Genomic DNA, 56,106 nt, shown 5'->3' on the forward strand with positions numbered 1-56,106 from the left:
ATGCGCGCCCTGCCAGAACTTCTGAGGGCACGACCCAGTGCGCACGTTCTGGTGGTCGGCGAGGACGGCGTGAGCTATGGCTCGTTGCCCAAGAAGCACAAGAACTGGCGCATGTACATGCTGGAAGAGATGGGATCAAAGCTGGATGAGGCCGCAGCGAAACGGGTGCATTTCCTGGGCCGACTCGATCGGGAAGCATTCACCCGGGTGCTGCAGCTATCGACCGTGCACGTGTACCTTACTTATCCCTTTGTGCTGAGCTGGAGCCTGATCGAAGCGATGAGCGTGGGGTGCGCCATTGTCGCCAGCGATACAGCGCCGGTCCAAGAGGTCCTCAAGCATGAAGGCAATGCGTTGTTGGTCGACTTCTTCGACCATGCTTTTCTCGTCAAACAGATCGAGTCGCTTCTGAGCAATCAGAGACGACGAGAGGAGTTGTCCGTAGCCGCACGCCGCGCCGCTGTCGAAGGGTTTGATCTTCGCAAGGTCTGTTTGCCAAGGCAGGTTGAGCTGCTTGAGTCTCTCTGCGGAAAAGCCACCCTTACACCGTCACGATCTCATCGTTCAACGCCTCTTCCACCAACTGTCGGTTCAGGCTGGGTGCAAAGGTCTCGATGAAGCTGTAGGCGTACCCGCGCAGCCAGTTGCCGCGCCGCACGGCCAGCCGGGTGACGTTGATTTCGAACAGGTGGCGGGCGTCGATCGCGTGCAGGTGGCGGTCGCGTTCGCTGTCCACGGCGATGCTGGCGACGATGCCCACGCCCATGCCGAGTTCCACGTAGGTCTTGATCACGTCGGCGTCCATGGCGGTGATGACGACGTTGGGGCGCAGGCCTTCCTTTTCAAACGCGTCGTCGATGTGCGATCGGCCGGTGTAGCCCTGGTCGTAGGTGATGATGGGGTGTTCGGCCAGACGCTCCAGCGTCAGCGGGGCTTCGCCGCGCAGCAGGGCGTGGCCCAGCGGCACGACGATGCTGTGCGTCCAGCGGTAGCAGGGCAGGGTGACGAGCTGTGGGTAGTTGGCCAGCGCCTCGGTGGCGATGCCGATGTCGGCTTCGCCGGTGAGCAGCATTTCCGCCACCTGCTTGGGCGAGCCCTGGTGCAGGTTGAGCGTGACCTGCGGGAACAGCGTGCGGAAGTCGCGCACCGCGTGCGGCAGCGCGTAGCGGGCCTGCGAATGCGTGGCCGCGATCGACAGGCCGCCCTCCAGGCGAGAGACGAATTCCTTGCCCGCCTGGCGCAGGTTGTCCGCCTCCTGCAGCAGCCGCTCAACGATGGGCAGGAGGGCCTGGCCTGGAGCGGTGAGACCCGTCAGGCGCTTGCCCGCGCGCGCGAAGATGGTCACGCCCAGTTCCTCTTCGAGTTCGCGGATCTGGCGGCTGACGCCGGGTTGCGAGGTGTAGAGCATGGCGGCCACCTCCGTGAGGTTGAAGCCGCAGCGGACGGTTTCACGCACGGAGCGGAGTTGCTGGAAGTTCATGCGCGATGAGCGTCACAGCTTGGCGATCGAGACCTCGGTCGACTTCACCAGCGCAACCACTTCCGATCCGACCTCCAGGCCCAGGTCGTTGACCGAGCGGGTGGTGATCACGGAGGTGACGATGCCCCAGGGTGTCTCCACATCGACTTCGGAGACCACGTCGCCGCGGATGATTTCGCGAACCTTGCCCTTGAACTGATTGCGAACGTTGATGGCTTGAATGGACATGTTGTGGTCTTCTGGAGGGGAACGTGTGTGCTGAGGTGAGTGGGCATCAAGGAGCGCCGGCCCGGAGCCGCGGCGTCAGACGCTGCATCGCACCTGGGAGAACGGCACGGACGCGAAGGCGCCCGTGGCCGGCATTCGCAGGCCTTCGTGCAAGAGGGTGTTCACGGCATCGTCCAGGCGGTCGCCGATGTCCTGGCTGACCTGGTAGCGGCCCTCGCCGTCCTTGGGGATCTGCGCGTCGCTGGCATAGACGCCGGGCAGGATGTGGCGCGCGGCCAGCGACTGCAGCACCGGGCGCAGCGCATAGTCCAGCGCCAGCATGTGGTGTGGGCTGCCGCCGGTGGCCAGCGGCAGCACCACCTTGCCCTGGAGGGCGGTCTGCGGCAGCAGGTCCAGGAAGACCTTGAGCACGCCGCTGTAGGCCGCCTTGTAGACCGGGGTGGACACCACCAGCGCCCGCGCCGCGGCCACCTGCCCCACCGCGCGGGCGATGGACTTGTGGCCTACGTCCGCCAGCAGCAGGGCCTGCGGAGACAGGTCGCGGATGTGCAGCCTGTCGATCAGCGCGTGGCGCAGGCCGAGCCGGCTCGATACTTCATCGAGCAAGGCGGCTGAACGCGAATGCTCTGAAGGGCTGCCGGCGATCAAGAGGACGGACACAGGGGGTTTCCTTGGTGTGCGGGTGTGACAGCGTCTGGCTTCTGGTCTTCTGGCTGCTGCTTACTTCTTGGTGTAGATCTGGTCGAAGCTGCCGCCGTCGCTGAAATGCACCTTGGCCGCCTGTTCCCAGCCGCCGAAGGCGTCCTCGATCTTGAACAGGTTGAGCTTGGGCAACTGCTTGGCGTACTTGACCTGGGCCTTGGCCGAGGTCGGGCGGTAGAAGTGCTTGCCGATGATGTCCTGCGCCTCTTCGGTATAGAGGAACTTCAGGTACTCCTCGGCCACGGCGCGCGTGCCCTTCTTGTCCACGTTCTTGTCGACCACGGTCACGGCGGGTTCGGCCAGGATGGACAGCGAGGGATAGACGAAGTCCACCTTGTTGCCGAACTCCTTCTCCAGCAGGTAGGCCTCGTTCTCCCAGGAGATGAACACGTCGCCCTGGTTGCGCTGCGCGAAGGTGATGGAAGAGCCGCGCGCGCCGGTGTCGAGCACGGGCACGTTGGCGTACAGCTTGGCCACGAAGTCCTTGGCCTTGTCGTCGCCGCCGTACTTGCGTTTGGCGAATTCCCACGCGGCCAGGTAGTTCCAGCGTGCGCCGCCAGAGGTCTTGGGGTTGGGGGTGATGACCTTCACGTCCGGGCGGATCAGATCGTCCCAGTCCTTGATGTTCTTCGGGTTGCCCGCGCGCGTCACCAGCACGATGGTGGAGGTGTAGGGGGAGCTGTTGAGCGGCAGACGCTTCTGCCAGTCCTTGGGGATCCAGTTGCCGTTGTTGTGCAGGGCATCGGTGTCACCGGCCAGGGCCAGGGTGGCCACGTCCGCATCCAGGCCGTCGATGATGGAGCGGGCCTGCTTGCCCGAGCCGCCATGCGACTGCTTGACGGTCACGTCCTGCCCGGTCTTGGCCTTCCAGTACTTGGTGAAGGCGGCGTTGTACTCGACGTAGAGCTCACGCGTCGGGTCGTACGACACATTGAGCAGGGTGACAGGGGCGGGCTGGGCAATGGCGGAGACAGCGCCCGCGGTCAACGCGGTGGCGGCCAGGGCCTGGATAAGTTGGCGGCGAGTGGTCATGGGGTTCCTCAGTGGGGTGTTGACGGGATGGGCTGGATGATCCCGTCGTCGCACCAAATAAGGAACGAATGAATTTTTGCTTGTTTATTACGGAAACATCTAACACCCCCCTGCGCCGCTGCGCGGCTTCCCCCCTCCCTGGCGCGCCTGTCGGCGCTTGGAGGGGGGACGATGCCTTGGGCCGGCGGAGCCGGACCCTCGGCATCTCTGGTTGCACCGCGTGCGCCGGAGGTAGGGCCGCCGGAGACAGGTCTTCCCCCAGAGGCTGCGAGGATCCGGCTCCGCCGGTCCCTCGGCATCTCTGGTTGCACCGCGCGCGCCGGAGGTAGGGCCGCCGGAGACAGGTCTTCCCCCAGAGGCTGCGAGGATCCGGCTCCGCCGGTCCCAGCAGCCGTCCCCCCTCCAAGCGCCGACAGGCGCGCCAGGGAGGGGGGAAGCCGCGCAGCGGCGCAGGGGGGTGTTCCTGTCTAGCCTTCGATGGGCAGGCCCACCAGCCGCTCCAGTTCTGCGTGGGTCAGTCCGTCCACCAGGTCGATGAGTTGCAGGCCTTCGGGCGTGCAGGCCAGTGTGGCGAGGTCGCTGTAGATGCGTTTGACGCAGCCTATGCCGGTGAGCGGGTAGCTGCACTGGGCCACCACTTTGCTCTCGCCTTTCTTGGTGAGCAGGTCCATCATCACCCAGGTCTGCTTGGCGCCGATGGCGAGGTCCATGGCGCCGCCGACGGCGGGGATGGCGCCGGCTTCGCCGGTGCTCCAGTTGGCGAGGTCGCCGGTGGCGGAGACCTGGAAGGCGCCGAGCACGCAGATGTCCAGGTGGCCGCCGCGCATCATGGCGAAGCTGTCGGCGTGGTGGAAGTACACGCCGCCGGGCAGCAGCGTGACGGGTTGCTTGCCGGCGTTGATGAGGTCGTAGTCTTCTTCGCCGGCCGCGGGCGCCGGGCCCATGCCGAGGATGCCGTTCTCGCTGTGCAGCACCACCTCGATGCCGGGCGGCAGGTGGTTGGCCACCAGCGTGGGCTGGCCGATGCCCAGGTTGACGTAGGCGCCGTCGTGGATGTCCTGCGCCACGCGGCGCGCGAGTTCGTCCTTGGTTCTGCGGGTGTAGTTCATGTCTGCCTCTGCTGTCACGCGGCGGTCTTGAAGCCGCCGGCCTGTGTGGCCACGCGCGGCACCTGCACGATGGCGCTGACGTGGATGCCGGGTGTCACCACCGCCTCGGGGTCGAAGCCGCCCAGCTCCACGATCTCGTGCACGCTGGCGATGGTGCGCTTCGCGGCGGTCGCCATCACCGGACCGAAGTTGCGCGCCGCCTTGCGGTAGCTGAGGTTGCCCCAGCGGTCTCCGCGCTCGGCTCGGATGAGCGCCACGTCGCCGTGGATCGGGTACTCCAGCACATAGGGCCGGCCGTTGATGACGCGCGTCTCCTTGGGGCTGCCGTCGGCGTGGTTCGCCAGTTCGGTGCCGTAGCCCGTAGGCGTGAAGAAGGCGCCGATGCCGGCACCGGCGGCGCGCAGGCGCTCGGCCAGATTGCCCTGGGGCACGAGTTCGAGTTCGAGCGCGCCGCTGCGGTACAGCGCATCGAACACATGGCTGTCGGCCTGGCGCGGAAAACTGCAGATGATCTTGCGCACGCGCCCGGCCTTGAGCAGGGCGGCCAGGCCATGGTCGCCATTGCCCGCGTTGTTGTTGACCACGGTGAGGTCGCGCGCGCCCTGTTCGATGAGGCCGTCGATGAGTTCGCCCGGAATGCCGGCGGTGCCAAAGCCGCCGATCAGCACGGTGGCGCCGTCCTGCACGCCGGCCAGCGCCTCGGCCACCGAGGCGGCGATCTTGTTGATCAAGGGAAGTCTCCAGTGGGTGCGGTTGAGAGAGCAAGGGGAGGGCGCCGGGGAGGCGGCTTCCGGCTGGCATTGTCATCGGGTTTTCCACGTCCGTGGGGAGCTGGCTTTTCTCAGACCGGAAAAGTGATTTTCAGTTCTTCCGTTGTCACGGGCGAGGGTGGGCGACACACTCTGCGGCCATTGACAACGACCGACAGGAGACAAGAGTGGTGAGCAGCAAACGCATGGGATGGATCGGGCTGGGCCGCATGGGCGAGGCGATGGTGAAGCGGCTGACCCAGGCCGGCCACACGGTGGAGGTGTGGAACCGCACGGCCGCCAAGGCCGCACCCCTGGCCGAATACGGGGCCGTGGTGGTGAACAGCAAGCAGGACCTTTCCACCTGCGACACTGTGTTCACCATGGTGTCCACGACCAACGACCTCAAGGAGGTTCTGTTTGGCGAAGGTGGCCTGGTCGCTGGCGCCCGGCGTCCGCGCGTGGTGGTCGACAGCTCCTCTATCTCGCAGGAGGGTTCGGCCGAGATCCGCGCGAAGCTGGAAGCCCTGGGCATCGCTTACCTGTGCGCGCCGGTCTCCGGCAACGCCAAGGTGGCCAAGGCCGGCAAGCTGCTGGTGGTGGCTTCGGGGCCCAGGTCCATCTACGACGAGGCCGAGCCTTACCTCGCCGCCATGTCGCGCAAAGCCATGTGGGTGGGCGAAGGCGAGCTGGCGCGCGTCTGGAAGATCGCGCACAACACCATGTTCGGTGTGATCATCCAGAACCTCTGCGAGATCACCGTGCTGGCGGAAAAGGCCGGCATTCCGCGCCATGTGTTCCTGGAGAGCATCAACGACTCGGTGCTGGGCTCCATGTACACGCGCTACAAGACGCCGGTGCTCACCAAGCTGAACTTCGAGCAGGTGACCTTCACTCCCAAGCTGCTGCTCAAGGACATGGACCTTGGGCTGGGCGCGGCCAAGGCGCATGGCGTGGCCATGCCGGCGGCGGCGGCCACGCGCGAGAGCATCGCGCGCATGGTGGGCCGTGGCTACGACGACATCGACTTTGCCGTGCTGCTCAAGGAAACCGCGGCCGACGCCGGGCTGCAGATCCAGCCGCTGGACGTCGATGTCAGCGACGGCCTGAGCAACTGAGGGCCCGGGCATGAACGCCGCCCGAACCCTTGTCCGCGGAGCCACCGTCGTCACCATGGACGCGCAGGGCGACCTGGCGCGCGGCGACGTGCTGGTCACCGGCGACACGATCACGGCCATCGAGCCGGTGATCATCGCGGACGACGCGCGGGTGGTCGATGCCCGTGGCTGCATCGTCATTCCCGGCCTGGTCAATGCGCACATGCACACCTGGCAGACCGCCTTGCGAGGGGTGGCGGCCAACTGGACGCTGCTGCAGTACTTCAAGAACATGCACGCCGGCCTGGCGACGGTGTTCACGCCCGAAGACCTGCACATTGCCACCCTGGTGGGCGCGCTCAACCAGCTCAACTGCGGCACCACCACCCTGGTGGACTGGTGCCACAACAACCCCACGCCGGCGCACAACGACGCGGCGGTGGCCGGGCTGGAGCAGTCCGGCATCCGCGCGGCCTTCTTCCACGGCACGCCCAAGCCAGACCCGCAACCGGGCCAGACGCCGTTCTGGGAGCAGCCGCATCCGCGCGCCGAGGTCGAGCGCCTGCTCAAGGCCCATGCGGGCAAGCCGCTGCTGGGCATCCACGCCGCCGTGCTGGGGCCGCACTACGCCACGTTGGAGGTGGCCATGCACGACTTCCGCATGGCCAAGGAACTGGGGCTGATCGCCTCGCTGCACCAGGGTGGCGGCCCCGCCCGTACGCCCGACGGCTGGGAACGCCTGGACGCGGCGGGCCTGCTGGGGCCTCACATCAACATCGTGCACGGCCATGCGCTGAGCGATGCGCAACTGGCCCGATTCTGCGAGCTGGGCATGAGCTTTTCCGCGGCGGCGGAGAGCGAGATGTCGCAAGGCCACGGCCACCCCCTGACGGGACGCCTGCGGGCGCTGGGGCGCGCGCCTTCGCTGGGTGTGGACCTGGAAAGCGTGATGAGCGGCGACATGCTCAGCCAGGCCCGCATCGCCCTGGGCATCCAGCGCAGCCTGGACAACGTGGCGCACCGCGAGGCGCACGGCAGCATTCCGCCCACCTCCACCATCACCACGCGCGAGGCGCTGGCCTGGGTAACGCTGGAAGGCGCGCGCATGCTGGGGCAGCAGGACCGCATCGGCAGCCTGGCGCCGGGCAAGCAGGCCGACCTGGTGGTGATCCGTGCCGACACGCTGAACATGCAGCCGGTGCACGACCCGGTGAGTGCGGTGGTGATGCAGGCGTCCCTGGCCAACATCGACAGCGTGATGGTGGCGGGCCAGTGGCGCAAGCGCGATGGGCGCCTGCAGGACGTGGACATCACCCCCTTGCTGGACCAGCTGCGCGCCTCCGGCCAGAAGATCACGCAGGCCATGGGCCTCTGAGCCAGAGCGAGGCCGCCGGTGTGCGGCCTCTGCATGCGGTGGATGGCCGTTCCCATCCGGTTCCCACACAAGCAGGAGACAAGCATGAAAAGAATGTGGTCCACACCCCTGGCCGTCTGCGCGACAGTGCTGGCGCTGGCGCCCTGTGTGCTGCCGGCGACGGCCGCCGCCCAGGCCTACCCGGCCAAGCCCATCCGCTTTCTGGTGCCCTTTACCGCCGGCAGCGGCACCGACCTGATCGCACGCACCGTGGGCGACGCCATGTCGCGCAGCATGGGCCAGCCCATTGTGGTGGAGAACCGCCCTGGGGCCGGTGGTTCGCTGGCCACGGCGGTGGTGGCGCGTGGCGAGCCCGATGGCTACACCGTCCTCATCCCCTCGTCCAGCCACGCGGTCAACCCGGCCATCTACAACAACCTCACCTACGACACGCTGCGGGACCTCACCGGCATCACGCCGCTGGCGGCGCTGCCCAACGTGATGGTGGTGTCCCCCGCGCGGGGCTGGAAGAGCGTGAGCGATGTGCTGGCCGCCGCGCGTGCCAAGCCCGGTCAGCTGAACTACGCTTCGGCCGGCGTGGGCAGCGCCACCCACCTCAACGCCGAGAAGTTCAAGCTCCAGGCCGGCTTCGACGCGCAGCACATTCCCTTCAAAGGCACGCCGGAGGCCCTGGCCGACGTCATGGGTGAACGCTCCGACTGGTACTTCTCGCCGCTGTCGTCGGCCCTGCCCCTGATCCGGGAGAACAAGCTGGTGCCGCTGGCCGTGAGCACCGCCCAGCGCACCAGCGCGCTGCCTCAGGTGCCCACCACGGTGGAAGCGGGCGTGCCCGGCTCGGACTTCGTGTTCTGGGTCGGCATGATCGTGCATGCCCAGACGCCGCCAGCCGTGCAGAAGCGCCTGCACGCCGAGGCGCTCAAGGCGCTGGCCGATCCGGAGGTGAAAGACCGCCTCACGCGGCTGGGTGCAGACCCCTATCCCATGGAGCCCGAGGCCTTCAACGCCTTCATCCGCACCGAGATGGACGCTGCTGCGCGCATCGCCCGTGCGGCAAACCTCAAAGGACAGTAAATGACCACATGGCGTGTGCACTTCATTGGCGTGGGCAAGATGGGCCTGCCCATGGCCACCCACATCCGGGACGCCGGCCACGCCGTGACCGTGAGCGACCTCGACCCGGCGCGCATCGCGCTCGCGGCCGCGCGCGGCCTGGCGGTCGGTGGCGGGGACGACCTGGTCGACGCCGAGGTGGTGATGTCTTCGCTGCCGCACGACCAGGCCCTGCTCAGCGTGGGGCTCTCGGTGGCCGCCTCGCTCAAGCCTGGGTCGGTGTACGTGGACACCAGCACCGTGTCCCAACGCGCCTCGGCCGATGTGGCGCAGGCCTGCGCGCGGGCTGGCGTGGACTACCTGCGCACCACGGTCTCGGGCAACAACCACATGGCCGAGGCCGCCCAGCTCACGGTGATGGCATCCGGTCCGCGTGCGGTGCATGAGCGCCTGCTGCCCTTGTTGCGCTACTGGGGTCCCAACCACTTCTACCTGGGCGAAGGCGAGCAGGCTAGGCTGATGAAGCTGGTGGTGAACCTGCTCATTGCGCAGACCAGCGCCATGCTGGCCGAAGGGCTCACCCTGGGGCGCAAAGGTGGACTCGACTGGGCGGACATGTGGGCGGTGCTCGGTGCCAGCGCGGTGGCTTCGCCTATTCTCAAGGCCAAGTCGGTGCAGCTCTCGCAGCGCGACTTCACGCCCACCTTCACCGTGACGCAGATGAACAAAGACCTCGACCTCATCCTCGCCGAAGCCGCCGCCTGCGAGGCGCCGGTGCCGCAGACCGCATCGACCCGCCAGCTCATGGCGGCGGCGCAGGCGCAGGGCGACGGCGAGCAGGACTACGCGGCCATCATCAGGGCCGTGGAACGCAGTGCGGGGCTGGCTCCATGAAGCGCTTCGTCTACCAGGGTCTGCCTTCGCGCGTGGTGTTCGGCGAAGGTTCGCTGGCCTCCTTGCCGGCGGAGATGGACGCGCTCCAGGCGGGGCGCGCGCTGGTGCTGTGCACGCCGGAGCAGCGCGCCTCTGCCGAACAGGTGGCGGCCCTGCTGGGTGCGCGGGCCGCCGGTATTTTCGACCGCGCCGTCATGCACGTGCCCATCGAGACCGCGCGCGAGGCGCGCGAGGAGGCGCGCCGCCTGGGCGCAGACTGCGCCGTGGCCATAGGAGGCGGCTCCACCACCGGACTGGGCAAGGCCATCGCGCTCGATTCAGGCTTGCCCATCGTCGCGATCCCCACCACCTACGCGGGCTCCGAGATGACGCCGATCTACGGCATCACCGAGGCCGGCTTGAAGAAGACCGGCAAGGACATGCGCGTGCTGCCGCGCACCGTGATCTACGACCCCGCGCTGTCGGCGAGCCTGCCGGTGGGCCTGAGCGTGACCAGCGGCATCAACGCCATCGCGCATGCGGCCGAGGGCCTGTATTCGGTGGAAGGCAACCCGGTGATCGACCTGATGGCGGAAGAGGGCATTGCCGCGCTGGGTCGCGCACTGCCCCGCATCCGCGCCAACGCCAGCGATGCCGAAGCCCGCTCGGACGCGCTGTATGGCGCGTGGCTCTGCGGCATCGTGCTCGGCACCGTCGGCATGGCGTTGCACCACAAGCTCTGCCACACCCTGGGAGGCAGTTTCAACCTGCCCCACGCGGAGACCCACACCATCGTGCTGCCCCATGCCCTGGCGTACAACGCCGCCGCCGCGCCGCAGGCCATGCAGCGCATCCGCCGCGCACTGGGCGGTGACAGCGCGGCCCAGGCGGTCTACGACCTGGCCCGGGACAATGGTGCGCCCGTGGCGCTCAAGGCCATCGGCATGAAGGCCGAGGACCTGGACAAGGCCTGTGACATCGCCATGAGCAACCAGTACCCGAATCCCCGGGCCCTGGAGCGTGCGGCGATACGGCAACTGCTGCAGGATGCCTTCGATGGCGTGAGGCCCCAGGGCGACCCTAGTAGACCGTGAACCGCCCGGTCCACTTGCGCTCGTAGTCCATCTTCTTGAAGTGCTCGGCCATGAAGTCGATGAAGGTGCGCACCTTGGCGCTGAGGTGCTTGCGGCTGGGATAAGCCAGGTTGATGGTCAGGCGCGGCAGGTCCCAGTCGTCCAGCATGGGCACCAGCCGGCCCGCGACGATGTCGTCGTAGACGATGTAGCTGGGCTGCACCAGGATGCCCATGCCATCGAGCGCGGCGGCCCGCAGGATCTGCCCGTCGTTGCTTTCCAGCAGTCCCTTGACGCCCACCGTGCGTTGCTCGTCGCCGCGGGAGAAGCGCAGCTCATTGGGGTTGTTGGCATGGATGTAGATCAGCAGCTTGTGGCGCTGCAGGTCGTCCAGATCGCGCGGCACGCCGTGGCGCGCCAGGTAGCCGGGTGAGGCCACCAGGATGCGGCGCGTCTCGGCCAGGCGGCGAATGGTGATGTTGGAGTCCGGTTCGTATTCCCGGTTGCGGATCGCCACATCGATGTTGTTGTCGATGATGTCCAGGTAGCGGTTCGCGGCCTCCACGTGCACCGTGACGTTGGGGTAGCGGTCGGTGTACTCGCGCAGCAGCGGCGCGATGTGGTGCATGGAAAACGAGAGCGATGCCGTCACGCGCAGCACGCCGGTGGGATTGAGCGCCGCCGCGTTGACGGTGGACTCCGCGTCGCGCAGATCGGCCAGGATGGCGCGTGCGCGCTGGAAGAACTCCTGCCCGGTGTCGGTGAGGTAGAGGCGGCGCGTGTTGCGCTCCACCAGCCGCGCGCCCAGCCGTTCTTCGAGTGCCGCCAGATGGCGGCTGGCGCTGGCGTTGGAGAGGTCCAGCAGTTCGGCTGCGCGGCTCAGGCTGCCGGTCTCAGCCACCTGCACGAACAGTTCGATCTCGGTCCAGCGGTCCATGGTCTCCTCTTTGTTCCACCGGCAGAAAAAGTCATTTTTGCCACAGGCATTGGCCGGTTCATCCGCAGGCCATACATTGTGACGGCTCTGCAAGGCATCCGCAGAACACATGGAGACAAGGATTGAGAAATCTCGACCAGTACAACATCACGCAGGCCGTGCTCGCGCGTCTGGCGCAGACCCCTGACCCGCGGCTCAAGCAGATCATGACCAGCCTGGTGCAGCACCTGCATGCGTTCGCGCGCGAGGTCCGGCTGACCGAGGACGAGTGGAAGCGTGGCATCGACTTCCTCACCGCCACCGGCCACACCTGCACCGACCAGCGCCAGGAGTTCATCCTGCTCTCGGACACGCTGGGCCTGTCCATGCTGACGGTGGCCATGAACAACGACAAGCCCGCCGGCTGCACCGAGGCCACGGTGTTCGGTCCGTTCCATGTGGAAGGCGCCCCCGTGGTGGAGCAGGGCGCGGATGTCGCCAACGGCGCACCCGGCGAACCCTGCCTGGTGCGCGGCCGTGTGCGCGGCCTGGGCGGCGAGCCCGTGGCTGGCGCCGAGATCGACGTCTGGCAGGCTGACGCGGATGGCCTCTACGACGTGCAGCGGCCGGACCTGCCCCATCACCAGGGCCGGGCGGTGCTGCACAGCGCGGAGGATGGGGGGTTCCATTTCCGCAGCGTGGTGGCCGAGCCCTACCCGATTCCCGACGACGGCCCCGTGGGCGAGATGCTGCGCGCCACCGCACGCCATCCGTGGCGGCCGGCCCACCTGCATTTCATGATCAAGGCGCCCGGTTACGAGACCCTGGTCACGCATGTGTTCCGGGACGGCGACCCCTACCTCGACTCGGATGCCGTGTTCGGCGTGCGCCAGTCGCTGGTGGCGCAATGGGTCAGGCAAGCCGACGGCCTGACCACGCTGGACTTCGATTTCGTCCTCAATCCCGTGAAGAAAACCACCTAGAAGGAGACACACCATGTTGATGAACAAGCGCGGTTTTCACCGCACCGTCCTGGCCGCCGCTGCCGGCGCGGCCCTCCTGGGCGCAGGCCTGCCGCAGGCGCAGGCCCAGCAGACCTTCAAGCTGACCATCGCCTCCAGCCACCCGACCTCGCTGCCCTGGGTCGGCCTCATGAGCACGCTCTTCGTGCCGGAGGTCAACAAGCGCGTGGCCGCGCTCAACAAGGGCTACAAGATCGAGTGGCGCGAGGCCTATGGCGGCCAGCTCTACAAGATGAACGCCACGCTGTCGTCGGTGCAGTCGGGCGTGGCCGACATCGGCTGGGTGTTCCACAACCTGGAGGCGGCCAAGATGCCGCTCTCGCAGTTCGCCACCGTGACGCCCTTCGCCACCGGCGACGTGCGCCTGCTGCTGGAGGTGGCCAACGAAATGAATGAGAAGGTGCCCGCGCTCAAGGCCGAGTGGGACCGCAACAACCTGGTCTTCCTGGGTGCCTCTGGCGTGGACACCTACCACCTGTTCACCAAGACCCCGATCACCACCTACGCCGACCTCAAGGGCAAGAAGATCTCGGCCCCCGGCGCCGTCGGGCTCTGGCTGCGCGGCTCCGGCGCGGTGCCGGTGGACGGCTCGCTCACCAGCTACTACACCGACATCCAGACCGGCGTCAGCGAAGGCACCATCTCCATCGCCACCGGCATCCTGCCCAACAAGATCTACGAGGTCGCTCCCTACGTGACCACGGTGGACATCGGGGCTCTCTACAACGGCGGCATGGCCATGAACAAGGACAGCTTCAACGCACTGCCCGCCGATGTGCAGAAGATCGTCAAGGAAGTCGGCCTGGAGTACTCGCGCACCCTGGGCAAGACGCTGATGGAGCGCTACGAGGCCGCGCTCAAGGCCATTGCCAGCCAGGGCGCGAGCCAGGCCGTTCCGGTCAAGGTCGCTCCCCTGGCGCCGGGCGAGCGCGAGAAATGGGTGTCCACCATGCCCAACCTCGCGGGCGAGTGGGCCAAGTCCAATGCCGCCCGCGGGCCAGCCGCCGATATCGTGAAGACCTACATGGAAGAGTTGCGCAAGCGCGGCGTCAAGCCGGCACGCGACTGGGACAAGGAACTCTGACCCACCATGTCCTACGAAGCCAACACAGACCTGGAGGCCGCGCCGGTGCCGTCGGCCCCCAGCAGCCCTTTCGGGTACCTGGTCGATGGCCTCAACGGCCTGGGCTCGCTGGTGATCGCGGCGGTCATGGTGCTGATGTGCGCCGACGTCTTCATGCGCAATGCCTTCAACCAGCCCATCGACGGCGTGGCCGAGATGGTGGCCATGTCCATCATCGTCATCGTTTTCCTGCAACTGCCTTCCACGCTGCGCCACGGGCGCATGAGCCGCGCGGACCTGTTCCTGGACCCCTTCATGCTGAAGCGGCCTCGCGCCGGCCTGCGCCTGCGGGCGCTGTTCTCGGTCTTTGGCGTGTTTGCCTGCGCGGTGATCGCCTACGCCACCTGGCCGTTGCTCATGCGGGCCTGGGGCGACAACGAGTTCCTCGGCATCGAGGGCGTGTTCACGTTCCCGACCTGGCCCATGCGCTTCGTCGTGACGCTGGGCGCGGCGCTGGCCGCCGTCCAGTACGCGCTGCTGGTCTGGCACGACCTGAGCGACAGTGCGCGGGCCGCCGCGCATGGAGCCGGCCATGAGTGAACTGATGATCGGCTTCATGGCCATCGGCCTCATGCTGGCCGGCATCGTGCTGGGCATGCACATCGGCGTGGCGCTCATCGTCACGTCCTTCGTCAGCGTGTGGTTGATCCGCTCGCCCGAGATCGCCGCGCGCTTCGTTGGCGCCGCGGCCAACGACGCCATCCGCGACTACCTCTTTGGCGTGGTGCCGCTGTTCGTGCTCATGGGCATGTTCGTCAGCGTCTCCGGCGTGGGGCGTGACACGTTCGACGTGTTCCAGTGGCTGCTGCGCCGCCTGCGCGGCGGCCTGGGCCTGGCCACCGTGGGCGCCAATGCGGTGTTCGCCGCCATCACCGGCATCTCCATCGCCTCGGCGTCCGTGTTCACCAAGGTGGCCACGCCCGAGATGATCCGCCACGGCTACACGCCCCGCTTCTCGGTGGGGGTGGTGGCGGGTTCTTCCGTGCTGGGCATGCTGATCCCGCCGTCCCTGCTGATGATCATCTACGGCGTCCTGGCGGAGCAGTCGATCGGCCGCATGTTTCTCGCGGGGATCCTGCCTGGCATCGTCATGGCGGCGGCTTTTGCCGTCCTGATCCTCACGCTGGCCTACTTTCTGCCGCGCAAGATGTACAGCTCCGGGCGACCCAAGGAGGCCTCCAAGGGCGATGACGAGACCTGGTCCAGCGCCGCAGTCAAGTTCTTCCCCATTCTGTTGCTGGTGGTGCTGGTGCTGGGTGGCCTCTACAGCGGCTTCTTCACGCCCACGGAGGCCGGTGCGGTGGGTGCGGCGGGCTCGTTCGTGATCGCGCTGGTTCGCCGGCGCCTGACCTGGCGCAAGCTGTGGAACGTGCTTACCGAAACCGGCTATGTGTCCGTCTCGGTGCTGTTCCTCATCATCGCCGCCTCGCTCTACAGCCGCATGCTGGCCCTCACAGGCATGCCGGCGGCCATCACCACCAGCATCACCGACATGGGCCTGGGCCCCTGGGGTTTCCTGGTTGCGTACCTGGCGATCGTGATCGCGTTGGGCTGCATCATCGACTCGGTCTCCATCATGCTGATCATGCTGCCCATCGTCCTGCCCATCGCCACCGCGTTCCAGATGGACCTGATCTGGTTTGGCGTGCTGACCGTGGTCGCGGTGGAGATCGGCCTGCTCACGCCGCCGTTCGGCGTCTCGGTCTATACCGTGAAGTCGGCTCTCAACGATCCTCGCATCACGATCAGGGATATCTTTGCCGGAACCTTCCCCTTCGTGCTCGCCATGGTGGTGGTGCTGTTCGTTCTCGCGGTGTTTCCGGGCCTGTCCACCTGGCTGGCCCGCATGTGAGTGATTCCCCAATGATCTACATCTTCCATCTTCTCGACCGGCCCGGCGCCGCGGAAATCCGCCAGCGCGTGCGGCCGCAGCACAAGGCCTACCTGGCGCAGCAGGCCGAACGCATCGCGTTCGCGGGTCCCCTGCTGGCCGACGACGGCCAGACCATGGTGGGCAGCCTGCTCGCCATCGATTTCCCCGACCGCGACGCAGCCCTGCGCTGGCTGGCCGAAGAGCCCTTCACGCAGGCGGGTGTCTACGCGGCCAGTGCCGTGCACGCCTTCGCCAACCTGTGGCCGCAGAAGGTGGGCTTTCCGCCCGCGTGATGTGTCCGAGGCCCATGAGCATGATCAAGCACATCGTCATGTGGAACATCCGCGGCGCGACCGCGGCAGAGAAGGACGCCAACCTGCGCCGCCTCAAGAGCGCCTTCGAAGGCATGCGCGATCGCATCCCGGGCCTGTTGCGGCTGGAGATCGGCGTTGACGAGAGCCGCGTGGACTACGCCTGCGACGTCGTGCTGTATTCCGAATTCGCCACGCGCCAGGCGCTCAGCGACTATGCTGACCACCCCGAGCATCTGCGCGTGCGCCGCGAACTGGAAGGGCTGCGCATCGCACGCCACCAGGTGGATTTCGAAACCCCTTGAAGACAGCCCACCCATCACAAGAAAGGAGACCTGCGTGCAGGACAAACTGAAAGACGAACTGCTGATCCGCCAGATGGTGGAGCGCTGGGCCGTGTGGCGCGATGCGGGCGACTGGGAGCGCTTCGCCACGGTCTGGCACCCGCAGGGCGTGATGATGGCCACCTGGTTCCAGGGGCCGTTCGCGGACTTCATCCGTGTCACGCAGGAGGGCTGGGCCAAGGGCGTGAGCATCCTGCATTTCCTGGGCGGCTCGGCCATTGAAGTCGAAGGCGACCGCGCCATCGCGCAGACCAAGATGACCATCTCCCAGCGTGGCATGGTCGAAGGCCGCGATGGTCCCGTGTTGTGCGACGTGGTCTGCACCGGTCGTTTCTACGACTTCGTGGTGCGCCACGAAGGCCAGTGGAAGCTGCTGCACCGCCAGCCCATCTACGAGAAGGACCGCATCGACCCGCTGGACGCCAATGCCACGCTGGTGCTGGACCAGAAGGCCCTGGCGGAACTGCCCGAGGGCTACCGCCACCTGGCCTACATCCAGACGCGCATTGGCTACAAGGTCAAGATGGACATGCCCATGCTCAAGGGCCCCGTGGTGGAAGAGCTCTACCGCCGTGGCGCGCGCTGGCTCGCTGGCGGCGACCTGGAGCGCGAGGTGAATCCACCCGGTTGAGGCGATGCGGCGGGCACGGGCCGCACCCACCGTGCCAGACCACAACCACAGGAGACAAGACACCATGAACGCACTCTTCACGAGGGGCGATGGGCCCGCTTTGCCCTCTCGCCGCCAACTGCTGGCGACCGTGCCCTGCGTCGCACTGGCGTCGATGGTGCCCGGCGCCGCATGGGCCCAGGCCAACTACCCCAACCGGCCCATACGTGTCATCGTTCCGCAGCCACCGGGCGGCGGCTTCGACTTCGTGGGCCGTGCCCTGGCCGACCGCCTAGCCACGCCGCTGGGCCAGGCGGTGGTGGTGGAGAACCGCACCGGCTCGGGCACCCTGGTCGGCACCGATGCCGCCGCCAAGGCCGCGCCCGACGGCTACACGCTGCTCACCGGCTCGGTGTCCAACATGGTCCTGAACATGGGCCTGTACAAGAACCTGCCCTACGACAGCCTGAAAGACTTCGAACCCGTGGGGCTGGCGGTGAGCTACAGCTACACCCTGCTGGCGCGCAACGGTCTGCCGTTCAACAACCTGGCCGAGCTGGTGGCCCATGCCAAGGCGAACCCAGGCAAGCTGACCTACGCGTCCGCGGGCAACGGCTCCGGCCAGCACGTGCTCGCCGCCGCGCTGTGGAACCAGGCTGGCGTGGACATCGTGCACGTGCCCTACCGGGGCGCGCAGGCCGCCTATGCCGACCTGCTGGGCGATCGCGTGGACCTGTTCTTCGACCTCACGCCCACCACCCGCGCGCACGTGGAGACCGGCAAGCTCAAGGCCATCGCCGTCTCCAGCGCCGCGCGCAACCCCATGCAGGCTTCGGTGCCCACCATCAACGAGTCCGGCGTGGTCAAGCTCGACCTGGAGTCCTGGTTCGGCTACTTCGCCCCGAGCAAGACCCCGCCGGATGTGCTGGAGCGCCTGCGCACCGAACTGGCCAAGGTGATAGCCTCACCCGAACTCATGGAGACCTTCCGCAAGGCCGGTGGGACCCCGATGAGCATCGGCGTTGCCGACGCGAAGGCCATGCTGGCACGCGACGTGCAACGCTGGACCGGCCTCATCCGGGCCGCCAACATCAGCCTCGACTGATCCGTTCCTTTCTTCACTTGAACCACACCATGACCATAGACGCCCAAGCCCTGGACCAGATCTTCCTCAAGGCCCGCACCGCCAACGGCTTCATCGACAAGCCAGTGCCCGAGAGCCTCCTTCGCCAGGTGTACGACGTCGCCCGCATGGGGCCGACGTCCATGAACACCCAGCCCACGCGCTATGTCTTCCTGAACTCGGCCGCGTCGCGCGCGCGCCTGCTGCCCGCGCTCACGCCCGGCAACCTGGACAAGACGCGCGATGCGCCGGTGACCGTCATCGTGGCCACCGACACGAAGTTCTACGAGTTCATGCCCCAGGTCTGGCACCGCGAAGGCGCAAAGGAAAACTTCGAGAACAACCCGGCGATGAGCGAAGCCACGGCCACGCGCAACGGCACGCTGGGCGGCGCCTACTTCATCATTGCCGCGCGCGCCCTGGGCCTGGACTGCGGCCCCATGAGCGGCGTGGACCTGGCCAAGGTGAATGCGGAGTTCTTCCCCGACGGCCGCTGGCGCGCCAACTTCCTCATCAACCTGGGTTACGGCGACGACAGCAAACTCTTCGACCGGAACAAGCGCCTGAGCTTCGAGCAGGCTTGCCAACTGCTCTGACTCTGGGCGGATGACGTCTGCCCCCAGGGCTTTGACAGTCTGACCTCGCGAAGGCTTCGACAGGCTCAGCCCGAACGGGAGGGGGCAGCCCGAACGGGAGGGGGGTGGCCCGAACGGGAGCGACCCGCCCGAACGTAAGGGGCTATTCCCATGTGAGATGGAGCGCCCGCACCCCGTTCGCCCTGAGCTTGTCGAAGGGCATACACAGACAGATCGCGCGAGGGCTTCGACAAGCTCAGCCCGAACGGGGGGGAGCGGCCCGAACGGGGGGGAGCGGCCCGAACGGGCGGGGGTGGCCCGAACGGGAGGGAGGCAGCCCTGACGGGAGGAGTTCGGCCCGAGATGGAGAGGGCGCCACCCGAACGGCAGCGGTTCAGCGGGGAGGGGCTCAGCTCGATGGCCCCATGGCGGCGCGGCGGATCACGGAGGCCATGTGCTTCACCATGGGCGAGCGGTTCGCTCCCTTTTTCCAGAGCAGGCCAGGTGTGCGGATCGGCGTCGGGTCTTCGATGGGGACCACGCGCAGGTCGGGCGAGGGCGTGACCGCGGTTTCCGCGATGATGCCGGCCAGGTCGGTCTGGCGGATCAGCTCGATCATCGGCGCGATCGAGTTGAGTTCGGCCATCACCCGAGGTTGCGCGCCTGCGGCCTCGAAGCAGTCGTCCAGCAGCTTGCGGGTGGAGAACTGCGTTGGCAGCAGCACCATGCGGCAGTGGTTGAGTTCGATCATGCGCACGCGGCGGCGCCGCGCCAGCGGGTGGGCGCTGGCCACCACCAGCCGCAGTTCCTCGTTGTAGAGCGGCTCGAACCAGAGCTCTGGCCGATCGTCCGGGCGGTAGGACACTCCCAGGTCCAGGTGGCCGCTGGCCAGGCGCCGGGCGATCAGTTCGGCCGAGAGCTCTTCCACGCTCACGCGGATGCCCGGGTGATGGCTGACGAACGACGAGACGCACAGCGGCACCAGGCGGGTGTTGAAGCTGTGCGTGGCGCCGATGCGCAGTTCGCCCACCAGCGCCTCGGGGGCCTGCCGGATCGATTGCAGGCCGCGGTCGATCTGCTGCAGCGCGGGCACCAGATGGCTGCGCAGCATCTCGCCGGCCTCGGTCAGCGCCACGCGCTTGTGGCTGCGGTCGAACAGCACCATCCCCAGTTCTTCCTCCAGTTGCCGGATCTGGTGCGACAAGGTCGATTGCGTCACGTGCAGGCGCTCCGCCGCCCGCGTGAAGTTCTGCGTCTCGGCAACGGCATCGAAGTAGCGCAGGTGCCTGAGTTCCATCACGTTCTCCTGATCCTCGATAGCATCGATGCCGTCGATGATACCGGTCGAAATTCATCACTTCCATCGTCGAAAAACCCACCCTAGACTGCAGCCACAAAACAGGAGACACAGACATGGCTCAACACGAAGCCGCAGACCTCACGCAGGCCGTTCTCGATCGCCTGGCGGATTGCCAGGACCCCCGTTTCAAGCAGGTGATGAGCGCGCTCATCCGCCACGCCCACGCCTTTGTGCGTGAGGTGGAGCTCACCGAGGCCGAGTGGATGACCGCCATCGGTTTTCTCACCGAGACCGGGAAGACCTGCGACGACAAGCGCCAGGAGTTCATCCTGTTGTCGGACACCCTGGGCATTTCCATGCTGGTGGTGGCCCTCAATCAGCTCAAGGCGGCGCGCGCCTTCCAGGCCCAGGGCGGTGGTGCCAGCACGCCCACGGAGGCCACGGTGCAGGGGCCTTTCTACTGGGAGGGGGCGCCCGAGCTGGAACTGGGCAGCGACATTGGCCAGAGCATGCCTGGCGAGCCCGCCTACTACCACGGCCGCGTGACCGACACCGAGGGCCAACCCATCGCCAACTGCTGCCTGGACGTGTGGTCTGGCGATGGCGAGGGCGTGTACGACATGCAGATGGGCGAAGACGCCGGCATGCGCCTGCGTGCGCGCTTCCACACCGACGCGCAAGGCCGCTACCGCTTCTGGTCCATCAAACCGTCGTACTACCCGGTGCCCGACGACGGGCCGGTGGGTGCCATGCTGCGGCGCATGGGCCGCCACCCCAACCGCCCGGGCCACATCCACATGAAGGTGTACGCGCCAGGCCATCAGCCCGTGACCACGCACCTCTTCGTCGCCGACAGCCCCTACCTGGACTCGGACGCGGTCTTTGGCGTGCGCAACAGCCTGATCGTGCCGTTTGCCGCGCACCCGCCTGGCGAGGCGCCCGATGGCCGCCACATGAACATCCCGTACCACAGCGCGACCTACGACTTCCGCCTGGTGCGTGCGGCCTGAGCGTGCGCACCGCGCCCTTTCTGCAACCAACCGGAGATTTCTTTTGAAGATAGGCAAGGCCACCGTGCCGCAGTCGGCCATCTGTGCCTCCAACCCCGACGCCATCGTGGTGCGGGGCCAGGACCTCTGCCAGGACCTGATCGGGCAGGTGAATTTCGCCGACTACTTCTACCTGCTGCTCACCGGCCGCCGGCCCGATGCGCCGGCCAGCGCGGTGCTCAACGCCACGCTGGTGGCGATTGCCGAACACGGCCTCGTGCCCAGTGTGCAGGCGGCGCGCATGACGCTGGCCGCGGCCCCGGATGCGCTTCAGGGCGCCGTGGCTGCGGGCATCCTGGGCTGCGGCTCTGTGATCCTGGGGGCCTCGGAAACCGCGGGCCGCCTGTTCGATGAGATCGACCGCGCCGCGCCCGCGCACGGCGGCGACATCACCGCCGCCGCGCGCGCCGTGGTGAGCGAATGGCGCGCGCGCAAGCAGGCTGTGCCCGGCTACGGGCATCCGCTGCACAAAGCGCGCGACCCACGCGTATCGGCGCTGTTCCGCGTGTCGCTGCAGGCGGGAGGTGGCCAGCGCTTCGTGCAGATCGCCGAGGCGGTGGAGACCGTGTTGCCGGAGTTGCTGGGCAAGGAGCTCAAGCTCAACGTGTCGGCGGCCATTCCCGCTGTGCTGCTGGGCGTGGGCTTTCCGCTCAACGCGCTCAAGGGCGTGCCCATGCTGGCGCGCTGCGCCGGGCTCATTGCCCACATGAGCGAGGAGCTGGAAGACCCGATCGGTTTTGCGCTGTCCTACCAGGCCACGCGCGAACAACGCTACACCGGCGTGCTCCCGGAGGGCTTCGTGCCCGACCAGAAAGTGTGAAGGCTCGGCCATGACCCAGGTTCTTCAAGGTCTGCGGGTGGTGGAGCACGGCACGTTCATCACCGGGCCGGCCGCTTCGATGATGCTGGCCGACATGGGCGCCGAGGTGGTGAAGGTGGAACTGCCCGGCACCGGCGATCCGTTCCGCGCTTTCAAGGGTGGGCTCTACAGCCCTCACTACCAGACCTACAACCGCAACAAGCACAGTGTGGCGCTGGACACGCGCAAACCCGAAGACCGCGACACCTTCGACCGGCTCATCGAGGGCGCGGACGTCTACATCCAGAACTTCCGCCCTGGTTTTGCCGAGCAGATCCACGCCGGCGAGGAGCGCCTGCGCGCGCTCAACGGGCGTCTGGTGTACTGCGCCATCAGCGGCTTCGGCCAGGACGGTCCGGCGGCCAGCCGCCCCAGCTACGACACGGTCGCGCAGGCCGCCAGTGGTTACCTGCGCCTGCTGGTCAACCCGGCCAACCCGCGCGTGGTGGGGCCGGCCATTGCCGATGCCATGACCGGCTACTACGCCGCCTTTGGCATCCTGGGCGCGCTGTACGAGCGGCAGCTCAGTGGCCGCGGCCGGCGCGTGGATGTCTCGATGTTCGAGGCCATGGCGCATTTCAACCTCGACGCCTTCACGCACCTGTTCTCCGTGGGCGAGGTCATGGGGCCGTACAGCCGGCCCAGCGTGTCGCAATCCTACGTGCTCGAATGCGCCTGCGGCGGCTGGGTCGCGCTGCACATGTCCTCGCCAGAGAAGTTCTGGCAGGGTCTGGCGAACGCGATGGAGCGGCCCGACATCTTCGAGGACGAACGCTTCGCCAGCCGCCCCGGGCGCATCGCCAACCAGGATGCGCTGATCGAGCTCCTGGGCGGCATCCTCAAGGGCCGCACGCGCGACGACTGGTGCGCGCGCCTGCTGGCGCAGGATGTGCCGCACGCACCCATGTACCGCACCGACGAGGTGCCCGAGGACCCGCAGGCGCAGCACCTGCAGCTCTTCGTGGACACGCACCACCCGGTGATGGGCGCCTCGCGCACCGTGCGTTCGCCGCTGAGCTTCGACGGCCAGCGCAGCCTGGCCGTGATGCCTCCGCCGACGCTGGGCGAACACAACGCCCGCTACGCACGCGGCTGGCCCGCATCCCCATCCAACGACAACAAGGAGACCGCATGAACGAATCCCGACGCCTGCTCCGCCGGCGCGATGCCATGATCACCCTCGGTGCCGCCGCCGGCAGCCTGGTGCTGCCCGCCGCCGCCCATGCCCAGGCCTATCCGGACAAGCCGGTGCGCATGGTCGTGCCCTTCGGCCCCGGCACCACCACCGACATCATCGCGCGCGTGGTGGGCGAGGGCATGGCCCGCGAACTGGGCCAGTCCATCGTGGTGGAGAACCGCGCGGGCGCGGGCGGCACCGTGGGGTCCCAACAGGTGGCACGCGGTGCGGCCGACGGCTACCAGCTTCTCATGGGCACGGTGGGTACGCACGCGATCAACGCCACGCTGTTCCGCAACCTGGCCTACGACCCACTCAAGGACTTCACGCCCCTGGCACTGGTGGGCTACACGCCGACGATGCTGGTGGTGTCCGGCCAGGGGCCCATCAAGACCCTCGCGGACCTCAAGGCCCGCGCGGCGCAGGGGCAGGGCGTGAGTTTCGCGTCTGCCGGCAACGGCACCTCGGGCCACCTGGCCGGCGAGCTGCTCAAGGCGCGCCTGGGCGGGCAGATGCTGCACGTGCCGTACAAGGAAGGCGGCATGGCCATGAACGACGTGATGGGCGGCCGTGCCGACTTCATGTTCTACCACCCGGCCGCCGTGCTGCCGCACATGCAGGCCGGCCGGCTTCGCGCACTGGGCGCGTCCAGCGCGCAACGCAGCGCCGCAGCCAAGGACGTGCCGACCATCGCCGAGCAGATCGGCGCCGATTTCGATCTGGTGGCCTGGTTCATGCTGTACGCGCCCGCCGCCACGCCCGCGCCCGTCGTGGCGCGCCTGCGCCAGGTGGCGGCCAGCGCCCTCGCCAGTGCCGATGTGGCGCCCAAGCTGGCGGCGCAGGGTGTCGAGCAGAGGCCGCTCGCGCCCGACGCCATGGCCGCCTTTGGCCGTGCCGAAGTGGACAAATGGGCCGCACTCGTGCGGCAGTCCGGCGCCCAGGTCGATTGAGTCTTTCTTCGCGTTGACGACACCCCAGACCATAACCAGGAGACAAACATGCGACGTTCGACATTCCTTCGCCTGACGGCACTGGCCGCGGCAGTGGCGGGTCTTCCTCTGGCCGCAACGGCCCAGCAGGTGATCAACCTCACCGTGGCGTCGAGCCACCCCACCACCATCCCATGGGTGGGCTTCATTCCGCAGGTGTTCATGCCCGAGGTGGACAAGCGCCTGGCAGCGGGCGGCAAGTACAAGGTGCAGTGGCGGGAAGCCTTTGGTGGACAACTCTACAAGGCCAATGCCACCTTGACCTCGGTGGAGCAGGGCATCACCGACATCGGCTGGGTGTTCAGCTACCTGGAGCCGGCGAAGATGCCGATCAGTCAACTCAGCGTGCACACGCCCTTCGTCACCAGCGACACGCGCATCGTGTTGGGTGCGATGAACGAACTCATCGAGAAGAACCCCGCGTTCAAGAACGAGTGGGACAAGTACAACCTCGTGTTCCTGGGTGCTACCGGGTCCGACACCTACGACATCTTCACCAAATTCCCCGTGAAATCGGTCGATGACCTGCGCGGCAAGAAGATCTCGGCGCCAGGCATCCTGGGCCAGTGGCTGCGCGGCGTGGGCGCCACGCCGGTCGACGGCGCGCTCACCACCTTCTACACCGACATCCAGACCGGTGTGTCCGACGGCGTGGTGTCCCTGGCCACCGGCATCCTGCCGACCAAGATCTACGAAGTCGCGCCCTACATCACCAAGGTCAACATGGGCGTGGTGTTCTCTGGCGGCCTGGCCATCAACAAGGACACCTGGGCCAAGCTGCCGCCGGAGGTGCAGACCGCGATGCGCGAGGCCGGCGCCGAGTACTCGCGCCGCCACGGCGAGGACCTGGTGCAGCGCCACCAGGCCGCGCTGGACCGCATGGTCGAGATCGGCAAGACGCAGAACCCGCCGGTGACCGTGACCCCCCTGTCCGAAGCCGACCGCCGCAAGTGGATCGACCAGTTGCCCGCGCTGTCGCAGGAATGGGTGAAGAACAACGAAGCGCGCGGCGTGCCCGCCAAATCCTTGCTCACGCAGTACCTCACCGCCGTGAAGGCGCGCGGCGCCAAATCCGAGCGGGATTGGGAGCGCTGATCACGTCCGCTGCGAGCGGCGCTCCCTTGCTCGCCGCCGCTGGTGCACCGTCAGCCCCTTTCTGGGCAGAGCTCATGAACGCCGTTCGTCCTGGGCTGGGCCTGTCCTGAGTCTGTTGAAGGGTCTCTGCGGGCAGATTGCCGGAAGGCTTCGACAAGCTCAGCCCGAACGGGGGGTGCTCGGAGGGAAGAGGCTCAGCCCGAACGGGGGATGGGGGCTCGGATGGAATGGGCTCAGTCCGAAGGCGGAGGCTCGGTCCGAAGGCAGGTGCTCGGTCCAAAAGCAGAGGCCCGGTCCCAATGAGGAGGTGCGCATGAACACCGTTCGCCCTGAGCCTGTCGAAGGGCCTCCACGGACGGATTGCCGGAGGGCTTCGACAGGCTCAGCCCGAACGGGGGATGGGGGCTCGGATGGAGTGGGCTCAGTCCGAAGGCGGAGGCTCGGTCCGAAGGCAGGTGCCCGGTCCGAAGGCAGAGGCCCGGTCCGAAGGCAGAGGCCCGGTCCCAATGGGGAGGTGCGCATGAACACCGTTCGCCCTGAGCCTGTCGAAGGGCCTCCACGGACGGATTGCCGGAAGGCTTCGACAGGCTCAGCCCGAACGGGGGATGGGGGCTCGGATGGAATGGGTCCGGTCCAAAAGCAGAGGCCCGCTCCGAAGGTAGAGGCCAAGTCCCAATGGGGAGGCACGCACGAACACCGTTCGCCCTGAGCTTGTCGAAGGGCCTCCACGGACGGATCGTCGGAGGGCTTCGACAGGCTCAGCCCGAACGGGGGATGGGGCTCGGATGGAATGGGGCCGGTTCAAAGGTAACGGTCCGTGCCAGGTGCGGCCTGCGTGCCAGGTGCGGCCTGGCCGGCGTGTGCCGGTGGTCAGCGCGCTGGCACGCGCCCGCGCCGCCGGCCCACGGCCTGCACCGCTGGCACGGCCTGGAAATGCGCCAGCAGGCGGGCTTTCTGTTCGGGCAGCAAGGGGCTGGCCTCGATCAGCGCGGGCCAGGCTTGCAGCGCGCGCTCCACGGTTTCGCGCAGCACCGCGCGCACGCGCGTCTCCAGCAGCCCGGCGGCGTTGCAGAGCTGGCGCACCAGGGTTGGCGTGAGCTGCGCGCGATCGGGTGCGCCGGGGAAGAAGCGCAGCGCGTGGCCGCGCCCGCCCAGGTAGGCGGCGTAGGCCACGACGTCATAGGCCGGGCTCAGCGCCGGTGTGCGCCCGTCGGCGTAGACCACGCCGAAGTTCTTCACGTGCGCGTCGTAGTTGCCCAGCATCTCGTTGACCATGAGGCGGCGCAGCAGCTCGTGTGCGGCCTCGTCGCCCAGGCCCATGGACTCGCGCAGCGTCAGCAGCAGGGCAGCGTAGTTGGCGCGCTGCTGGGGGTCCTGGTACTTGTCCAGCGGGTCCAGGCCCAGCACCTGCGCGAAATCCTCGCAGTGGATGTGGCGCGCGCCGGCGCGGTCGAAGCGCTCGACGGCGAGGAAGTGCGCGCCCGTGTGCAGCGCGAAAGGGGTGTCCTGCAGCTCGATGTCGCTCACCGGGCGCAGGCTGGCGCGGCACACCTGTACGCCAGCGGCTTGCGCCAGTTGCAGGGACAGTGCTTCCACCTCGGGCAGCAGCGCGTAGTCCACGGCGGGCAGCTTGGCGATGATGTGCACACCGCTGCCGCCGTCTGCGCGCGTGCGTGCCACGTACCGCCCGCCGGCCTCCACCAGCCCCAGCTTGGGCTGTATGCCCGAGAGCGAGACGGCGCCCGCCACCGGGTCATCGACCACGCTGGCTTCCAGCGCGTCCTGGTGCTGCGTGACGATGGCCGCCGTGGCCAGGCGGCTCTGCGCCGAAGGCGTGGCACGCACCGCGCCGGGCAGGTCGTCGCCGCACATGGCCAGCAGGTCGAAGTGGTCGTCCGGCGCACAGCCGCGCAACTGTTCCAGGTGCCGGCGCAGCGGCCCTTCAGGCAGCAGGTTCTGGAAGAAGGTCGGCAGGCGTTCGCCCTGGCCGTTGAAGAACGGCTGCACCGCGTGCTGGGCCACGAAGGTGGCGCGGTCCGCGGCGTCGGCGAAACGGGCCGACCACGACAGCACCGGCGCCTGTGGATCGAGCCAGAAGCCTGGCTCGGGCTGCAGGCGGGTGATGGCGTTGGCGCCCTGGCCGTACTGGAACAGCACGCCCACCAGGCGCTGCTCCAGATGGATGTCCAGGCTGCGGAATCTCATGGCCGCGTGGGGGGTGAAGGGCGTGGGGCGGCGGGTGTGGCGGCACGGCGTTCCAGCAGCAGGCGCTCCACGTCGCTGAGCACGCGCGGGCTGCCCGTGGCCGCGGCGGGGTGGTCCGCGCTGCGCAGGGAGGCCGCCACGGTCTTGGGCACCAGGGCCAGCTCCAGCCCCAGTTCGTCGGCCAGGGCCATGAGGCTGGTGGCGCGCAACGCCGTGCGGCCTTGCAGGGCCTGGCGCACGGCCAGCGCACTCAGGCCGGTGCGCTCGGCCAGCGTCTTGTATTGCAGGCCCCGGGCGATGCGGGCGGCTTCCAGTTCGGCGGCCAGGGATTGCAGGGTTTTCATGAAGAAATTAAAGCATTTATTCAGGGTTTGGAGAAATCAAACTTTGTTTTTATGTCAAATATTTCAATACTTTGATAGTGTTTTTATAGAAAACATAACTTTAATTATCTTTCTGAGCAGGTGAGAAAAGGGCCGAAAACAGCTTCGTCCGACCATGCTGGACAGGTTTTTGGCTTTCATATACTGTATGTAGAAACAGTATTTTAAGGCCATCCCCATGCTTGCTTCATCCCCTGTGCAGAGGGGCGTTCTGCCGCCGATGCCCTCCGTATGGCGGGGCGACCAACTGGGTTCACCGGTGTCGGCTGTGTGGCCCAGCGGCTTTGCCGCGCTGGACGCGCAACTGCCCGGAGGGGGCTGGCCCGGCCATGGCCTGACCGAGATCCTCGCGCCCCTGGGTGGTGGCACGCTGGAATGGCGCCTGCTGGGCCCCGCGTTGCGCCGCATCTGCGCGGACGGCCCGCCGGTGGTGCTGGTGGGGCCGCCGCTGCAGCCCCATCCGCCGGGCCTGCGGTTCGATGGCATCGGCGCGCACCGGCTGGTCTGGGTGCGGGCCGACACGCCGGCCGAGCGCCTGTGGTCGGCCGAACAGCTCATCAAGGCCCAGGCCTGTGGCGCACTCATGGTCTGGCTGCCGCAGGCGCGGGCGGTGGAGATCCGTCGCCTGCAGGTGCTGGCCGCCGGCTTCGACGCGCCGGTGTTCGTCTGCCGGCCCAGCCGCGCGCTGCGCGAATCGTCGGCCGCGCCGCTGCGGCTGTGGGTCGAGGCCGGGCTGGACTGGACGCTGCAGGTGCGCATGGTCAAGCGCAAGGGCCCGCCGCTGGACGGCACGCTGACGCTGGCTTCCGTGCCCGGCAGCCTGCAGGCCCTCATCACCCCCCGGCTGCGCCAGCCCAGCCTGTGGGTGCCACCGCGCCAACAAGACGCAGAGAAAGAGAGCCAAGGCCATGTTGTGGTCCGCACTCCTGCCCCAGCCGAACCCCGGCACAGCCCCGCCGCCCACTGACGGCGCCGCCGCGCAGCAGCGCGCGCTGGCCATCTGGGCCCTGCAGTTCACGCCCCGCGTGGCCCTGGCCGACGAAGCCGTGCTCATGGAGGTGGACGCCAGCGTGCGCCTGTTCGGTGGCCGCCGCGCCCTGCGGGACCGCGTGCTCACGCAGGGGCGCGAACTCGGCCTGGTGGCGCGGCTTGCCTGGGCGCCCAACGGCCTGGCCGCGCTGGCGCTGGCGCGTGCCGGCATCGAGAACGGCTTGCGCCGCTCGCTCGCCGAACAGCTCGACGCCTTGCCCATGGCCACGCTGAGCGCCGTGCAGCCGCACCGCCGAACGCTGGAGCACATCGGCTGCCGCACCTTGGGTGATCTGCGTGCGCTGCCGCGCGGCGGCATCGCGCGGCGGTTTGACGCAACGCTGCTGCGGGCGCTGGACCAGGCCTATGGCCATGCACCCGAGGCGCACACCTGGGTGACGTTGCCCGAACACTTTGAAGAACGGCTCGAACTCATGGCGCGGGTGGAACAGGCGCCGGCCCTGCTGTTCGGCGCCCGGCGCCTGCTGCACCTGCTCGCGGCCTGGCTGGCCGCGCGGCGCGCGGGCGTCACCGCCTTCACGCTGCGGTGGGCGCACGACGCGATGCGCGCCCGCGCGGCCGGCGAGGGCGGTGAACTCACCCTGCGCACGGCCGAGCCCACGCGCGATGTGGAGCACCTGTGCCGCCTGTTGGCCGAACACCTCGCGCGGGTGGCGCTGGCCGCGCCCGTGGGCGAACTGACCCTGCGGGCCACCGAGGTGATGCCCCTGCACGGTGTGAGCGCCTCGCTGTTGCCCGACACCGTGCACCAGGGCGAGAAGAAGCTCGGCCTGGTGCTGGAGCGGCTGGCCGCGCGGCTGGGGCCGCAGCGCGTGGTGCGCCCGGTGCTGTGCGAAGACCACCGCCCCGAACACATGTGCCACTGGCAGCCGGCGGCGCTGCCTCTGCCGCGCAAAGGCGCTCCAGGCACCGACCTGCCGCAACCCGGCTTCATCCTGCCCCAGCCCTTGCGGCTGCTGATGCAGGACCACCGGCCGGTCTACCACGGCGCCCTGGTCTTGCTGCTGGGTCCCCAGCGCGTGGAAGCCGGCTGGTGGGACCGGCCCCCAGACGCCAACGGGTCGCCGCCGTGCACCGTGGTGCGCGACTACTGGGTGGCCTTGTCGCCCGAGGCCGGCGTGGTGTGGGTGTTCCAGGCGCGGCTGGAAGAGGGCACTGCCTGGTTTCTGCATGGGCACTTTGCCTGAGCCTGTTGACAGCCATCCCCAGCCCCCAACAAGAAAGAAAGAGACCCACAGAGGGCGCCCCATGACCCCGACCCCCACGCTCCCCGACTACGCCGAACTGCGCTGCCTCTCCAACTTCAGCTTCCTGCTCGGCGCCAGCCACCCGCACGAGTTGGTCCAACGGGCCAAGGCGTTGGGCTACAGCGCGCTGGCCATGGTGGACGAATGTTCGCTGGCCGGTGTGGTGCGCGCCCATGTGGCCGCGAAGGAGCACGGCCTCAAGCTGCTGGTGGGCAGCCAGTTCCAGGTGCGGTGCGAGGCGGCGGCGCCGTTCACGCTGGTCGTGCTGGCCTGCAACCTGAACGGCTACGGCAACCTGTGCGAATTCATCACCGGCCTGCGCCGCGGCGCACCCAAGGGCACATACCACCTGAGGCGGGAAGCCATCCGCGCCGAGGCCCTGGCCGACTGCGTGGTGATCGCCGTGCCCGAACACGCTTGCGAGCAGGACCAGGCGGACGCCGTCGCCCGCTGGCTGCTGCAACACTTCATGGGCCGCTGCTGGCTGGGCGCGGAGCAACTGCGCCGCTTCGGCGACGAGATGCACCTGCACCGCCTGCGCCAGAGCAGCGCCCTCACGGCGGTGCCGCTGGTGGCCGTGGGCGACGTGCGCATGCACCTGCGTTCGCGCAAGCCGCTGCACGACGTGCTCACCGCCACGCGCATCGGCAAACCGCTCACCGAATGCGGCTTCGCGCTGGCGCCCAGTGCCGAACAGCGCTTGCGCCTGCGCACCACGCTGGCCAACCTCTACCCCGCCGACCTGCTGGCCGAGACCCTGGTGGTGGCCGGGCGCTGCACCTTCTCGCTCGACGAACTGCGCTACCAGTACCCCAGCGAGGTGATCCCCGAAGGCGAGACACCCACGGCCTACCTGCGCCGCCTGACGGAAGAGGGCGCGCGCAGGCGCTGGCCCCAAGGCACGCCAGAGACCTTTGCGCGGCAGATCGAACACGAGCTCGGCCTGATCGCCGACATGGCGTACGAGCACTACTTCCTGACGGTGTACGACATCGTCGCCTTCGCACGCTCCCAAGACATCCTCTGCCAGGGGCGCGGCTCGGCGGCCAACAGCGTGGTCTGCTACTGCCTGGGCATCACCGAAGTGGACCCGGCGCGGGCCACCGTGCTGTTCGAGCGCTTCATCTCCAAAGAGCGCAACGAGCCACCCGACATCGACGTGGACTTCGAGCACGAGCGGCGCGAGGAAGTGATCCAGTACCTCTACGGCAAATACGGGCGTGAGCGCGCCGCGCTCACCGCCGCCGTCATCAGCTACCGCCCACGCAGCGCCCTGCGCGACGTGGGCAAGGCCCTGGGCTTTGCCGACGGTGCGCTGGCGGTGCTGGCCAAGCAGTCGCGCTGGTGGGACGGGCACGCCATCGCGCCCGAACGGCTGCGCGAAGCCGGGCTCGACCCCGAGAGCCTGCAGGTGCGCCAGTTGCTCGAACTCACCGACACGCTCATGGGCTTCCCGCGCCACCTCTCGCAGCACACGGGCGGCTTCGTGCTCACACAGTTGCCGCTCTCGCGCCTGGTGCCGATCGAGAACGCCACCATGCAGGACCGCACCGTCATCGAATGGGACAAGGACGACCTCGACGCGGTCGGCCTGCTCAAGGTGGACGTGCTTGCGCTGGGCATGTTGACGGCCCTGCGCAAGGCCATGGCACTCATCAGCCAGAAACAGGGCCGCCCCTTCACCATGCAGGACGCACGGGAAGGCGACACCCCCACCTACGACATGATCTGCGCCGCCGACACCGTGGGTGTGTTCCAGATCGAGAGCCGCGCCCAGATGAGCATGCTGCCGCGCCTGCGGCCACGCTGCTACTACGACCTCGTGATCGAAGTGGCGCTGGTGCGGCCCGGTCCCATACAGGGCGGCGCGGTGCACCCCTACCTGGACCGGCGGCAAGGCAAGGTGCCGGTCAGCTACCCCGGCCCGGAACTGAAGCAGGCCCTGGGACGCACCCTGGGCGTGCCCATCTTCCAGGAACAGTGCATGCAGATCGCCGTGCTGGCCGCCGGCTTCACCCCCGGCGAAGCCGACGGCCTGCGCCGCGCCATGGCCGCCTGGCGGCGCACCGGCAACCTGCACAAGTACGAGGAACGCCTGGTCAACGGCATGACCGACCGCGGCTACGCGCGCGAGTTCGCGCAGAGCGTGTTCGAACAGATCAAGGGCTTCTCCAGCTACGGCTTCCCCGAGAGCCACGCCGCCAGCTTCGCGCTGCTGGTCTACGTCAGCGCCTGGATCAAATGCCACCACCCGGCCGAATTCCTGGTCGCCCTGCTCAACAGCCAGCCCATGGGCTTCTACACCCCCAGCCAACTCGTGCAGGACGCCCAGCGCCACGGCGTGGCCGTGCGGCCCGTGGACGTGCTGCACAGCGAATGGGACAGCACCACGACCTCCGACGGCGCCGTTCGCCTGGGCCTGCACCTCGTCAAAGGCCTGCGCCAGGCAGCCGCGCATCGCATCACGGCCGCGCGCCAACAGCAGCCACCCCTGCACAGCGCGCAAGAGCTCGCCCGCCGCGCCAGCCTCGACCAGGCGCAGATGACCTCGCTCGCCGCCGCCGATGCCCTCATGGGCCTCAGCGGCCACCGCCGCCAACAGGTGTGGGACGCCGCCGCGCTGCAGACCCCGCCCGCGCTGCTCAAAGGCGTGCCGGTGGACGAAGCACCGCAGGCCCTGCCCGAAGCACCCGAAGGCGAAGCCATCGTGTGGGACTACGCCAGCACCGGCCTCACGCTGCGCCGCCACCCGCTGGCCCTGCTGCGCGCCGAACTGGCGCAACGCCGGCTCATGAGCGCCGCCCAACTCCGCGACGCTCCCAACGGCCGCCTGGTGCGCCATTGCGGCATCGTCACCCTGCGCCAGCAACCCGGCACCTCGTCAGGCGTGGTGTTCGTCAGCCTCGAAGACGAGACCGGCGTGGTGCAGGTCATCGTCTGGCGCCACCTGCGCGAACGCCAGCGCGCCGTGCTGGCCAACGCACGCCTGCTGGCCGTGCGCGGCGTGTGGCAGCGCGAAGGCAACGCCACCAACCTCATCGCCGGCCACCTGGAAGACCTCACGCCGCTGCTCAATGGGCTGTCCACGGTGAGCCGGGATTTTCATTGAGGTGGGACGGTTCCGGCTGAGCCGCTCCGTCCGGGTTGGGCGCCCTTCGTTCGAGCCATCCCCCCCTCCGTTCGGGCCACCCCCCTCCGTTCGGGCTGAGCCTGTCGAAGCCCTCATGCGCAGTGCCTATGGAAGCCCTTCGACAGGCTCAGGGCGAACGGGGAGCATGCGCACCTCCCCTCATTGGGGAAGAACTCCCTTCGTTTGGGACGACCCCTCCGTCCGGTCATCCCCATCCGTTCGAGCAGGCCCCTCCGTTCGAGCTAACCCTTTCCGTTCCGGCCATCCCCCCTCCGTTCGGGCTGAGCCTGTCGAAGCCCTCATGCGCTGTGAGCCTATGGAAGCCCTTCGACAGGCTCAGGGCGAACGGGGAGCATGCGCACCTCCCCTCATTGGGGAAGAACTCCCTTCGTTTGAGTCGACCCCTCCGTCCGGGTCATCCCGCCTCCGTTCGGGCAGGCCCCCGCCGTTCGGGCAGCCCCTTCCGTGCGAGCTAACCCCTCCGTCCATGCCACCCCCTCCCGTTCAGGTAGGCCCCTCCGTCCGGACCACCCCCTCCGTTCGGGCTGAGCCTGTCGAAGCCCTCATGCGCTGTGAGCCTATGGAAGCCTTTCGACAGGCTCAGGGCGAACGGGGAGCATGCGCTCCGCCCCTCATCGGGGAAGAACTCCCTCCGTTTGGGACGACCCCTCCGTCCGGACCACCCTCCCTCCGTCCGGTCATCCCGCCTCCGTTCGAGCCACCCCTCTCCGTCCATGCCACCCCCCCGTTCGGGCTGAGCTTGTCGAAGCCCTCATGCACTGAGCCTATGGAGGCCCTTCGACAGACTCAGGGCGAACGGGGACCATGCGCTCCACCCCTCATTGACCGTCTCGGTCACGATGTCCACGCCCGGCACCAGGCGCGAAGAAATCTCCACCGAAGGCGGTTGCGCCCACGCGCTGCCGTGGCCACCCATGCCGCTGCCGCCAACGACGGCGACGAGCAGAAGCTTGGCAACCGCCCGCAATGCGGCCCGGGCCCGGTGGCATCTGAGTGCACTCTTCAGCATCATCACCTTCTTCATGTGTGCACCCCTGAACAATGTCCGGTCAGCACACCGTCGGATCCTGGCCCGGGCCCGCATGCCTCGGCCGGCGGCGACGGGTCGTCCAGAAACGTGAACGCATCGCACGCCGCCACAAAAGGCGCTGGCGTGTACCGCTGGCCAAAGCCATAGACCCGCAGGCCTTCCTCCTGAATGCGCCGCGCCAGCGCCGTGTAGTCGCTGTCGGAAGACACGATGCACATGCCATCCACCTTGCGCGCATACAGCAGGTCCATCGCATCCACGATCAGCACCGAGTCCGTCGCGTTCTTGCTGCGCACATGGCGGAACTGCTGGTAAGGCCGGATCGACAGCGTCTGCAGCAACTTCTTCCAGGGCGCGAGCTGCGTGGTGGTCCAGTCGCCATACGCGCGGCACACCGTGGGCCGGCCATACGCCCGCACCTGCGCCATCACCTGCGGCGCCTGCGCGGCGTGCGCGTTCTCGGCATCGATCAACACCGCCAGCCGGGGTGTGGGCATGTGGTGTTGCTGCTCTTCCTGTTGTTGCTGATGCTGCTGTGGGTACTGCTGCATGCATGGCCTCCCTGTCGCTTGGAACACCACCGCCACGCGGGTGAGGGTGGCGGTGGCCCGAAAGGGTTGGCGTACCGAGATTTGAAATCAAAACCGGCGAGACCGAAGTCTCCCCATCCGGGCCACCATAAACGGAAGCACAGACAAGAAAGAGATCGCTGCAACGCAATCGTTGCAGCGATCTCATCGATTTCAAATCTTCAGGACGCCAATCCCGGCCGCACTGTTTGTACGGCGAAAGAAGTATAGAAGAGGCGGGACGGGCTCATGGTCAGCGACATGAATGACGTTTTGCGTTGAACACGTAAGCGTAGTCGTGTAACGTCTCACCGCAGCCTGCAAAGCAAGATGAGCTTGCGGGAAAAATGATCGAGAGGCAGGGAGGGAAAATTGAACAAGAGGGACAGGCTTCACCACCTGATCTCGCTCCTGCGCAAAAGAAGAAGCGTCACCCTGGCGTTTCTTCAAGAAGAAACAGGAGCGTCCAGAGCAACCTTGATGCGCGACCTCTCCTGGTTGCGAGACAAGTTGGGGCATCCGATTCATTGGGACAGCGGATGCCAAGCCTATCGCTGGAGACCTGCAACGGGGGACCACGATGCTCCCCAAGAGCTGGCCGGGCTTTGGTTCAAGCCCAGCGAGGTTCTGGCACTTCTTACGCTGCAATCTTTGATCAGGGATGTGCAGCCTGGTGACTTTCTGCACCAGCAGCTCGAACCCCTTGAGCAGAGGTTGCAGCTCATTCTTCGCAACGAAGGTGTGCCGGATGCATCCGAGCAATTGATCAGGCGTGTACGCATCATCGGCATGGGGAAACGTGCTGTTCATCCGGCAAGCTTTGAGGCCGTTGGTGCAGCGCTGGTGGGGAGAAAGCGGCTGATCTTCAGGTATCTGGCGAGAGGTTCGGGTCGCCAAAGCCTGCGCACAGTCTCACCCCAGCGGCTGGTTTACTACCGCAGCAACTGGCTGTTGGATGCGTGGTGCCATCAGCGCGACGAGTTGCGCAGCTTCAGTGTCGACAACATCAGCCAGCCACGCATCGAAGCCGCGCCGGCCATTGACGTGCCCGAGGACGAGCTGGACCTGACGCTGGGGAGTGGGTACGGAATTTTTAGCGGCAAGGAGGTGCAGTGGGCCACGCTGCGCTTCACTCCCGAGCGTGCGCGCTGGGTCGCGGCTGAGCAGTGGCACCCGGCGCAGAAGGGCGAGTGGGACAGCGAAGGCCACTGGCTGCTGCAGATCCCCTACAGCGACGACCGCGAGTTGGTGATGGACATCCTGCGGCAGACACTCGCCCAAGCCGCCGCGTTGCTGAGCACTCGTCAAAAAACTTGCATCCATGCCTTTCGTGCATGGCATAACCCAACCCACTGTGCGTCCCCACCGCTATCCACCCATCAACTTCCGCCCAATCACCTCCCACTCCTCCGCACTCACCGGCGTGATGGACAACCGGTTTCCGCGCTTGAGCACCACCATGTCTTTCAGCTCCGGTGTGTCGCGCAGTTCGAGCAGGCCCATGAGCCTGGTTTTCTGGAGGGCCTGCACGTCCAGCAGCAGCCAGCGTGGGGCATCGGGCTTGGAGGCGGGGTCGTGGTAGGGGGACTGGGGGTCGAACTGGGTGGGGTCGGGGCGGGTGCCGGAGGCTATGCGGGCTATGCCGGCGATGCCGGGTTCGGGGCAACTGGAGTGGTAGAAGAGCACGCCGTCGCCGAGGCGCATGGCGTCGCGCATGAAGTTGCGGGCCTGGTAGTTGCGTACGCCGGTCCAGGGCACGGTGGCGTTGGGGGCGGCCAGCGCGTCGTCGATGGAGCATTCGTCGGGCTCTGATTTCATCAGCCAGTACTGCGGTGGGTGCTGTTGCTGCTGCAGCTGCTGTTTCCGAGGCATGCGGTTCTCCTGGTTTCTCGCGGGCGGCCGGGCGGCGTGTTCAGTATGGCTGTGCTTCAGCTTCTGGCCACAACCTGGGGAAGTAGAAGCGCAGTGCATGCTGGGGCACGCCCAGCCGCAGTTTGCCGTGGGGCGAGTCGGATTCGAGCAGGCCGCGTTTGAGTAGGGCGCTTACCTGGGCGCTGGCCAGGCGCTCGCCCATGCCCAGCATGGCTTTGAAGTCGGCGCGCTCCAGTTCGCCCTGTGTGGCAAAAAGGTAGTGCAGGGCGCGCAGCGCCTCGGTGCGCACGCCCTGGCGCACCACCTGTTCTTCGTAGGTGAGGCAGGCCGCCATGCGGTTTTTCATGCCGTCGAGCGCGAGCGCTTCGGTCATGAAGCGGACCTGGTCTTGGCAGGTGACCAGCACGTAGGCTACCCATTGCTCCAGGCCGCGTTCGGTGAGGTTGCCCCGGCCGTCCAGGTCGCCGGCACGCGGTTCGTCGGCGGCGGCGAGGAGGGCGTCATACCGCTCCTGGCTGCGTGCGAAGCCGCGCAAGGGTGACCACAGGCCGTTGGTGAGCCCGAGGTGGCCCAGTACCAGGTGGCTGTGCAGCCGGGCTACGCGGCCGTTGCCGTCTCGAAAAGGGTGGATCCAGGCCAGGCGGTGATGCGCGGCGGCCATGGCGAGCACTTGCAATTCGCCGCGCCGCACGGCGCCATACACCTCGGACCAGCGGCGCAGGAAGGCCCCCAGGTGTTCGGCCGCGGGCGCCGCGTGCCGGCCAACGCTCACCTGCCGCTGGCGCAACGCGCCAGGTTGCAGGTGCTCCGGGGGATCGGTGTCGGGAATGCGCAGGTCGTCTGCGGGCAGGCGGGCAAAGAGGTCCTGGTGAATGTCTTGCACGGTCTGGGGGGCCCAGACCTGGGCCGTGTCCCAGGATGGCCAGAGTTCTTCCAGCCGGGCTTCGGTGGCCATGTGGGCCAGCGCCAGCCGCTGGCGGCGGGCTTTGTCGGCGTCTCGGGCATAGTCGTTGCGCAGGGCCTGTTCAATTTCCAGCGGCAGGGTGTGCTGGCCTTCGATCTTGTTGGAGTAGTAGGAGTTCATGGCCCGCAGCAGCCGGCGCAGGCCTGCCAGGGCGCCGGGTTGGCACAGGCCGGCCAGGCGGTCGGCCTGGCGGATCAGGTCGCTGGCCTGCTCCAGAAGAGGGCCCTGGCGGTGTAGGCCCGGCAGCAGCAGATCCATCTGCGAAGGGTCGTCGTAGAGCTGAAATTTTTGCGACTTTGAATCCATGGCTAACTATATGTCAGACATGGATTTTTTTGAAATTCTTCGCAATTTTCTGCGACTTTGTCTGCCGCTTCCTGTGCGGCGTTCCGTGTGGCCTGGAACCGCATCCCCCTCAATGCAGCTTCACCAGCGGCGTGGCGCGTTTCACTAGGAAGCGTGCCACCGCGAGCACGCCGGTGCGCAGGGTGCCCAGCACGGCCTGGTGGTGCATCAGGTGCAGGCTGACGTACATGGTGCGGGCGAGCATGCCTTGCACGTACCAGGTGGAACGGAAGAGGTTGCCCATGAGGTTGCCCACGGATGTCTGGGTGCCCACGGAGACGAGCGAGCCGTGGTCTTTGTAGACGTAGCCGTGGCGCGGGGCGGGGCGGTCCATGGCCAGGCGCAGCAGGGCGCCGTGCAGGTAGCTGGCCTGCTGGTGCGCGGCCTGGGCGCGCGGGGGCACCCAGCCGCCGCTGGCGGTGGGGCAGGCGGCGCAGTCGCCCAGGGCGTGGATGTGTGGCTGGCCTTTGACGAGCAGGCGGTCGTCCACCTCCAGTTGGCCGGCGCGGTTGGTGGGCAGGCCGAGTGTGGCCAGCATGTCGGGGGCCTTGATGCCGGCGGCCCAGACCACGAGGTCGGCGGGGAAGGCGCGGCCGGTGGCGTCTTCCACCTGGGTGGGGGTGATGCGGGCCACGCGGCAGTCGGTTTCTATGGCCACGTGCCGCTCCTTGAGCAGGGCGGCGGCGGCGGTGGAGACTTTTTCGGGCAGCGGTGCCAGGATGCGCGCGGCGCCTTCCAGCAGGGTGATCTGCACGTCGCGCTGCGGGTCCAGCCGTCGAAAGCCGTAGCGCGAGTGCACCACGCTGGCTTCGCGCAGTTCGGCGGCCAGTTCCACGCCGGTGGCGCCGCCGCCGATGATGACGACGCGCACCTGGCCTTCGCCGCCGGCGCTCTTGCGCAGTTCAGCGGCGGTGAGCAGCTTGAGCATGCGCAGGCGGAAGTGCTCGGCGTCGGCCGGTCGGTTGAGCGAGAGCGTGTGTTCGGCGGCGCCGGGCACGTTGTAGTGGTTGGCGGTGCTGCCCACGGCGATCACGAGTTCGTCAAAGGGCAGGGTGCGCGCGGGGATGAGTTCTTCGCCGTTTTCGTCGTGCACGGGCGCCACCTGCAGGGTGCGCGCCTGGGCGTCCAGGCCGGTCATGGCACCCAGGCAGAAGGTGAAGCGGTTGTCGTGCGCCAGCATTTCGTACGACAGGCCTTCCTGGTGGATGTCCAGCGTGCCGGCGGCCACCTCGTGCAGGGAGGGTTTCCAGATGTGGAAGAGCTGCTGGTCGACCAGGGTGACCTGTTCGGCGCCGAGTTCGCGCCCGAGTTTGCAGGCCAGTTCCAGGCCGCCTGCGCCGCCGCCAACGATCACGATGCGTAGTTTCATGGGCTGTTGTCCGTCTTGCCTGCATGCCAAGGGTGCAGGACGGACTTTACCCCGCGTGTGGTGCGCGTCCGGTGACGATGACGAACTCTGCCGGTACGGCGTAGCGTGGGCCGCTGCGCCAGGGCGCGAGGGCTTGCAGGTAGCGGCTGCTGGCGCGTTCGCGGGCGGCCGCGTCCATGCGGGCCCAGGCCAGCGCAACGGGGCCGCCGGCAAAGGCGGCCTGGCAGGCTTCTTCGCCGTTGGCGTAACGCAGGGTGGCGCGCATGCGGTAGGCCTGCACGCCGGTGAGGCCGGCCTGGGTGCACAGGCGCGCCAAGGTGTCGGCCTGGCCAAGGCGGAAGAACAGCGGGCAGACTTCGCTGGCCACTTCGTCGTCGACGATGGGGAACAGGGCGGCCCAGGCGCAGTGCGCGCGCTCGCCCCAGACGGCGAAGCCGGCGCGCCCCCCCGGGCGCAGCACGCGGACGGCTTCTTGCAGGGCGCGTTCGGGTTCGGGCAGGTACATCAGGCCGAAGGCGCAGAGCACGGCGTCGAAGCTGGCCGCGTCCAGCGCCAGTTGTTCGGCGTCCATGCGCAGCAGGTGCAGGTGGGTCAGTTGCCGGGCCTGCGCGCGCTGCTGCGCGGCCTGCACCATGCGCTCGGAGATGTCGATGCCCAGCACGTGGCCGCCGGGGCCCACGGCGCGGGCGGCCTGCAGGGCCATCAGGCCGGTGCCGCAGGCCACGTCCAGCACGTGTTCACCGTGTGCCGGCGCCAGGCGCGCCAGCAGTTCGGCCTGCGGCGCGGCCAGTTGCGCCTGCCACAGGGTTTCGTAGCTGTCGGCGGCCAGGTCCCAGCCGTAGCGTTGCACGCGCCGTTGCAGGCGGGCGTCCATGCGGGGCTCCAGGGTCAGCGGCGGGTGATGACGACTTCCAGGTACTCGCTGGGCACCACCAGGGAGGCGGTGCCGGCGGTGTTGAGGCGTTCCAGCAGTTCGGTGAGGTCGTGCTCCAGTGCCTGGGCCTTGTCGGTGGGCAGGGCGGCAAAGGCCTTGTGCACGGGGCCGTACCAGGTGCGGAAGATGTCGATGAAGTGCGCGGCCGAGCGGTAGCGGAAGTTGAAGATGCGCGGCGTGGCGTCGATGCGGGCGGCGGTGTCGCCAAAGAGTTTCTGCAGGTGGGCTTCCACTCCCCAGAGCGACGGGGGCTGCAGGCCGGCGGGCGGCGGCAGGTGGCGCCCCAGGGTCTTGAACAACTGGCCGATGAAGCCCTCGGGCGTCCAGTTGGCCATGCCGATGCGTCCGCCGGGGCGGCACACACGGGCCATCTCGGCGGCCGAGCGCGGCTGGTCGGGCGCGAACATCACGCCGAAGGTGGAGAGCACGGCGTCGAAGCTGGCATCCTGGAAGGGCAGTTCCTCCACGTCGGCTTCCTGGAAGCGCACGTTGCCGTCCAGGCGTTCGGCTTTCGCGCGTTCGGCGCCGCGTGCGAGCAGGCTGCCCACGTAGTCGGTGGAGGTGACCTGGCAGCCGCGCCGCGCGGCGGCCAGGGTGGCGTTGCCGTTGCCGGCGGCCACGTCGAGCACGCGCTCGTCCCAGCACAGGTCGCAGGCTTCGGCCAGCGACTCGCCGACGATTTGCAGGGTGGTGCCGATGACGGCGTAATCGCCGCTGGCCCAGGCGATCTGCTGGCGGGACTTGATGGCGACGAGGTCGTGGTTGGCGTTCATGTGGGGTCTCCTGAAAGGTGGTTGATGGGGGCCGGAGCGGGCTGCGGCCGGCCTGTTGCGCAGTGGACCCCGCAGGCCCCCGGCCTGTCCTGCCCGCGCGGCGCCCGTGCCTGCCCCAGCGTCCGGCGTGGGGGCCGCGCGTGGCGCGGGCTGCCTGGGCGTCCTGAAATGCTGACCGCGCGTCTGGAGGCGTGCCGAGGCGCGGTGGGCGCTTCCATAATGCTTCGCGCCCCTCGTGCAAGGAGACCACCGTGACGCCCCATGACGCCATTGCAGCCGCCCTCGAACGTGTGCAGTCTGTGCTGCGGCGCAAGCCCGAGGTGGGTCTGCACGACGATGCGCCCGCCACCGCCCGCTGGCAGGGCGGCACGCGCATGACGGTGCACCACGCCAATGGCACCGCGCTGCCGACCGACATGCCCGCGGAACTGGGCGGCACGGGTGACCAGGTGACGCCAGGCTGGTTGTTTCGCGCGGGCCTGTCGTCCTGCGCGGCCACGTCCATCCTGCTGCAGGCGGTGCAGAGTGGCGTGGCCCTCACGCGGCTGGAGGTGCGGGCCACCAGCCGCTCCGACACACGCGGCCTGCTCGGCATGGCGGACGCGGACGGCCAGCCGGTGCCGGCCGGCCCTTGCGGCGTAACGCTGGAGGTGAGCTTGGCGGCAGACGGGGGTGTGCCGCCCGAGCGCCTGCGCGCGCTGGTGCACGGGGCGCTGGGCCATTCGCCCGTGCCGTGCGCGGTGCGCGTGGCCACGCCGATGGACCTGCGCATAGAGGCCTGAGCGGACCGCCGCCATGGATGCGCTGTCCCAGACCCTGCGCGTGGTGCAACTGGTGGGGGCCATCTTCATCCAGGGGCGCTTCACCGCGCCCTGGTGCTACCAGTCGCCACGCGCCGACGACGCGGCCCCGCTGCTGGAGCCTGGCGCGGAGCGCGTGGTGATCTTTCACCTCATCACCGAGGGCGAGTGCGTGGTGGAGCTGGATGGCCAGCCGCCGTTGCGCCTGGTGGCGGGCGACGTGGTGGTGTTTCCGCACGGCGACGCGCACCGCATGGCGTCCGAGGCCGGCATGGCGCCTGCGGCTCCCACGGCGTTGGCGCAGTTGCTGCAGCGCCGCCCGCGCCAGATCAGCTACGGCGGCGGTGGCGCCACCACGCGGCTGCTGTGCGGCTACCTGGCCTGCGAGGCCCGGCTGGCGCGCATGCTGCTCACCGGCCTGCCGCCGGTGCTGCGCGTGAATGTGCGCGGGGCCGAAGCCGGCATCTGGCTGGAGGCTTCGGTGCGCTATGCGCTGGCCGAGGCGCGCTCACCCAGGCCCGGCGGCGAGGGTGTGCTGTCCAAGCTGTCCGAGGTGCTGTTCATCGAGGTGCTGCGGCTCTACATCAATGGCCAGAGCGAGGGCCGCACCGGCTGGCTGGCGGGCGTGGGCGACCGCATCGTGGGGGCGGCGCTCAACGCGCTGCACCAGCGGCCCGCACACGCCTGGACGCTGGAAGAGCTGGCCCGTGTGGCAGGCACGTCCCGCTCGGTGCTGGCCGAGCGCTTCCAGCATCTGGTGGGCAGTTCGCCCATCCAGTACCTCACGCAATGGCGCATGGTGCTGGCGGCCAATCTGCTGTGCCGCAGCAAGGCGCCGCTGGCGCGCATAGCCGAAGACGTGGGTTACCAGACCGACACCGCTTTCATCCGCGCCTTCTGGCGCGAGTACGGCGTGCCGCCCGCCACCTGGCGGCGCAGCCGCGCGGCCGCGCAGGCCAAGGCGCTGGTCCACAATGGCCCCTGAAGTCGCCACCGCCGGTGGCGCCACGCAGCGAAGGAACCCCATGGACCCGTTCATGCAAGCCGCCATCGACGAAGCCCGCCTCGGCCGCGAGGAAGGGGGCATCCCCATCGGCTCGGTCATCGTGCACCAGGGCCGCATCATCGGGCGCGGGCACAACCGGCGCGTGCAGCAAGGCAGTGCCATCCTGCATGGCGAGATGGACGCCTTCGAGAACGCCGGACGCCAGAGCGCGCAGGTCTACAAGGAGTCGGTGATCTACACCACGCTCTCGCCGTGCCCCATGTGCAGCGGCGCCATTGCGCTTTACGGCATTCCCAGGGTGGTGGTGGGCGAGAACCAGACCTTCATGGGCGAAGAGGACTGGCTGCGCAGCCGCGGTGTGGAGGTGGAGGTGCTGCAGGACGCCACCTGCGTGGCCCTGATGCGCGACTTCATCGCCGCCGAGCCGGCGCTGTGGAACGAGGATATCGGCGAGCCTTGAACGGACTGGGCCTGTTCACATCCACAACGCGCGCCAGGCCAGGCGGGGCAGGTCGGCGCGGCTGAGCTTGACGCGTGTCTGCCAACTGCGGTGCTGCTGCGCCGCGATGGCGTCGAGCACGGCCAGGCCGCCTTGCACCACCAGCCGCAGTTCCCAGCCGGCGCGCCCGGGCACGCGCAGGGCGAGCGGCGCGCCCTGCAGCATCAGGCCGCGCGCGTAGGCACAGAGTTCTGCCACCACGGCCTGCTGGCGGCCGATGCCTGCCGGGCTGTCGGGGTGACCGGATGCGGCGGGCAGGAAGTCCTCCACCTGGGCGCCATGGCGGCGCAGCACGTCGGCCGGCAGGTAGCAGCGCTGGCGCGGCAAGTCCACGCTCAGGTCCTGCCAGAAGTTGATGAGCTGCAGGGCGCTGCAGATCTGGTCGCTCTGCTGCAGCGCAACCTCGTCGCGCACACCATACAGGTGCAGCAGCAGCCGGCCCACCGGGTTGGCCGAGAGGCGGCAGTAGGCCAGCAGTTCGGCCATGTCGGCGCAGCGGTGGGCGTTGGCGGTGTGGCGCACGTCTTGCTCGAACGCGCTGATCAGGTCGTGCAGCGGCTCCGGGGGCAGGGCGTGGCGGCGCGCGGCCAGCGCCAGCGGCCCGAAGACCTGGGGCCAGCGCCGCGAAGGCGCGGACGCGGAGGCGGGTTGCAGGCTCTGCGCCAGGTCTTCCCGGTAGGCGGCGAGGTCGGCGAGGCGGACCTCGGCCGTGGCGTCGCCCTCGTCGGCGATGTCGTCCGCCGTGCGGGCGAAGTGGTAGATGGCGGCCACCGCCGGGCGCAGGTGCGCGGGGCAGAGCCAGGAGGCCACGGGGAAGTTCTCGTAGTGGCCGACCGCGCCACCCAGCGGTGCAGGTCCCTGGCCGGAGGTGCCGGGCGCGGCCTGAGGGGTGGGTGGAGGAGGGGTCATGACGGCGATCCTGGAGATCCGTGGAAAAAAGGAGAGGAATTTACACTACAATTTTGATTACTAACCGGTCAGTCATTAACGGTCTGACCACACAGGCCATCCGTCGGCGCCCCCGGGCGCTGGCGGTTCCTCCACCCGCCATCCAGAGTGAGCCCATCCGCCATGAGAACACCTGTTGTTGTCGCCGTCGTGTCCGCCGCTGCATTGCTCGCGGCGTGCTCGCGCCCTGCTGCGGCGCCCGAGCCCATCCGTTCCGTCAAGCTGCTCACCGTGGGTGCGTCTGGCGTGAGTGCGCGCACCGAATACGCGGGCGAGGTGCGCGCCCGCACCGAGTCGCGTCTGGGTTTCCGGGTGGGCGGCAAGCTGGTGCAGCGCCCGGCGGAGGTGGGGCAGCGCGTGAAGCCAGGCCAGTTGCTGGCGCAGCTCGACGCGCAGGACCTGGCGCTCTCCAGCCAGGCCGCGCAGGCGCAGGTGAGCGCGGCCCAGACCCAGCGCGACCTGGCGGCGGCCGACCTGCGGCGCTACCAGGATCTGCTGTCCCAGGGTTTCGTGAGCGGCGCGGAGATCGAGCGGCGCCAGGCCACCCTGCAGTCGGCCGAGGCGGCACTGCGGCAGGCCCGCGCACAGAGCGAGGTGCAGGGCAACCAGGCCGGCTACGCCCGGCTGGTCGCCGATGGCGCGGGCGTGGTGGTGGCAGTGGACGCCGAGGTGGGGCAGGTGGTGGCCGCCGGTTCACCGGTGGTGCGGCTGGCCCGCGATGGCGCGCGCGATGTGGTGATCTCCGTGCCGGAAGACCGGCTGGCGCAGTTCCGCCCGGGTCTGGATGCCCAGGTGCGGCTGTGGGCCGCGACGGCCAATGGCAGCGGTGCGACGCTGAATGCGCAGGTGCGCGAGGTGGCGGCCAGCGCCGACCCGGCGACGCGCACTTACCAGGTCAAGCTCTCGCTGCCGGACGGTGCCGCCGCGCCGCTGGGCGCCACGGCCTATGTCTCCCTGCCGGTGGCGACGCAGGCGCAGGCGGCGGGCGTGATCAAGCTGCCCACCAGCGCACTCATGCGTTCGGGCGAGGGCGACCGCAGTGGCTCGGCGGTGTGGGTGTACGACGCGGCCGCCGGCACGGTGCAGCCGCGCGCGGTGGTGGTGGCCGCCGCCGATGGCAATGAGATGGTGATTGCCTCCGGCCTGAAGCCGGGCGAGGAGGTGGTGGCCGCAGGGGTGCATGTGCTGGCACCGGGCCAGAAGGTGACCCGCTTCGCCGGCACCACCACGCAGTGAGCGCCGCATGAGCGACACGACCTCCCACACCTCCGCCCAGGGCGGCGGCAACTGGATCGCGCGTTTCAACCTCTCGCAATGGGCGCTGGACCACCAGGCCTTCACGCGCTACCTGATGATCGTGCTGATGGTGCTCGGCGTGGCCGCGTACTTCCAGCTCGGCCAGGACGAGGACCCGCCGTTCACCTTCCGCGCCATGGTGGTGCGGGCCTACTGGCCCGGCGCCACCGCCGGGCAGGTCGCCGAACAGGTGGCCGACCGCATCGAGCGCACGCTGCAGGAGGTGCCTTACGCGGACAAGATCCGCAGCTACTCCAAGCCGGGCGAGACGCTGATCATCTTCCAGCTCAAGGATTCGTCGCCGCCGGCGGAGGTGCCGCAGATCTGGTACACGGCGCGCAAGAAGGTGGGCGACATGCGCGCCACCCTGCCGCAGGGCGTGGTGGGACCGTTCTTCAACGACGAGTTCGGTGACGTCTATGGCGTGATCTACGCGCTGCAGGGCGAGGGGTTCACGCCCGCCGAACTCAAGCAGGAGGCCGACGAGGTGCGCCAGCGCCTGCTGCGCGTGCGCGACGTGAGCAAGGTCGAGCTCTTCGGTGTGCAGGACGAGAAGCTGTTCGTGGAGATCTCGCAGAAGCGGCTGGCCACGCTGGGCCTGAACCTGCAGCAGGTGCTGGATGCGATGGGGCAGCAGAACGCCATGGCCTCGGCCGGCGCGATCCAGGCGCCGCACGACGTGGTGCAGGTGCGCGTGGCCGGTGCGTTCAATTCGGTGGAGCAACTGCGCGCCATGCCCATCCGCGCCGGCAGCGGCGCGCAGATGCGCTTGGGCGATCTGGCCGAGATCCGTCGCGGCTACCTGGACCCGCCCGAGGTGCTGGTGCGCCACGAGGGCAAGGACAGCATCGCCCTGGGCATTTCCATGGCCAAGGGCGGCGACATCATTGCCATGGGCAAGGCGCTGCGCGAGAGCGTGGCCGGCATCGAGGCCACGCTGCCGGCGGGCATGCGGCTGGCGCAGGTGCAGGACCAGCCGGCCGCCGTGACCAACTCGGTCAATGAATTCGTCAAGGTGCTGATCGAGGCGGTGGTGATCGTGCTGGCGGTGAGCTTTCTCTCGCTGGGCCTGCACCGCCGCGAGGGCGGCACCGGGCTGCGCCGCTACCGCCTGGACATGCGCCCCGGCCTGGTGGTGTTCATCACCATTCCGCTGGTGCTGGCCATCACCTTCCTGGCCATGCACTACTTCGGCATCGGCCTGCACAAGATATCGCTGGGGTCGCTGATCATCGCGCTGGGCCTGCTGGTGGACGACGCCATCATCGCGGTGGAGATGATGGTGCGCAAGCTGGAGGAAGGCTACGGCATGATGCGCGCGGCCACCTTCACCTGGGAGGCCACGGCCATGCCCATGCTCACCGGCACGCTGATCACGGCGGCGGGTTTCCTGCCCATCGGGCTGGCCAACTCCACCACCGGCGAATACACCTTTGCCATCTTCGCGGTGACGGTGCTGGCGCTGGTGATCTCCTGGGTGGTGGCGGTGATGTTCGTGCCTTACCTGGGCGTGGTGCTGCTCAAGGTCAAGCCGCACCTGGGCGAGGCCCACGAGGTGTTCGACGGGCCGTTCTACTTGCGCTTTCGCGCATTGGTGGACTGGTGCGTGAAGCACCGCTGGCTCACCATCGGCGCGACGGTGCTGACCTTCGTGCTGGGCATGGCTGGCATGGGCAAGGTGCAGCAGCAGTTCTTCCCGGATTCGAGCCGGCCGGAGATCCTGGTCGACATCTGGCTGCCCGAGGGCAGCAGCATCCGCGCCATGGACGAGGTCACGCGGCGCGTGGAGCAGCGCCTGGCCGGCGAGCCTGGCGTGCGCGGCGTGACGACCTGGGTGGGTTCGGGCGTGCCGCGCTTCTACCTGCCGCTGGACCAGATCTTTCCGCAGACCAATGTGTCGCAGATGATCGTGCTGCCCAAGGATCTGAAGACCCGCGAGACCTTGCGCAAGGCGCTGCCGGCGCTGCTGGCCACCGAGTTTCCCGAGGTGCGTGGCCGCGTGAAGCTGCTGCCCAATGGGCCGCCGGTGCCGTATCCGGTGCAGTTCCGCGTGGTGGGCAGCGACCCGGACGTGCTGCGCGGCCTGGCCGACGAGGTCAAGCAGGCCATGCGCGAGAGCCCGAACACGCGCGGCGTGAACGACAACTGGAACGAGTCGGTCAAGCGCCTGCGCCTGGAGGTGGACCAGTCCAAGGCGCGCGCGCTGGGCGTCTCCAGCCAGTCGATTGCCCAGGCCTCGCGCACGCTGCTCAGCGGCACGACGGTGGGGCAGTACCGCGAGGGCGACAAGCTGATCGACATCGTGTTGCGCCAGCCGCTGGACGAGCGCGATGCCATCAGCAGCCTGACCAACGCCTACCTGCCCACGGCCAGCGGCCAGGCGATTCCGCTGCTGCAGATCGCCAAGCCGGTGTTCGACTGGGAGCCCGGTGTACTGTGGCGCGAGAACCGGGACTACGCCATCACGGTGCAGAGCGACGTGGTGGAAGGCCTGCAAGGAGCCACCGTCACCGCCGAACTGCAGCCGGCGCTGAAGAAGATCAGCGATGGCTGGGCCACGCGCGGCCTCAATGGCTACCACATCGAGGTGGCGGGCGCGGTGGAGGAGAGCAGCAAGGGCTCGGCCTCGATCGTGGTGGGCATTCCGCTGATGCTGTTCATCGTTTTCACCTTGCTGATGCTGCAGTTGCAGAGCTTCAGCCGCGCCATGCTGGTGTTCCTCACCGGCCCGCTGGGCATGGCCGGGGTGGCGGGTGCGCTGCTGGCGCTGAACCGGCCTTTCGGCTTCGTGGCGCTGCTGGGCGTGATCGCGCTCATGGGCATGATCCAGCGCAACTCGGTGATCCTGATCGACCAGATCGAGCAGGACCGCGCGCGCGGCGTGCCGGCCTGGGACGCCATCGTGGAGGCTGCCGTGCGCCGCATGCGCCCCATCGTGCTGACCGCGGCGGCGGCGGTGCTGGCCATGATCCCGCTGTCACGCAGTGTGTTCTGGGGACCGATGGCGGTGGCGATCATGGGGGGCCTGGTCGTGGCGACCGTGCTGACGCTGCTGGCGCTGCCGGCGATGTACGCGGCCTGGTTCCGGGTGAAGCGGTAGGCCCGCTGGAAGGCGGGAAAAGCATGAACAATAGCGGTCATGCGTCTGCGCCACATCGAAGTCTTCAACGCGGTCATGCTCACCGGCAGCGTCAGCGCTGCCGCGCGCATGATCAACGTGACCCAGCCGGCCGTGAGCCGCACCCTGCAGCATGCCGAGCTGCAACTGGGTTTTCAGTTGTTCCAGCGCGTGGGCGGCCGCCTGAAGCCGACGGTGGAGGCGCAGACGCTGTACCCGCACATCGAGCGCCTGTTCGCCCAGCTCGACGAGGTGCAGCGCCTCTCGGCCAGCCTCAAGGCCGGGCGCGGACAGGGCGAGTTGCGGGTGCTGACGGTCCTGGCGCTGAGCTATGAGGTGTTCCCGCGCGCCATGCGGCTGTTCCGCGAACGGCATCCGGCCGTGAAGGTGCACCACGAGGCGCTGCACTCGCCGCAGATCGTGTCGTCCCTGGTGCTGCAGGAGGCCGACGTGGGCTACGTGTTCAGCGCCGTGTCGCATCCTGCGCTGGCGCAGGAGCAATTGGCCGAGCGGCGCGTGGTCTGCGTGGTGCCCAAGGGTCTGCTCTCGCCGCGCCAGGTCAAGGCTGGCACGCTCACGCTGGCGCAACTGGCCAAGCTGCCCGTGATCGCGCTCGACGGGCAGGATCCGCTGGGCATGCTGTTGGCGCACACGGTGCGAGACAGCGGCACCGGCCTGAACGAGGTGATGACGGTGCAGACCTACCACGTGGCGCTGGCGCTGGCCCACCACGGCGTGGGCGTGGCGATGGTGGAGCAGTGCACGGCGGCCTCGGCAGACCCGTCGCGGGTGGACGTGCTGGCGCTCGAGCCCCGGGTGGCCACCACGGTGCGCATGCTGCGCCCCGCGGCACGGCCCAATTCGCAGATCGCGCGCGCCTTTACGCGCTGTATGCAGCAAGCCCTGCAGCAACTGGCCTGAGCGCCGGGCCCAGCGCGGCGGCCACGCGCTGCGCGCTGCCAAAGGCCAGCGTGAAACCCAGGGCACCGTGTCCGGTGTTGAAAAGCAGGTTGTCTGGCGCACCGGGCAGACGGCCCAGCACCGGCAGGCCGGTGGGCGTGGCCGGGCGCAGGCCGGCCCAGGGTTGTACGTTCTCGAAGCGGCCGGCCTGGGGAAAGACGTCGCGGGTGCTGTCCACCAGCGAGGCGATGCGGTCGGCCGGGATGTCGCGTCCATAGCCCACCAGCTCGGCCATGCCGGCCACGCGGAGGCGCTCGCCGATGCGGGCGAACACCACCTTGCGCTTGGCATCGGTGACGTTCACGCGCGGCGCCACCCCCTCGGCGGTGGCGTCCACCGGCACGGTGATGCTGTAGCCCTTGAGCGGGTAGACCGGCACCGTCAGGCCCAATGGCGCGGCCAGACGGTGCGAGCCGGTGCCCAGGGCAACGACGAAGGCGTCGGCCTCGATGCGGCCGCCCTCGCGGGTGTCGGCGGCGATGATGCGCCGCCCGTGGCGGACCAGGCGCGTGACCTCGGTCTGGAAACGGAACCGCACGCCGCGCGTCTGCAGCAGGCGCTGCAGGGCTTCGCAGACCATGAGGCAGTCGGCAGCGCATTCGCTGGGTGTGTGGATGGCGCCGGCAAAGCGCGGCGCGTAGTGCGCCAGTGCCGGCTCGATGGCCACCGCCTCGCGGGCCGAGACGGCTTGCTGCGAGGTACCCATGCTTTGCTGCAGCGCCATCTGGCGGCGTGCGCCGGCGAAGGAGGCTTCGTCGGGGTAGAGCACGAGCTTGCCGGTGGCGGAGAAGTCGCAGGCCAAGGATTCTTGCGTGCGCAACAGGTCGAAGGCGGCACGGCTCTCGGCCGCCAGGGCCAGCAGTTGCGCCGTGGTGTTGCGGGACACGCTGGCGCGGCAGGCCGCCAGGAAGCGCAGGCCCCAGGCCCATTGGTGCGGGTCCATGCGCAGGCGGAACTTCAGCGGCGAGTCGGCCGCCAGCAGCAGGCGCGGCAACTGCAGCCAGAGCGAAGGGTCGGCCAGCGGCTGCACATAGGAGTAGCTCAGCTGCGCCCCGTTGGCGCCGCTGGCCCCGGCGCCGGTGTGGGCGCTGTCGACCACCGTCACATGGTGGCCGTCGCGGTGCAGTTGCCAGGCGGTGGCCAGGCCGACGATGCCGGCGCCCAGCACGCACACATGCCGGGAAGACGACGAGGAAGAGGGGGCGTTCATGGCAACCTGACTGTAGGCAGGTCGTGCCCATCTGCAAAATGACGATCGCGCGGTGGCCCATGCCTGGAAGTCATGGGTGCGGGCAGTGGCCCATAAACCGCGGGCATGGATCAGGCTCAAAAAGTCATTTTCGGCACGGCGGGGCGCTCCGTACACTGCGGCCACCCTGGTCGTCCGCCGCCACCCACTTTCCCCCATGAATGCTCCGTCCACCCGCGTCTTCCATCGTCAGCTTCGCCATGGTCTGCCTGTGGCCGTCAGTGGCAAGGGCATCACCCTGACCGATGCCCAGGGCAAGGTCTATCTCGATGCCTCGGGCGGCGCTGCGGTCTCCTGCCTGGGGCATGGCCATCCGGACGTGGTGGCGGCCATGCACGCGCAGATCGACCGCCTGGCCTATGCGCACACCAGCTTCTTCACCACCGAGGTGGCGGAGGAACTGGCCGACGTGTTGATCGAAAGCGCACCGGCCGGCATGACGCACGCCTACTTCGTGAGCGGCGGCTCGGAAGCGGTAGAGGCGGCGCTGAAGATGGCGCGGCAGTACTTCGTGGAGATCGGCCAGCCGCAGCGGCGCCACTTCATCGCGCGCCGCCAGAGCTACCACGGCAATACGCTGGGCGCGCTCGCGGTAGGGGGCAACGCCTGGCGGCGCGAGCAGTTCAAGCCGCTGCTGATCGATGTCACGCACGTCTCGCCCTGCTACGAGTACCGCGACCGGCGTGCCGACGAGACACCTGAACAGTACGGCCAGCGCCTGGTGGCCGAACTGGAAGAGACCATTGCCCGGCTGGGAGCGGACTCGGTGATGGCCTTCGTGGCCGAGACCGTGGGCGGCGCCACCGCTGGCGTGCTCACGCCGGTGCCGGGTTATTTCAAGGGCGTGCGCGAACTCTGCGACCGCCACGGCATCCTGTTGATCCTGGATGAGGTGATGTGCGGCATGGGCCGCACCGGCACGCTGCACGCCTGCGAGCAGGAGGGCGTGGTGCCTGACCTGCTGACGATTGCCAAGGGCCTGGGCGGCGGCTACCAGCCGATCGGCGCCGTGCTGGCGCAGGGCCGGGTGGTGGAAGCCTTCCGCAAGGGCAGCGGGCTGTTCCAGCACGGGCATACCTACCTGGGGCATGCCGTCGCCTGTGCGGCCGCGCTGGCGGTGCAGCGCGTGATCCAGCGCGACGGCCTGCTGCAGCAGGTGCGCGAGCGCGGAGATCACCTGCAGCGCCTGTTGACCCAGGCCTTCGGATCGCATCCGCACGTGGGCGACATTCGTGGGCGTGGCCTGTTCTGGGGTATCGAACTGGTGCGCGAGCGCACCAGCAAGCAGTGGTTCGACCCCGTGCACAAGCTGCACGCCAGCATCAAGAGCAAAGCCATGGCCGGCGGTGTGCTGGTCTATCCCATGGGCGGGACGGTGGACGGCCGCTGCGGCGATCACGTGCTGCTGGCGCCCCCTTTCATCAGTACAGAGGCCGAGTTGGCGCAGATCGTGGAGCGGCTGGCCTCCGCCATCGATCTGGCGGTGGCTCAGGCTGACGAGGCACTGACGGCATGACGCTTTTGCATACCTTTCCCGGGTAAACACTAGGCTTTTGGGGCCGGGTTTGCACGGAGCTTGCTTTAGGATTTGTTCACCTTCGCAAGCTTTCGAGGACCGGCCTTCCAGGCCACCACGATTGTTCAACCAAGCAGCAAACTGCAGGAGCTTTCCCATGAAAAAACTTCATCTCTGTCTGAGCACCATGGCCGCCGCAGCGGCTCTGATGGCTCCCACGGCTCCCGCCCAGGCGCAACAGAAATTCATGACCATCGGCACCGGTGGCGTGACCGGCGTCTACTACGCTGCAGGCGGCGCGATCTGCCGCCTGGTCAACAAGGACCGCGCCAAGCACGGCATCCGCTGCTCGGTGGAATCCACCGGCGGTTCCGTGTTCAACGTGAACACCATCAAGGCGGGCGAACTCGATCTGGGGTTCACCCAGTCCGACGTGCAGTTCAACGCGCTCAAGGGCGTGGGGCAGTTCAAGGACGCCGGCGCCTACGGTGACCTGCGTGCCGTCTTCGCGGTGCACCCGGAGCCCTTCACCGTGGTGGCCCGCAAGGAGGCCAACATCACCAAGTTCGAGGACTTCAAGGGCAAGCGCTTCAACGTCGGCAACCCTGGCTCGGGCACACGTTCGTCCATGGAGGAACTGCTGGCCGCCATGGGCTGGAAGCTCAGCGACTTCTCGCTGGCCTCCGAACTGAAGGCCGATGAGCACGGCCCGGCCCTGTGCGACGGCAAGATCGACGGCTTCTACTACGCCGTGGGCCACCCGAGCGCGAACATCCAGGATCCCACCACCTCCTGCGGTGCCAAGCTGGTGTCCCTGACCGGGCCGGCGGTGGACAAGCTGGTGGCCGAGAAGCCCTACTACGCCAAGGTGAGCCTGCCGGGTGGTCTGTACCCGAACAACCCGCAGCCGACCAACACCTACGGCGTGATCGCGACCGTGGTGGCGTCGACCAAGACGCCGGCCGACACCGTGTACGCGGTGGTGAAGTCGGTGTTCGACAACTTCGACGAGTTCAAGAAGCTGCATCCCGCGCTGGCCAACCTCACGCCCGAGGACATGGTCAAGAACGGCCTGAGCGCGCCGCTGCACGACGGCGCGGCGAAGTACTACAAGGAAAAGGGCTGGATCAAGTGATTGGCCGGGGCTTGCCCGATGCAGGCCTGACCTGAACCCATGGCGAAGTGATCTTCGCCATTTTTTTTCTCCTTTCCTTGCGGACCTGACGCCATGACAACCGATATCGAGAAAGCGCCGGAAGCCCTGCAGCAGCTTGTCGCCGACAGCGACACCGGCGGGCGCAAGCCCAGCGGCCTGACGGCGGGCATCATCTTTGCCGCCGCCATGCTCTGGGGCCTGTTCCAGTTCTGGTACGCGTCGCCCCTGCCATTCGAACTGGGCTTCGGCATTCTCAACGACACGGAGGCGCGCGCCATCCACCTGGCGTTCGCGCTGTTCCTGGCCTTCATGGCCTGGCCTGCGTTCCGGCGCTCGCCGCGCAACCGCGTGCCACTGGCGGACTGGGCGCTGGCCCTGGTGGCTGCTTTCTGCGGCGCCTACATCATGCTGTTCTACGCGGAACTGGCCACGCGGCCCGGCCAGCCCAACACCCTGGACATTGTGGTGGGCCTGGCGGGCGTTCTGCTGTTGCTGGAGGCGACCCGCCGTGCGGTGGGCTGGCCCATGGCGGCCCTGGCCCTGATTTTCCTGGCGTACTGCATGCTCGGACCCTACCTGCCCGAGGTGCTGTCCCACAAGGGCGCATCCCTCAACCGCCTGGTCTCCCACATGTGGCTGACCACCGAGGGCGTGTACGGCATTGCGCTGGGCGTCTCGGCTGGCACCATCTTCGTCTACGTGCTGTTCGGCGCGCTGCTGGACCGTGCCGGCGGCGGCAACTACATGATGCAGGTGAGCTTTGCCGCGCTGGGGCACCTGCGCGGTGGCCCGGCCAAGGTGGCCGTGGTGTCGTCCGCGCTCAACGGCATGATTTCCGGCTCCTCGGTGTCCAACGTGGTCTCGGGCGGCATCTTCACCATTCCGTTGATGAAGAAAGCCGGCTACGGCGGCGTGAAGGCCGGTGCGATCGAGACCATGTCTTCCGTCAACGGCCAGATCATGCCGCCGGTGATGGGGGCGGCCGCGTTCCTGATGGTGGAGTACGTGGGCATCCCTTACTCGGACATCGTCAAGCACGCTTTCCTGCCGGCGGCTCTGTCGTACCTGGGCCTGCTCTACATCGTGCACCTGGAGGCGCTCAAGCTCGGCATGCAGCCCATCGTGCAGGCGGTGCAACGGCCCTGGCGCGTGCGACTGATGCGCAACGCGATCGGCATTGCCGGCAGCATCGTCGTGGTGTGCGCGATCTACTACCTGCTGCAGGTCATCAAGGCGATGATGGGAGCGGCCGCTCCGTATGCGGTCTCGGCCGTGGTGCTTGCGCTCTACCTGTTCTCTGTCCAGCAGGCCGCGAACTCGCCCGATCTGCCGGAAGACATCGACATCGAGAACCCCAAACCGCTGCAGACCTGGCCCACGGTGCGCGCCGGCCTGCACTACATCATGCCGATCGGCATGCTGATCTGGTGCCTGATGGTGGAGGAGATGTCGCCTGCGCTCTCGGCTTTCTGGGCCGTGACCACGCTGATCGTGCTCATGCTCACACAGCGCCCGCTGATCGCCCTGTTCCGCCGCACCAGCCTGACCGGTACCTGGATGGATGGGTGGCGATCGGTGGTGGGAGGCTTCAACGACGGTTCGCGCAACATGATCGGCATCGGCGTGGCCACCGCCACGGCGGGCATCATCGTCGGCGCCATCACGCTCACCGGCCTGGGCCTGCGCATGACGGAGTTCGTCGAGTTCGTGGCGCAGGGCAATGTGATGGTGATGCTGCTGTTCATCGCCTTCGTCTGCCTGGTGCTGGGCCTGGGCGTGCCCACCACCGCCAACTACGTGCTGGTGGCCACGCTGATGGCGCCGGTGGTGGTGGAGCTGGGCGCCCAGTCGGGTCTGGTGATACCGCTGATCGCGGTGCACCTGTTCGTCTTCTACTACGGGATCATGGGCGACATCACGCCCCCCGTCGGGCTGGCCACCTTCGCGGCGGCGGCGATCTCGGGCGAGGACGCCATCAAGACCGGCGTGCAGGGGGCGATCTACGCTCTGCGCACAGTGATCCTGCCCTTCATCTGGATATTCAATCGGCAGTTGCTGCTGATCAATGTGCATGGGGCAGGGGAACTGATCCGGCTGCTGTTGGCGTGCACGCTGGCCACATTGCTCTTTGCCGCCGTCACCATGAACTGGTTCCGCGTGAAGAGCCGCTGGTGGGAGACCGTGCTGCTGGCGGTGGCGGTGGTGCTGTTGTTCCGCCCGGACTTCTTCATGGACCGCATCGAGCCTGAGTACCGGCAGGTGCCGGCCTCGCAGGCGTACGAGGTGGCGCGCGACGTGCCTTCCGACGACCGCGTCGTCATGGTGATCCGGGGCCTGACCATCGAGGGCGACGACATCACCAAGACCGTGGCCCTGCAACTGGGCGACAAGGGTGAGGACGGCCGCAAGCGCCTGTCTGACGCGGGCCTGCAGCTCATGCCTCTGGGCGACGCTGTGCAGATCGGGCAGGTCAAGTTCGGTACCCGCGCGGCCAAGTCCGGCTTTGAGCAGGGTTGGGACGTGGTGGCAGTG

The 56,106-nt window shown here is 68.1% G+C and carries 51 protein-coding genes and 1 pseudogene (1 of these 52 only partly in view); 33 read left to right on the forward strand and 19 right to left on the reverse strand.

The genetic code is table 11. From position 1 onward, the window contains the following. Nucleotides 1-618, forward strand: a 618-nt coding sequence (locus KIT53_RS17685) for a glycosyltransferase (RefSeq protein ID WP_297755413.1), incomplete at its 5' end; no start/stop codon positions are given. Here KIT53_RS17685 and KIT53_RS17690 read toward each other — a convergent pair. From KIT53_RS17690 to KIT53_RS17715, 6 genes are all read right to left on the reverse strand, one after another. Next, complete coding sequence (locus KIT53_RS17690; RefSeq protein ID WP_297755416.1) at nt 542-1,480, reverse strand: CysB family HTH-type transcriptional regulator; 939 nt, start codon at nt 1,478-1,480, stop codon at nt 542-544. The two genes, KIT53_RS17685 and KIT53_RS17690, sit on opposite strands and share 77 nt — an antisense overlap. A 12-nt stretch (nt 1,481-1,492) precedes the next feature. Continuing rightward, on the reverse strand, nt 1,493-1,708 hold the full coding sequence (locus KIT53_RS17695) for a molybdopterin-binding protein (protein WP_297755418.1): 216 nt from the start codon (nt 1,706-1,708) through the stop codon (nt 1,493-1,495). A 75-nt stretch (nt 1,709-1,783) separates the two neighbouring features. Next, nucleotides 1,784-2,368, reverse strand: coding sequence for an NADPH-dependent FMN reductase (gene ssuE / locus KIT53_RS17700; protein WP_297755422.1), 585 nt, complete (start codon nt 2,366-2,368; stop codon nt 1,784-1,786). Between the two features lie 60 nt (nt 2,369-2,428). Continuing rightward, nucleotides 2,429-3,442: a sulfate ABC transporter substrate-binding protein gene (locus tag KIT53_RS17705; RefSeq protein ID WP_297755424.1), complete on the reverse strand. Its 1,014-nt coding sequence runs from the start codon at nt 3,440-3,442 to the stop codon at nt 2,429-2,431. Between the two features lie 467 nt (nt 3,443-3,909). Beyond that, on the reverse strand, nt 3,910-4,551 hold the full coding sequence (locus tag KIT53_RS17710) for a 3-oxoacid CoA-transferase subunit B (protein WP_297755427.1): 642 nt from the start codon (nt 4,549-4,551) through the stop codon (nt 3,910-3,912). A gap of 14 nt (nt 4,552-4,565) precedes the next feature. Further along, nucleotides 4,566-5,282 carry a 3-oxoacid CoA-transferase subunit A gene (locus KIT53_RS17715; protein WP_297755430.1) on the reverse strand — a complete coding sequence of 239 codons (717 nt, stop codon included), beginning with the start codon at nt 5,280-5,282 and terminating at the stop codon, nt 4,566-4,568. Nucleotides 5,283-5,374: 92 nt separating this feature from the next. On the opposite strand from KIT53_RS17715, the gene KIT53_RS17720 reads away from it, so the two are divergent. From KIT53_RS17720 to KIT53_RS17740, 5 genes are all read left to right on the forward strand, one after another. Next, nucleotides 5,375-6,418, forward strand: coding sequence for an NAD(P)-dependent oxidoreductase (locus KIT53_RS17720; protein ID WP_297755433.1), 1,044 nt, complete (start codon nt 5,375-5,377; stop codon nt 6,416-6,418). A 10-nt stretch (nt 6,419-6,428) separates the two neighbouring features. Next, nucleotides 6,429-7,772: an amidohydrolase family protein gene (locus tag KIT53_RS17725; RefSeq protein ID WP_297755436.1), complete on the forward strand. Its 1,344-nt coding sequence runs from the start codon at nt 6,429-6,431 to the stop codon at nt 7,770-7,772. Between the two features lie 84 nt (nt 7,773-7,856). After that, nucleotides 7,857-8,843 carry a tripartite tricarboxylate transporter substrate binding protein gene (locus KIT53_RS17730; RefSeq protein WP_297755439.1) on the forward strand — a complete coding sequence of 329 codons (987 nt, stop codon included), beginning with the start codon at nt 7,857-7,859 and terminating at the stop codon, nt 8,841-8,843. Next, nucleotides 8,844-9,716 carry an NAD(P)-dependent oxidoreductase gene (locus tag KIT53_RS17735; protein ID WP_297755442.1) on the forward strand — a complete coding sequence of 291 codons (873 nt, stop codon included), beginning with the start codon at nt 8,844-8,846 and terminating at the stop codon, nt 9,714-9,716. Beyond that, nucleotides 9,713-10,789: a maleylacetate reductase gene (locus KIT53_RS17740; RefSeq protein WP_297755445.1), complete on the forward strand. Its 1,077-nt coding sequence runs from the start codon at nt 9,713-9,715 to the stop codon at nt 10,787-10,789. Before KIT53_RS17735 ends, KIT53_RS17740 begins: the two co-directional genes overlap by 4 nt. On the opposite strand, the gene KIT53_RS17745 is transcribed toward KIT53_RS17740, so the two are convergent. Further along, nucleotides 10,776-11,705, reverse strand: a complete 930-nt coding sequence (locus KIT53_RS17745; RefSeq protein WP_297755448.1) for a LysR family transcriptional regulator — start codon at nt 11,703-11,705, stop codon at nt 10,776-10,778. The two genes, KIT53_RS17740 and KIT53_RS17745, sit on opposite strands and share 14 nt — an antisense overlap. Nucleotides 11,706-11,827: 122 nt before the next feature. Here KIT53_RS17745 and KIT53_RS17750 point away from each other — a divergent pair, with 122 nt between their 5' ends. From KIT53_RS17750 to KIT53_RS17790, 9 genes are all read left to right on the forward strand, one after another. After that, nucleotides 11,828-12,667, forward strand: a complete 840-nt coding sequence (locus KIT53_RS17750) for an intradiol ring-cleavage dioxygenase (RefSeq protein ID WP_297755452.1) — start codon at nt 11,828-11,830, stop codon at nt 12,665-12,667. Between the two features lie 13 nt (nt 12,668-12,680). Further along, on the forward strand, nt 12,681-13,790 hold the full coding sequence (locus KIT53_RS17755; protein ID WP_297755455.1) for a C4-dicarboxylate TRAP transporter substrate-binding protein: 1,110 nt from the start codon (nt 12,681-12,683) through the stop codon (nt 13,788-13,790). 6 nt (nt 13,791-13,796) lie between these two features. Next, nucleotides 13,797-14,369 (forward strand): TRAP transporter small permease, encoded by a 573-nt coding sequence (locus tag KIT53_RS17760; RefSeq protein WP_297755458.1) that lies wholly within the window; start codon nt 13,797-13,799, stop codon nt 14,367-14,369. Beyond that, complete coding sequence (locus tag KIT53_RS17765; RefSeq protein WP_297755461.1) at nt 14,362-15,681, forward strand: TRAP transporter large permease; 1,320 nt, start codon at nt 14,362-14,364, stop codon at nt 15,679-15,681. The genes KIT53_RS17760 and KIT53_RS17765 overlap by 8 nt, the downstream gene beginning before the upstream one ends. Nucleotides 15,682-15,692: 11 nt before the next feature. After that, nucleotides 15,693-15,995 carry a YciI family protein gene (locus tag KIT53_RS17770; protein WP_297755576.1) on the forward strand — a complete coding sequence of 101 codons (303 nt, stop codon included), beginning with the start codon at nt 15,693-15,695 and terminating at the stop codon, nt 15,993-15,995. Between the two features lie 14 nt (nt 15,996-16,009). Beyond that, entirely contained in the window at nt 16,010-16,318 is a 309-nt protein-coding gene (locus KIT53_RS17775; protein WP_297755464.1) for a Dabb family protein, read from the forward strand. A 34-nt stretch (nt 16,319-16,352) separates the two neighbouring features. Continuing rightward, entirely contained in the window at nt 16,353-16,988 is a 636-nt protein-coding gene (locus KIT53_RS17780; RefSeq protein WP_297755467.1) for a nuclear transport factor 2 family protein, read from the forward strand. Between the two features lie 64 nt (nt 16,989-17,052). Then, nucleotides 17,053-18,072, forward strand: coding sequence for a tripartite tricarboxylate transporter substrate binding protein (locus KIT53_RS17785; RefSeq protein ID WP_297755469.1), 1,020 nt, complete (start codon nt 17,053-17,055; stop codon nt 18,070-18,072). Nucleotides 18,073-18,101: 29 nt separating this feature from the next. Beyond that, on the forward strand, nt 18,102-18,686 hold the full coding sequence (locus KIT53_RS17790) for a malonic semialdehyde reductase (protein ID WP_297755472.1): 585 nt from the start codon (nt 18,102-18,104) through the stop codon (nt 18,684-18,686). 388 nt (nt 18,687-19,074) lie between these two features. Here KIT53_RS17790 and KIT53_RS17795 read toward each other — a convergent pair whose 3' ends face one another. Beyond that, complete coding sequence (locus KIT53_RS17795; protein WP_297755476.1) at nt 19,075-19,962, reverse strand: LysR substrate-binding domain-containing protein; 888 nt, start codon at nt 19,960-19,962, stop codon at nt 19,075-19,077. Between the two features lie 116 nt (nt 19,963-20,078). Between KIT53_RS17795 and KIT53_RS17800 the strand changes: the two genes are divergently transcribed. From KIT53_RS17800 to KIT53_RS17820, 5 genes are read left to right on the forward strand one after another with little or no spacing between them, the layout of a single operon-like run. Further along, nucleotides 20,079-20,975: a dioxygenase gene (locus KIT53_RS17800; RefSeq protein WP_297755479.1), complete on the forward strand. Its 897-nt coding sequence runs from the start codon at nt 20,079-20,081 to the stop codon at nt 20,973-20,975. 43 nt (nt 20,976-21,018) lie between these two features. Further along, nucleotides 21,019-21,834: a citryl-CoA lyase gene (locus KIT53_RS17805; protein WP_297755483.1), complete on the forward strand. Its 816-nt coding sequence runs from the start codon at nt 21,019-21,021 to the stop codon at nt 21,832-21,834. 10 nt (nt 21,835-21,844) lie between these two features. Then, entirely contained in the window at nt 21,845-23,008 is a 1,164-nt protein-coding gene (locus KIT53_RS17810) for a CoA transferase (RefSeq protein ID WP_297755485.1), read from the forward strand. After that, entirely contained in the window at nt 23,005-24,000 is a 996-nt protein-coding gene (locus KIT53_RS17815; protein WP_297755489.1) for a tripartite tricarboxylate transporter substrate binding protein, read from the forward strand. Before KIT53_RS17810 ends, KIT53_RS17815 begins: the two co-directional genes overlap by 4 nt. A 48-nt stretch (nt 24,001-24,048) precedes the next feature. Further along, nucleotides 24,049-25,134, forward strand: a complete 1,086-nt coding sequence (locus tag KIT53_RS17820; RefSeq protein WP_297755492.1) for a C4-dicarboxylate TRAP transporter substrate-binding protein — start codon at nt 24,049-24,051, stop codon at nt 25,132-25,134. Nucleotides 25,135-26,004: 870 nt separating this feature from the next. Here the strand turns inward: KIT53_RS17820 and KIT53_RS17825 are convergent. Both KIT53_RS17825 and KIT53_RS17830 read right to left on the reverse strand, forming a co-directional pair. Further along, entirely contained in the window at nt 26,005-27,339 is a 1,335-nt protein-coding gene (locus tag KIT53_RS17825) for a type II toxin-antitoxin system HipA family toxin (RefSeq protein WP_297755495.1), read from the reverse strand. Continuing rightward, entirely contained in the window at nt 27,336-27,683 is a 348-nt protein-coding gene (locus tag KIT53_RS17830; RefSeq protein ID WP_297755498.1) for a helix-turn-helix domain-containing protein, read from the reverse strand. The genes KIT53_RS17825 and KIT53_RS17830 overlap by 4 nt, the downstream gene beginning before the upstream one ends. A 259-nt stretch (nt 27,684-27,942) precedes the next feature. Here KIT53_RS17830 and imuA point away from each other — a divergent pair, with 259 nt between their 5' ends. From imuA to KIT53_RS17845, 3 genes are all read left to right on the forward strand, one after another. Then, nucleotides 27,943-28,689, forward strand: a complete 747-nt coding sequence (gene imuA / locus KIT53_RS17835; protein ID WP_297755501.1) for a translesion DNA synthesis-associated protein ImuA — start codon at nt 27,943-27,945, stop codon at nt 28,687-28,689. After that, nucleotides 28,631-29,959 carry a DNA polymerase Y family protein gene (locus KIT53_RS17840; RefSeq protein ID WP_297755504.1) on the forward strand — a complete coding sequence of 443 codons (1,329 nt, stop codon included), beginning with the start codon at nt 28,631-28,633 and terminating at the stop codon, nt 29,957-29,959. The genes imuA and KIT53_RS17840 overlap by 59 nt, the downstream gene beginning before the upstream one ends. Before the next feature lie 61 nt (nt 29,960-30,020). Beyond that, nucleotides 30,021-33,128 (forward strand): error-prone DNA polymerase, encoded by a 3,108-nt coding sequence (locus KIT53_RS17845; protein ID WP_297755507.1) that lies wholly within the window; start codon nt 30,021-30,023, stop codon nt 33,126-33,128. A gap of 793 nt (nt 33,129-33,921) precedes the next feature. On the opposite strand, the gene KIT53_RS17850 is transcribed toward KIT53_RS17845, so the two are convergent. Next, complete coding sequence (locus KIT53_RS17850) at nt 33,922-34,194, reverse strand: hypothetical protein (protein ID WP_297755509.1); 273 nt, start codon at nt 34,192-34,194, stop codon at nt 33,922-33,924. Further along, nucleotides 34,191-34,751 carry an NYN domain-containing protein gene (locus KIT53_RS17855; RefSeq protein ID WP_297755512.1) on the reverse strand — a complete coding sequence of 187 codons (561 nt, stop codon included), beginning with the start codon at nt 34,749-34,751 and terminating at the stop codon, nt 34,191-34,193. Before KIT53_RS17855 ends, KIT53_RS17850 begins: the two co-directional genes overlap by 4 nt. A gap of 390 nt (nt 34,752-35,141) precedes the next feature. On the opposite strand from KIT53_RS17855, the pseudogene KIT53_RS17860 reads away from it, so the two are divergent. Continuing rightward, nucleotides 35,142-36,023: pseudogene (locus tag KIT53_RS17860) on the forward strand (WYL domain-containing protein); the annotation flags it as partial. A 114-nt stretch (nt 36,024-36,137) separates the two neighbouring features. Here KIT53_RS17860 and KIT53_RS17865 read toward each other — a convergent pair. The 5 genes from KIT53_RS17865 to KIT53_RS17885 all read right to left on the reverse strand — a co-directional run bounded on the left by KIT53_RS17865 (nt 36,138) and on the right by KIT53_RS17885 (nt 41,026). Next, the gene (locus tag KIT53_RS17865; RefSeq protein ID WP_297755579.1) at nt 36,138-36,641 is read right to left on the reverse strand and encodes an EVE domain-containing protein; all 504 of its coding nucleotides are present in this window, start codon (nt 36,639-36,641) and stop codon (nt 36,138-36,140) included. Between the two features lie 40 nt (nt 36,642-36,681). Next, entirely contained in the window at nt 36,682-37,911 is a 1,230-nt protein-coding gene (locus tag KIT53_RS17870) for a Fic family protein (RefSeq protein WP_297755515.1), read from the reverse strand. Nucleotides 37,912-38,020: 109 nt separating this feature from the next. Further along, nucleotides 38,021-39,319, reverse strand: coding sequence for an NAD(P)/FAD-dependent oxidoreductase (locus KIT53_RS17875; protein WP_297755517.1), 1,299 nt, complete (start codon nt 39,317-39,319; stop codon nt 38,021-38,023). A gap of 46 nt (nt 39,320-39,365) precedes the next feature. Continuing rightward, complete coding sequence (locus tag KIT53_RS17880) at nt 39,366-40,193, reverse strand: methyltransferase domain-containing protein (protein ID WP_297755520.1); 828 nt, start codon at nt 40,191-40,193, stop codon at nt 39,366-39,368. Nucleotides 40,194-40,207: 14 nt separating this feature from the next. Beyond that, nucleotides 40,208-41,026, reverse strand: coding sequence for a class I SAM-dependent methyltransferase (locus KIT53_RS17885; protein WP_297755523.1), 819 nt, complete (start codon nt 41,024-41,026; stop codon nt 40,208-40,210). 251 nt (nt 41,027-41,277) lie between these two features. Between KIT53_RS17885 and KIT53_RS17890 the strand changes: the two genes are divergently transcribed. Genes KIT53_RS17890 through KIT53_RS17900 form a run of 3 tightly spaced genes read left to right on the forward strand, consistent with a single transcriptional unit; the run spans nt 41,278 to nt 43,292 of the window. Further along, nucleotides 41,278-41,808 (forward strand): OsmC family protein, encoded by a 531-nt coding sequence (locus tag KIT53_RS17890; protein WP_297755526.1) that lies wholly within the window; start codon nt 41,278-41,280, stop codon nt 41,806-41,808. A 13-nt stretch (nt 41,809-41,821) separates the two neighbouring features. Next, nucleotides 41,822-42,811 carry an AraC family transcriptional regulator gene (locus KIT53_RS17895; RefSeq protein WP_297755529.1) on the forward strand — a complete coding sequence of 330 codons (990 nt, stop codon included), beginning with the start codon at nt 41,822-41,824 and terminating at the stop codon, nt 42,809-42,811. A 52-nt stretch (nt 42,812-42,863) separates the two neighbouring features. Beyond that, nucleotides 42,864-43,292, forward strand: coding sequence for a nucleoside deaminase (locus tag KIT53_RS17900; RefSeq protein ID WP_297755532.1), 429 nt, complete (start codon nt 42,864-42,866; stop codon nt 43,290-43,292). A gap of 15 nt (nt 43,293-43,307) precedes the next feature. Here the strand turns inward: KIT53_RS17900 and hpnC are convergent, their stop codons facing one another. Continuing rightward, nucleotides 43,308-44,240 (reverse strand): squalene synthase HpnC, encoded by a 933-nt coding sequence (gene hpnC, locus KIT53_RS17905; protein WP_297755535.1) that lies wholly within the window; start codon nt 44,238-44,240, stop codon nt 43,308-43,310. A gap of 162 nt (nt 44,241-44,402) precedes the next feature. On the opposite strand from hpnC, the gene KIT53_RS17910 reads away from it, so the two are divergent. The 3 genes from KIT53_RS17910 to KIT53_RS17920 are packed head-to-tail and all read left to right on the forward strand — an operon-like array spanning nt 44,403 to nt 49,614. Next, nucleotides 44,403-45,515, forward strand: coding sequence for an efflux RND transporter periplasmic adaptor subunit (locus KIT53_RS17910; protein WP_297755537.1), 1,113 nt, complete (start codon nt 44,403-44,405; stop codon nt 45,513-45,515). A gap of 7 nt (nt 45,516-45,522) precedes the next feature. Continuing rightward, a complete protein-coding gene (locus tag KIT53_RS17915) occupies nt 45,523-48,675 on the forward strand; it encodes an efflux RND transporter permease subunit (RefSeq protein ID WP_297755539.1) in 3,153 nt (1,050 codons plus the stop codon). Nucleotides 48,676-48,714: 39 nt separating this feature from the next. Next, entirely contained in the window at nt 48,715-49,614 is a 900-nt protein-coding gene (locus tag KIT53_RS17920; RefSeq protein WP_297755542.1) for a LysR substrate-binding domain-containing protein, read from the forward strand. On the opposite strand, the gene KIT53_RS17925 is transcribed toward KIT53_RS17920, so the two are convergent. After that, nucleotides 49,574-50,863, reverse strand: a complete 1,290-nt coding sequence (locus tag KIT53_RS17925) for a D-amino acid dehydrogenase (RefSeq protein WP_297755545.1) — start codon at nt 50,861-50,863, stop codon at nt 49,574-49,576. The genes KIT53_RS17920 and KIT53_RS17925 overlap by 41 nt on opposite strands. Before the next feature lie 196 nt (nt 50,864-51,059). Here KIT53_RS17925 and KIT53_RS17930 point away from each other — a divergent pair, with 196 nt between their 5' ends. From KIT53_RS17930 to KIT53_RS17940, 3 genes are all read left to right on the forward strand, one after another. Continuing rightward, nucleotides 51,060-52,418, forward strand: a complete 1,359-nt coding sequence (locus KIT53_RS17930; protein WP_297755549.1) for an aspartate aminotransferase family protein — start codon at nt 51,060-51,062, stop codon at nt 52,416-52,418. 157 nt (nt 52,419-52,575) lie between these two features. After that, entirely contained in the window at nt 52,576-53,553 is a 978-nt protein-coding gene (locus KIT53_RS17935; protein WP_297755551.1) for a TAXI family TRAP transporter solute-binding subunit, read from the forward strand. A 93-nt stretch (nt 53,554-53,646) separates the two neighbouring features. After that, on the forward strand, nt 53,647-56,106 hold the 5' portion of the coding sequence (locus tag KIT53_RS17940) for a TRAP transporter permease (protein WP_297755552.1). The gene runs 123 nt beyond the window's last position; only the first 2,460 of its 2,583 coding nucleotides appear in the window; the start codon lies at nt 53,647-53,649; its stop codon lies off the right edge, out of view.

The sequence above is a fragment of the Hydrogenophaga sp. genome (assembly GCF_026125785.1).
GTDB lineage: Bacteria > Pseudomonadota > Gammaproteobacteria > Burkholderiales > Burkholderiaceae_C > Hydrogenophaga.

Bases quoted from the DNA above. Each gene is read 5' to 3' on its own strand.
- KIT53_RS17690 (WP_297755416.1), bottom strand. From the start codon at position 1,480: ATGAACTTCCAGCAACTCCGCTCCGTGCGTGAAACCGTCCGCTGCGGC.
- KIT53_RS17695 (WP_297755418.1), bottom strand. From the start codon at position 1,708: ATGTCCATTCAAGCCATCAACGTTCGCAATCAGTTCAAGGGCAAGGTT.
- KIT53_RS17705 (WP_297755424.1), bottom strand. From the start codon at position 3,442: ATGACCACTCGCCGCCAACTTATCCAGGCCCTGGCCGCCACCGCGTTG.
- KIT53_RS17710 (WP_297755427.1), bottom strand. From the start codon at position 4,551: ATGAACTACACCCGCAGAACCAAGGACGAACTCGCGCGCCGCGTGGCG.
- KIT53_RS17725 (WP_297755436.1), top strand. From the start codon at position 6,429: ATGAACGCCGCCCGAACCCTTGTCCGCGGAGCCACCGTCGTCACCATG.
- KIT53_RS17730 (WP_297755439.1), top strand. From the start codon at position 7,857: ATGAAAAGAATGTGGTCCACACCCCTGGCCGTCTGCGCGACAGTGCTG.
- KIT53_RS17735 (WP_297755442.1), top strand. From the start codon at position 8,844: ATGACCACATGGCGTGTGCACTTCATTGGCGTGGGCAAGATGGGCCTG.
- KIT53_RS17740 (WP_297755445.1), top strand. From the start codon at position 9,713: ATGAAGCGCTTCGTCTACCAGGGTCTGCCTTCGCGCGTGGTGTTCGGC.
- KIT53_RS17745 (WP_297755448.1), bottom strand. From the start codon at position 11,705: ATGGACCGCTGGACCGAGATCGAACTGTTCGTGCAGGTGGCTGAGACC.
- KIT53_RS17755 (WP_297755455.1), top strand. From the start codon at position 12,681: ATGTTGATGAACAAGCGCGGTTTTCACCGCACCGTCCTGGCCGCCGCT.
- KIT53_RS17760 (WP_297755458.1), top strand. From the start codon at position 13,797: ATGTCCTACGAAGCCAACACAGACCTGGAGGCCGCGCCGGTGCCGTCG.
- KIT53_RS17765 (WP_297755461.1), top strand. From the start codon at position 14,362: ATGAGTGAACTGATGATCGGCTTCATGGCCATCGGCCTCATGCTGGCC.
- KIT53_RS17770 (WP_297755576.1), top strand. From the start codon at position 15,693: ATGATCTACATCTTCCATCTTCTCGACCGGCCCGGCGCCGCGGAAATC.
- KIT53_RS17775 (WP_297755464.1), top strand. From the start codon at position 16,010: ATGAGCATGATCAAGCACATCGTCATGTGGAACATCCGCGGCGCGACC.
- KIT53_RS17785 (WP_297755469.1), top strand. From the start codon at position 17,053: ATGAACGCACTCTTCACGAGGGGCGATGGGCCCGCTTTGCCCTCTCGC.
- KIT53_RS17790 (WP_297755472.1), top strand. From the start codon at position 18,102: ATGACCATAGACGCCCAAGCCCTGGACCAGATCTTCCTCAAGGCCCGC.
- KIT53_RS17795 (WP_297755476.1), bottom strand. From the start codon at position 19,962: ATGGAACTCAGGCACCTGCGCTACTTCGATGCCGTTGCCGAGACGCAG.
- KIT53_RS17800 (WP_297755479.1), top strand. From the start codon at position 20,079: ATGGCTCAACACGAAGCCGCAGACCTCACGCAGGCCGTTCTCGATCGC.
- KIT53_RS17810 (WP_297755485.1), top strand. From the start codon at position 21,845: ATGACCCAGGTTCTTCAAGGTCTGCGGGTGGTGGAGCACGGCACGTTC.
- KIT53_RS17815 (WP_297755489.1), top strand. From the start codon at position 23,005: ATGAACGAATCCCGACGCCTGCTCCGCCGGCGCGATGCCATGATCACC.
- KIT53_RS17820 (WP_297755492.1), top strand. From the start codon at position 24,049: ATGCGACGTTCGACATTCCTTCGCCTGACGGCACTGGCCGCGGCAGTG.
- KIT53_RS17825 (WP_297755495.1), bottom strand. From the start codon at position 27,339: ATGAGATTCCGCAGCCTGGACATCCATCTGGAGCAGCGCCTGGTGGGC.
- KIT53_RS17830 (WP_297755498.1), bottom strand. From the start codon at position 27,683: ATGAAAACCCTGCAATCCCTGGCCGCCGAACTGGAAGCCGCCCGCATC.
- imuA (WP_297755501.1), top strand. From the start codon at position 27,943: ATGCCCTCCGTATGGCGGGGCGACCAACTGGGTTCACCGGTGTCGGCT.
- KIT53_RS17840 (WP_297755504.1), top strand. From the start codon at position 28,631: ATGTTGTGGTCCGCACTCCTGCCCCAGCCGAACCCCGGCACAGCCCCG.
- KIT53_RS17845 (WP_297755507.1), top strand. From the start codon at position 30,021: ATGACCCCGACCCCCACGCTCCCCGACTACGCCGAACTGCGCTGCCTC.
- KIT53_RS17850 (WP_297755509.1), bottom strand. From the start codon at position 34,194: ATGAAGAAGGTGATGATGCTGAAGAGTGCACTCAGATGCCACCGGGCC.
- KIT53_RS17855 (WP_297755512.1), bottom strand. From the start codon at position 34,751: ATGCAGCAGTACCCACAGCAGCATCAGCAACAACAGGAAGAGCAGCAA.
- KIT53_RS17865 (WP_297755579.1), bottom strand. From the start codon at position 36,641: ATGCCTCGGAAACAGCAGCTGCAGCAGCAACAGCACCCACCGCAGTAC.
- KIT53_RS17870 (WP_297755515.1), bottom strand. From the start codon at position 37,911: ATGGATTCAAAGTCGCAAAAATTTCAGCTCTACGACGACCCTTCGCAG.
- KIT53_RS17875 (WP_297755517.1), bottom strand. From the start codon at position 39,319: ATGAAACTACGCATCGTGATCGTTGGCGGCGGCGCAGGCGGCCTGGAA.
- KIT53_RS17880 (WP_297755520.1), bottom strand. From the start codon at position 40,193: ATGGACGCCCGCCTGCAACGGCGCGTGCAACGCTACGGCTGGGACCTG.
- KIT53_RS17885 (WP_297755523.1), bottom strand. From the start codon at position 41,026: ATGAACGCCAACCACGACCTCGTCGCCATCAAGTCCCGCCAGCAGATC.
- KIT53_RS17895 (WP_297755529.1), top strand. From the start codon at position 41,822: ATGGATGCGCTGTCCCAGACCCTGCGCGTGGTGCAACTGGTGGGGGCC.
- KIT53_RS17900 (WP_297755532.1), top strand. From the start codon at position 42,864: ATGCAAGCCGCCATCGACGAAGCCCGCCTCGGCCGCGAGGAAGGGGGC.
- hpnC (WP_297755535.1), bottom strand. From the start codon at position 44,240: ATGACCCCTCCTCCACCCACCCCTCAGGCCGCGCCCGGCACCTCCGGC.
- KIT53_RS17910 (WP_297755537.1), top strand. From the start codon at position 44,403: ATGAGAACACCTGTTGTTGTCGCCGTCGTGTCCGCCGCTGCATTGCTC.
- KIT53_RS17915 (WP_297755539.1), top strand. From the start codon at position 45,523: ATGAGCGACACGACCTCCCACACCTCCGCCCAGGGCGGCGGCAACTGG.
- KIT53_RS17920 (WP_297755542.1), top strand. From the start codon at position 48,715: ATGCGTCTGCGCCACATCGAAGTCTTCAACGCGGTCATGCTCACCGGC.
- KIT53_RS17925 (WP_297755545.1), bottom strand. From the start codon at position 50,863: ATGAACGCCCCCTCTTCCTCGTCGTCTTCCCGGCATGTGTGCGTGCTG.
- KIT53_RS17930 (WP_297755549.1), top strand. From the start codon at position 51,060: ATGAATGCTCCGTCCACCCGCGTCTTCCATCGTCAGCTTCGCCATGGT.
- KIT53_RS17935 (WP_297755551.1), top strand. From the start codon at position 52,576: ATGAAAAAACTTCATCTCTGTCTGAGCACCATGGCCGCCGCAGCGGCT.